Origin of the sequence: Clostridium sp. ZS2-4, from assembly GCF_026719745.1 — a bacterium.
Classification (GTDB): Bacteria; Bacillota; Clostridia; order Clostridiales; family Clostridiaceae; genus Clostridium_H.
On the sequence record NZ_JAPPRQ010000052.1, the window covers coordinates 1 to 57,671 of the forward strand.

A 57,671-nucleotide genomic window follows, 5' to 3' on the forward strand; every position below is an offset into this window, starting at 1 on the left:
CATCTGGGTTGATGATTGATGGAACTCCTTCTCTTATAAGTGTTCCTTTTACTGGATCTATTTTAACTTCGTTTGTATCTGGAACTTGTTTTAAACAAACAACTATCTTCATTATCTAAATCCTCCTTATTATTATGTAAATATATTCAGAAACTCTTTTTGGGGAGGTGAGCTCTAATGCTGAAAAATCAACTTTAAGCTCACTTCATCTTTTTACTTTCGATACACAGAAAAATTTGCAAAGAATGAAAGCCCTCCCTAAAATATGCTACCATTATTTAAAACACTAAAATCTGTTTATAGATTATCTAAACATTGCTCCTGAAATAACCATCTTTTGAACTTGTGAAGTTCCTTCATATATTTCAGTTATCTTAGCATCTCTGAACATTCTTTCTAATGGATAATCTTTAGTATATCCGTATCCACCTAACATTTGAATACATTGAGTTGTTACGAACATAGCAGTTTCTGCTGCAAATAATTTAGCTGTTGCTGCTTCTACTGAGTATGGAAGTCCTTCTTGTTTATTGCATGCTGCTTTGTATACTAAGTATCTTGCCGCTTCTACTCTAGCTTTGCAATCTGCAACCATCCAAGCCAATCCTTGGAATTTATATAATTGTTTTCCAAACTGTTTTCTTTGTTTCATATATTCTACTGCTTCATCTAAAGCCCCTTCAGCTATTCCTAAAGCTTGAGCTGCTATACCAATTCTTCCTCCATCAAGAGTTTTCATTGCTATACCGAAACCTTTTCCTTCTTTTCCTATTAAGTTTTCAACTGGAACTTCACAATCTTCAAATACAAGTTCAGTAGTTGATGATGCATTTATTCCTAGCTTATCTTCAACCTTTCCAATTGAAAATCCTTTAAATCCTTTTTCTACGATAAATGCAGATATTCCTTTAACACCTTTGCTCTTATCTGTCATGGCAAATACTATGAAAGTATCAGCATATCCACCATTTGTTATGAATATTTTTTGACCATTTAATATATATTTGTCTCCCTCTTTAACTGCAACTGTTTGTTGGGACGAAGCATCTGTTCCAGCATTTGGTTCAGTTAATCCAAAAGCTCCTATCTTTCTTCCACTTGCTAAGTCCGGAAGATATTTAGACCTTTGATCTTCATTACAAAATTGGTCTATTACTGATGCACAAAGTGAAACATGTGCTGAAAGAATAACCCCAGTTGTTCCACATTTTTTAGATAATTCTTCTACAGCTAAAATGTATGATAAATAATCTCCACCTGCACCTTCATATTCTGTTGAAAATGGTAGTCCCATTAATCCATATCTAGCCATTTTCTTAACATTTTCTATTGGAAATCTATGTGTTTGATCTATATCTGCCGCTATAGGTTTAACTTCTTTCTCGGAAAATTCTTTTACCATTTGTATTACTAATTGTTGTTCTCTAGTTAATTGAAATTTCATTTTCTTACCTCCTATCTATTTTTAAAACTTACTAATTTTCTTTTTTCAATAAATGCATTCATACCATCTTTTTGGTCCTCTGTAGAGAAACATTCTCCGAATACTTCTGCCTCTATATTAATAGCAGTATCCATATCTACTTGTACACCTGTATTTATGGCTTGTTTACATAAGCTAACAGCAATTGGTGCATTGTGAGCAATTTTACTAGCAATCTTTTTAGCCTCATTCATTAATTCTTCTGGCTCTACAACCTTGTTAACAAGACCTATTCTATACGCTTCTTCTGCATTTATTATATTTGCTGTGTAAATAAGTTCTTTAGCCATACCCATACCTACAAGTCTTGCAAGTCTTTGAGTTCCACCAAATCCTGGAGTTATTCCAAGTGTTACTTCTGGTTGTCCAAATTTCGCTTTTGTTGATGCAATTCTCATATCACAAGCCATTGATAATTCGCATCCCCCACCTAATGCAAAACCATTAACAGCTGCTATAACAGGTTTTTCTAATATTTCTAATTTTCTAAATACTTTATTCCCCAAAATACCAAACTTTCTTCCTTTAATTACACCCATATCCTTCATCTGTAAAATGTCAGCACCTGCTACAAATGCTTTTTGTCCAGCACCTGTTAAAATTACAGCAAGGATTTCATTGTCATTTTCTATTGTGTCAATAATCATATCTAGTTCTTTTAAAACATCAATATTTAGAGCATTTAGTGCTTTAGGCCTGTTAATAGTTACAATAGCTATGTTTCCTTCTTTTTCAAGCATAACATCTTTTAATTCCATGATAATCCTCCCCAAACCTTATTTTTTGTCAAAATAAAACATATTTTAACATCTTTTTACTATACATTGTTAGTATATTAACAATGTATAGTAAAATTTTTTTTGTGTAAAACAAAATCTAAAACTCAAGTTTACAGTACTTATTATATAACTTATGCTTTTACATTTCAATAAAAATAAGTATTTTTTTTGAAAACCATCCAAATCTTTTCCATGTTTCGTGTTTTTTTCACCATTTATCATATACATAACTATATAGCATAAATAAAAATGCAAGTGGTTTTTATATTTAACCACTTGCATTTTTATTTTCTTTAGCTTAATAAATATGTTAAAGTAAGTAAACTCTCACTCAAATGTACATTTTCTATCTTTACATCTTCTTTAGCATGTAAATCAACTGGTGCGAAATTCCAAATACCCTTTACTCCATTTGCAACTAATTCATCACATATCTTTTGTGCACTTGAGCTCGTTACACATATTACCCCTAAATCAATTTTATTATCTTTTAAAAATTGTTCTAAATCGTCTATATCTTGTATTTCAACATCTCTAATCTTTATGCCTATTAATTTAGGGTTAACATCGAAAATTCCTTTTAACTCAATTCCAAATTTATCAAAATTATAATTAGCTATAGCCTGCCCGATATTACCCGCCCCTATAATTACAGTGTTATATTGATGGTCTAAACCTAATATTGAACTTATTTCTCTATGTAAGTCTTTAACATTATAGCCATATCCCTGTTGTCCAAAATCTCCAAAGCAATTAAGATCTTGTCTTATTTGTGAAGCTGTAAATCTTATTTTCTCACTTAATTCCTTAGAAGATATTCTATCAACATCATTTTTCATAAGTTCAGTCAAATATCTGTGATATTTTGGCAACCTCCTAATCACAGCCATTGAAATATTTCTCTTCTTATCCACTTGCCCACTCCTCACTTTACTATTTACTAACTTTAACACTTCACTATTTTACTGTCAAATATTTTTAATAGTATTTATAAATACCCTTTCTCATTAAAACAATAAACCTATAACCTCGCAAACACACAAGCTTACATAGTAAAATTAAAATATTTAGTATTATTCCTATATATTATATTATTATATAAATAATTAATTAAACTTCAAAGGTATTATTCCTCAAAAATTTAAATTTTTTGCAATTTTTCTTGTAGAATATATATTTTTTAATTTTATTATTAAATTTTTGCCATAAGTAACTCTATTATACATGGCAGATCCACTTAAATTTCAAACCCGTAATGAACTAACATACATCAAATATATTATTAATTTTCATATTCTTTTATACCTATATATACACTTAACACTTATTTTATTATACCTATCTTCATATTTTTTTTCAATTATATTGTAGAAATTTAAGAGATTTCACATTGATTTTTCAATAAAAATTTGATTTTTATTTAAAATTTCAGTATTAAACTACTTAAATATATCCAAATACAAAATTTATCCAATTTTATATCAATAACGCCTCATCTAGAACACCATTTCTTTAATTTTACAAAAACCTTTTCATGTAATTACCACAAAACTTTTCAAATACTTGAATTTTAAGAAACTCAAACAAAATTGCTTTCAAAAAAATTTATACTACAAAAATTATGATTAACATAGTAAAATATACTGGGAAGGTGAGCTAAATGATCGTTTTAAGTTGCAAAAATATACACAAAAGTTATGGTATAGATGTAATATTGAAAAATGTAACATTTAATATAAATGAAGGAGAACACATAGGTCTTGTAGGCCCAAACGGTGCTGGTAAATCTACAATATTAAAAATCATTAATAAACAAATTGAAACAGATAGTGGAGATATATTTATTGATAAAAACAAAATTATAGGATATCTTTCTCAAAATCTGTCTTTAGAAAGTACTAACTCTATATACGATGAAGTACTATTAGTTTTTTCAAGTCTTATAAATCTTGAAAATAAATTAAGTGAATTGGAAAAAGAAATGAATAAGCCTTATGATACATCAAATGAAGAATATCATAACAAGGTAATCAAAGACTATACTTTAACCTCCGAGCTTTACATGAATAGAGGCGGGTATACTTATAAAGCTGAGATTAATAAAGTTTTAAAAGGATTAGGTTTTTTAGAAAAGGATTATTCTAAACCAATAAATATTTTAAGTGGTGGACAAAAAACTAGAGTAGCCCTATGCAAGCTTCTTCTTTCAAAACCTGATATTCTTCTATTGGATGAACCTACAAACCATTTAGATTTAGATGCAATTGAATGGCTTGAAGAATATTTAAAATCATATAAAGGTACTATATTAGTCATATCTCATGATAGATTCTTTTTAGATTCCATCACAGACAAAACTCTTGAGCTTTCAAATGGTTGTATAGATATCTATAATGGAAATTACAGTGCATATATTGAACTTAAGAAAAAAGCTTATGAAGAAAAGTTAAAAGCTTATAATCTTCAGCAAGCAGAAATAAATCGTCAAGAAGAAATAATAGAAAGATATCGTTCGTTTAATAGAGAAAAAAGTATACGTGCTGCTGAAAGCAGACAAAAATCACTAGATAAAATTGAAAGAATTGAATCTCCTACTAAAGAAAATAAAATAACAAAAATAAAATTCCAGCCACAAATTCAAAGTGGTAATGATGTGCTTCACATAGAAAATCTCTCTAAACACTATGAAAGTAAAACTCTCTTCGAAAATTTAAATCTTGATATAAAACGCGGAGAACATGTTGCTCTAATAGGTGAGAACGGACGCGGCAAAACAACTTTATTTAAAATTTTAATGAATAAAGTAAAAAATGATGATGGTATATGTATTCTTGGGAAAAATGTATTTTTAGGCTACTATGATCAGGAACAATCAAATTTAGAACCTGAAAAGACAGTACTTGATGAAGTATGGGATGATTTTCCTAACCTTAACACTACACAAGTTAGAACTTATCTTGCTGCATTTTTATTTATAGGTGATGATGTGTTTAAAAAAATTTCAACACTAAGTGGTGGAGAAAAATGTAGAATAAATCTTTTAAAGCTTATGTTGTCAAAATCAAATTTTTTATTATTAGATGAGCCAACTAACCATTTAGATATTATGTCTCGTGAAGCTTTAGAAGATGCTATACTAAATTATGATGGAACTGTTTTAGTTATATCTCACGATAGATACTTTTTAAACAAAGTAGTTGATAAAATCCATGAATTAAATATTGATGGTGTAAAAACATATTTAGGTAATTATACTTATTATGTTGAAAAGAAAAAGAACCCTTTAAGATTTCAAGATTTAGAAGAATTTGAAGGTAAAACTAAAACTCAAATTAACTACGAGAAGAAAAAGAAAAAGGAAGAAGAAAAACTAGAAAAACAGCGCAAACTAAAAATTAAAAACTTAGAGAAGGAAATAGCTGATTTAGAGCAAACTTTAGAAAATCTTCAGAATAAACTTTGTCTTGAAGAGATTTATTCTAATCCTGAAAAAAGTGAAGAGGTAAATAAAGAACTTTCAAGTATTGAGGATGATTTGGAGAAATTATATGAAGAATGGGAAGAATTCCTTTAAGAAATGAGTGATAAAAATGATTAATACAGAGTTAAAAAACTTAGTGTGCCAAACTATTGATAACAATGCAGAAAAACTTATAGAACTTGCCAAAAAACTTGATGATTGCCCTGAACTTGGATATAAAGAAAATAAAACCTCCAATCTTGTATCTAATTTCTTTGAAGAATTAAAAATTCCATATAAAAAAAACCTAGCTATAACCGGTATAAAAGCCAAATTAAAAGAAAACTGCAAAGGTCCTAATATAGCTATTTTAGGTGAATTAGACGCTGTAATCTGTCCTAGTAGTTCTAAAGCTGATCCATTAACAGGAGCAGCTCACGCATGCGGACACAATCTTCAACTTACAGCAATGCTTGGTGCTGCCCTAGGACTAAAACTATCCAATATATCAGATCAGCTTCATGGTAATGTAACCTTTATGGGAGTACCTGCCGAAGAATTTATAGAAATTGAGTATAAGCAAAAACTGCATAAAGAAGGTAAGATTCATTTTTTTGGAGGTAAGCAAGAGCTTTTATATCTTGGTGAATTTGACGATATAGATATATCTATGATGATTCATTCTGATAAAAATACGCCTGAAACAAAAGTATCAGTTGGAGATACGAGCAATGGATTTATGGCAAAAGCAATTCAATACATTGGCAAAACTGCCCATGCCGCAGAAGCACCTGATGAAGGCATCAATGCTTTAAATGCTGCTATGATAGGTCTTATGGGCATACATGCTCTTAGAGAAACATTTAAAGATGAAGACCATATTAGAGTTCATCCTATTATTACAAAAGGAGGAGATATAGTTAATAGTGTTCCCTGTGATGTGAGACTTGAAACATACGTCAGAGCTAAAAACATGAAAGCAATAGAAAGCACTCACACTAAGGTAGATAATGCTTTAAAAGCAGGTGGTTATGCGATTGGAGCTGAAACTATTATCAATACACTCCCTGGTTATTTACCTTTAAACTGCTCTAAAGCTTTAAATAATTTATTTATAGATAATGCTTTATCACTAATTCCTAAAGAGAAAATAGTAAGTACTGGACATTTTGGTGCTTCAACAGATATGGGGGACATTTCACATATTATTCCTACAATACATCCTTTTATAGGTGGAGTTGATGGTGCTCTTCACACTGAAAAATTTCATGTGACAGATTATTATTCTGCTTGTATATTGCCTGCAAAACTTTTTGCTATGACTGTAATAGATTTATTAAGTAATGAAGCCCAGAAAGCTAATGAAATAAAATCAAATTTCAAGCCTTTATTAACTAAAGAAGAATATATAACTATGCTGGAAAATTATTTTTGTTAAATAAGTTTAGAGATATTTTCTCTAAACTTATTTTGCTATAAATGTTCTCCACAAAAAGGACAAAATATAATCTTTTTAAACATCTCATCTAATTTATTACCACAGTATGGACAGAATCGTAATTTGATCTCATGATTTTCTTTCTTTGCTAAAGCCATTTTTAATTTTTCTTCATTAACAGGTGTCTGGATAACTCTATCTACTCCATTTTCCTTGTAATCATCTATATCTAAAGAATTACTGGAAGATAAAACGCAGATACTACTTGAATTAATATCTTTAAGTTTCTTTATAAGCCTATCTCCTGTTGTTTCTTTCATAATTAAGTTTACAATAATAATATCTGGTGAGAACTCTTTAGTTTTGCTCAAAGCTTCGTATTCATCACCTAATTGAACACTATATCCTAATCTTATTAATAAATCCTTAATAATCATCTTTTCAAATTTGCAATCATTAATGAGAAGTACTTTTTTCAACCCATCACCCACCTCCGACTTTTCTCTGCTTTATCAAGATATATTTTCCATTAAAAATATACTCTATAGTATTATTATAAATTAAAACCCTATGTTTGGAAACACAGGGTTTTAATTTATAAATTTGTTGAATTGCTTTTAAAATATATATTTAGTTTTTCACTTCATCATATAAATGACATGCTACCATACGTCCCGCTCCTATATCTTGCATTTTAGCTTCTTCTTTTTTACATATTTCCATGCATTTGCTGCATCTAGTATGAAATCTACAGCCCTTTGGAGGATCAATAGGACTAGGAACATCTCCATTTAAAATTATTCTTTCTTTCCTTTTTGTAGGGTCCGGTATAGGAATAGCTGAAAGAAGAGCTTGGGTATAAGGATGCTTCGGATTGCTATACAACTCACTGTCACTTCCTATCTCAACTAATTTGCCAAGATACATAACTCCTACACGATTACTTACATGTTTAACTACATTTAATCCATGTGCTATAAACAAATATGTCAAGTTAAATTCTTTTTGAAGATCATCTAACAAATTTAACACCTGAGCTTGAATAGATACATCCAATGCAGATACGGCTTCATCACAAACAATTAACTTAGGATTAACAGCTAATGCTCTTGCAATACCTACTCTTTGTCTTTGCCCCCCACTAAACTCATGAGGATATCTGTTTCTTTGATAAGTAGCAAGACCAACACATTCCAATAATTTTCTCACTCGCTTCTCCACATCTTCCCCTTTAGCAATACTATTTATTTTGATGGGTTCAGCAATTATATCTCCTATAGTCATTCTTGGGTTCAAAGAAGCATATGGATCTTGGAAAATAATTTGAATCTCCTTTCTTAATTCCTTTTGTCTTTTTTTATTAGTCTCAATTATATTTTCATTATTGAAAATAATCTCTCCACTAGTAGGTTTAAGTAAATTTACAATCATCTTTCCAGTAGTAGATTTTCCGCATCCTGACTCCCCTACAAGTCCTAAAGTTTCACCTTTATATATATCAAAAGTTATATCATCTACCGCTTTTACGTTATTTGTAACTTTGTTAAATATCCCTGAATGTATTGGAAAATATTTTTTTAAATTCTTAACCTGTAATAATACTTCTGACATTACATTTCCCCCTTTTAGCTATACAAAAAACACCTAACCTCTCTACCATTAACATTAACCAATTCAGGTTTTTCCTTTGTACATCTCTCCATACACTTAGTGCATCTTGTACTAAAAGGGCACCCTTTAGGTAAATTTAATGGGTTAGGAACTACTCCCTCTATCATAAAGAGTTTTTCTTTATTACCATCAATTTTAGGTATAGAGTTTAAAAGTCCCTCAGTATAAGGATGAAGCGGCTTTTCGAATATCTCTCCCACTTTCCCTTTTTCTACAATTTGACCTGAATACATAACTACAACCTTGTCAGCAGTTTCTGCAACTACTCCTAAATCATGTGTTATAAGCAAAATAGATGTTCCAAACTTGTCTCTTAGCTTTAACATTAAATCTAAGATTTGCGCCTGAATTGTTACATCTAAAGCAGTAGTAGGTTCATCTGCAATCAAAAGCTCCGGACTGCAGGCAAGAGCTATGGCAATCATCACACGCTGTCTCATACCGCCACTCATTTGATGTGGATAATCCTTAACTCTCTTCTCCGGAGAAGGGATTCCAACTAGCTCAAGCATTTTCACAGCCTCTTTAGCAGCCTCCTTTTTACTCATATTCTTATGTCTAATTAAGGTTTCACATATCTGCCTTTCTATAGTAAAAACAGGGTTTAAGGATGTCATAGGTTCTTGAAATATCATGGATATTTTGTTCCCTCTTATATCCTGCATTTGTCTTTTATTTTTCTTTAGTAAATCTTCCCCATTAAATAAAATTTCACCTTCTGCTATTTCTCCTGGAGGGCTCTGTATCAATCTCATTATAGATAACGATGTTACACTTTTTCCGCTGCCCGACTCTCCAACAATAGCAACAACATCTCCCTTTTCTACTTGAAAATCCACCCCATTTACTGCATTAACAACTCCAGCTTTTGTTTTAAATTGTGTTTTTAAATTTTTAACTTCTAATAACATGTGGTCTTCCCCCTTAATTACGTAATCTTGGATCTAAAGCATCACGTAGTCCATCACCAAATAAATTGAATGCAAGAACTGTAATAGTTATGGCTATACCAGGGAAAATAACTATATGAGGTGCATTAAAAAAATACCCTCTTCCTGAACCTAACATGCTTCCCCATTCTGCAGCAGGCGGCCGAACCCCTAGTCCTAGAAATCCTAAAGCGGCTGTATCTAAAATTGCTGAAGATATCCCTAATGTAGCACGCACAACAATAGGTGAAATAACATTAGGTAAAATATGCTTAAATATTATTGCACTATCACTATTTCCAATTACTCTTGCAGATTGAACATATTCACTTTCTTTTATAGCTAAAATTGAACTTCTAACTATACGTGCATATTCTGGAATAGTTACAATACTGATTGCAATAATAGCCTTGTCTATACCACGACCTAATGCACTCATAAAAGCTATAGCCAAAAGTAATGATGGAAAAGCTAAAATTATATCCATAAATCTCATAATAAGCATATCTATTTTTCCACCATAATATCCTGCAGTAGCTCCTAATACCGTTCCTATGGATAATGCAAAGGTAACAGCCATTATACCTACTCTCAATGAAATTTTTGTACCATCAATAATTCTGCTTAAAATATCTCTTCCTTGCTCATCAGTACCAAACCAATGTAACTTGGATGGAGCTTGTAAACTTTGAGATAATTCTCCAACGTTAGGGTTATAAGGCATAATATATTTTCCCAAAACAGCTATAATAATCAAGAGTACTATTATAACCATTCCAAATACAGCCGTCTTATTTTGTCTTAACATATTCCACATTTCTCTCCATTGAGAAAAATTCTTTTTTTCTTTCATTTCTTCACTTTTATCTATAAAATTATCTTTTACTTCTAAATTATTTTCCATATTAAGACCTCCTTTAAGAATATTTGATTCTTGGGTCTAACTGAGCATACAGTAGATCTACAAGTAAATTTACAACGACAAATATTATTGCTAACATCATAACAGATCCTTGAACTACAGGATAATCTGATTTTAAAATTGCATCTACGGTATAGCTTCCAATCCCCGGCCATGAAAAAACAGTTTCAGTTAAAACCGCTCCGCCAAGTAAAGAACCTAATTGAAGTCCTATTACTGTAACAATAGGAATTAAAGCATTTCTTAAAGCATGACTTAATATAACAACTTTTTCAAAAACTCCTTTTGACCTTGCAGTACGTACATAATCCTGTCTTATTACTTCAAGCATTGTAGACCTTGTCATACGTGTAATTATAGCAGTAGAATATGATGCTAGAGCAACAGCTGGTAATATTATATGACTTAAAGCATCTTTAAAAGCTTCCATGTTTCCCGTGAGTAAGCTATCTAACAAATATAATCCTGTAATATGCTGTGGTTCCATTCCAATTTGTATTCTTCCAGCTACAGGCAAAATCCCTAAATTTACAGAAAACAATACAATAAGCATAAGCCCAAGCCAAAATATAGGCATTGATACTCCTAGTAAAGATATAATCATACTTATATAATCAACAATTGTATTCTGCTTAACAGCTGAGATAACCCCTATAAGAATACCAAAAATTGAAGCTAATATAATTGAAACTAAAGCAAGCTCAACTGTAGCTGGAAATCTTGAACCTAACTCTTTTGCCACAGAAGTTTTAGTAATAAGCGAATTTCCTAAATCCCCTTGCAATATACCTTTTAAGAACTCAAAATATTGTATATATAATGGTTGATTTAATCCCAATTCCTCTCTAAGCTTTGCAATCTGTTCAGTAGTTGCATGTTGTCCTAAAATTATACTTGTAGGATCGTTTGTAAATACATGCATTACTAAAAATACCATTATGGAAACTCCAATTAAAACTGGAATAAGCATAAGCAGTCTTTTGACTATATATTTAACCATATATTTTCCCCCTATATCCAAATATGAAAATGGGAAACCCACAAAAGGGGGTTTCCATTTATAAGTTTTACTATTAAACTACTCTTTATCGACATCCTTTAAGAATATAACTCCCGTTGGATGATACTTAAATCCTTTAACCTTAGACGAATATGCTGCCATACTCTGAGCACTTGAAATTGGCAACCATGGTGCATCTTTTGCTAGTATTTCTTGAATTTCTTTGTATAATTCATTTCTCACCTCTCCATTTGGCGTTTGTCTTGCTTCAGCAAGAAGTTTATCTACTTTATCATTTTTATATTTTGCTGCATTCAGACTTGATGCGATTTCATTTGAATCAAGTAGTGATAAGAAGTTATCTGCATCTCCATTATCTCCAGTCCATCCATAGAACATTATATCTCCTTCACCTTGTTTTGTTTTTTCTTTATATTCTGTCCAAGTATAAGGTTCTACTGTAGCTTTAACTCCAACCTTTAATAAGTATCCTTGAATAGCTTCTGCTAGTTTTTGTCCTACTGGATTATATGGTCTTGGATTTGAATAAACTATCATTTTTATTTGTAAGTTTTCTTTTCCCAACTCCTTTAACATAGCCTTTGCTTTTTCTGGATTGTATTCATAAGGTTTAACCTTATCATTAAATCCTGGTATAAAGCTTGGCATCTGGCTATTTGCTACTTCTGAATATCCTTGATATAAGAATTTAACTAATTCTTCTCTATCTATAGCATGACTTATTGCCTCTCTTAACTTCGCATTATCAAATGGAGGTCTAGAACAGTTAAATGCCATATAATTTATATTCATTCCTGGCTGTTTAAGCACATTTGAGCCTGATTTCTCAATTTGTGCAACATCATTAGGATCAACTCCATCAATAATATCTACTTGCCCTGCCATGAGTTCACTAGCACGAACAGAATTCTCTTTAGTAAACTTAAACACAACTTTATTAACTTTAGCCTTTTTATCCCAATATTTTTCGTTTCTTTCCAAAACAATTGACTGTCCTCTATCCCATTTAACAAATTTAAATGGTCCAGTTCCTACAGGATTTTCTATAAACTTATCTCCATATTTTTCTACAGCTGTTGGACTTACTATAGGCGCTGCAAGACACATAGCCAAATTTGCAAGAAATGGAGTATATGGCTCTTTCAAAAGAATTTTAACAGTGTAAGTATCTACTACTTTCACCTTATCTACTGGTCCAAAAGTAAAAGATGCATATGGCATATCATCTGTTCTCTTTGGAGGTAACTGCCTATCTATGCTAAACTTTACTGCTTCAGCATTAAAATCAGTTTCATCATGAAATTTAACTCCTTGACGTAATTTAAAAGTATACTCTTTTCCATCAGGACTTACATTCCATTCTGTTGCAAGACATGGTTCTAAATCTGTAGAATCACTTTTGTATTTTAGCAATCCCTCATAAACATTTACCATAACTTTAGCAGATTCACCATCATCTACAAAAGCTGGATCCAATCCTCTGGGATCAGCACCTTGTGCAAATACCAATGTTTTTTCAGCATTTCCTTTTGCCCCAGTACTTTTTTCATTACTTTTGCTGCCGCATCCTACAAGTAAACTGCTGACAACAAAAACAGATGCCAAAACTACTGAAATTATTTTTTTCTTCATATTTCCTCCCCCTTTTTGCAGCGTTTCAGGTAAAATAATTCTTTTTTTTTGAATTCATACAGTTATGCAAACGTAATCATAATTGTATATTTATCCATTCAGTGTTATGTTTTTATTTTATGCCTGAAACTTTTATTTTTGAATTTTATAAACAAAATCAGTTTATATTTAATACAATTTCAACTAATCAGCAAATATGTTATCAAAACATCACCCCATTGCAGCTTAGTTAAAATTTTTTCATAAAAATATTAATACTCTATTGGAAACAAATACCTACAATACAAATATTTATTCACTCCCTATATTTTCTAATTATATCATTATTTTCTAATAATTGCAATATGTTTTAATCAATCTTTCATATCTTGTAAAAACGCCAATAATATAACTATAAAAATCTACTCCTAATTTTATCTACTTGACTATTTTGTTGAATAATTTTAGGAATTACCTTTGTATAAAACTCACCTTTCACCATAAACAAAAAATAAAAATAAGCTGGCTATATAACCAACTTATTATCTTTCTCCCAATTTTAAGTTTGGAATCGCGTTCAATTCTAAAGAAGCTCTTTTTCCTCTTAATAACTCGTAATAAGCAGCACTTCCTATCATAGCTGCATTGTCTGTACATAATATTGGTTCTGGAAACAATACCTTTATCCCCTTTTTCTTTCCTTCCTCAATCATTGAAGTTCTTAGACAGGAATTTGAAGCTACTCCACCAGCAATAGCAATTTTGTCTACCTTTTTTCTTTCGCATGCCTTCATAGCATTATCTACCAAAACATCCACTACTGCCTTTTGGAAAGAAGCTGCTACATCAGCATTATTCACTTCTTCTTCTTTCATATTCATCTTGTTTAGATAATTCAGCACAGCTGATTTTATACCACTAAAGGAAAAATCCAAGCAATCCTTATCATGAAAATTAGCTCTTGGAAAAACTATAGCATCCTCATCACCTTCTTTGGAAACCTTATCTATTTTGGGACCTCCAGGATATCCTAGTCCAATAGCTCTTGCTACTTTGTCAAAAGCCTCACCAGCCGCATCATCTCTCGTTTGGCCTAAAACTTCAAATTCTCCATAATCTTTCATATATACTATAAAAGTATGTCCTCCTGAAACTACAAGGCAAACAAATGGAGGTTCCAAATCTTTATATTGTATAAAATTAGAGCTTATATGCCCTTCTATATGATTTACTCCAATTAAAGGTTTATCTATTGCATAAGCAAGTCCTTTTGCATATTGAACCCCAACAAGTAAAGCGCCAACAAGTCCAGGTCCATAAGTAACCCCTACAGCATCTATATCTTTCAATGTTAAATTAGCTTCATCCAGAGCTTCTTGTACAACTAAAGCTATAGCTTCTATATGCTTTCTTGAAGCAACCTCCGGAACTACTCCACCAAACTTAGTATGAATATCTATTTGTGAAGCTATAACATTAGATAAAACTTTTCTTCCATTTACTACTACTGCTGCTGCAGTTTCATCACAACTTGACTCTATAGCCAGTATTTTCATATCCTTTTCCATTTTTATACCTCTCTTATATATTAATAACCCAAGTTAATTCTAAACATTTTCCAGCAATAATTATACTTTATTAACATTCATTACGCAAATATTCATTTGTGTGTAATTTATGTGTTCTTTCCAAATCCAATAAAAACTGCTTCATATATATTTCTTTTCCATTTATTTTCCCCATATATCCACCAATATTTCCATCTTTGCTTATAACCCTGTGGCATGGTATGAATATAGGAATTTTATTAGCTTTATTTGCCTGACCAATAGCTTGTGCTCCTTTTGGCTTTCCAATAACTTTTCCAATTTCTCCATAACTTTTAGTATCTCCATAAGGAATAGAAATTAACGCCATCCAAACTTTTTCTTGAAATATCGACCCTTGAATTGACAGCGGAATGGTAAACTTTTTTCTTTTTCCTTTAAAATATTCATCTAATTGTTCAATAACCTTTCCACTTCCATAGTCATCTCGCCTTATTTTTTTATTTTCAGCTTTAAATACCTCAAAGCTTTCTTCTCCAAATTCCACTCTGCAAATACCTTTTTCATTTAAAACTATATAGATTTTTCCTAAAGGTGAATTATATTTACTATATATTTGTTTCACAATTATACCTCTCTGTAAAATTTAATATTAATTTAATCGAACATATGTGCTATAATTAGATTTGAAAGAAACATAAAAGGAGTTAACATTATGTCTAATACTTATGCTAAAATTATAATACAAGGTTCTCCTATCTCAAAATCGAATTTTAAACTTTCTAATATTCATGGCAGATCAATTTTACCTAACAATTCTGGTAAGTATCACGATAGATATGCTATATATGAAGAACAAATAGCTTATGAAGCAAGATTGCAAAACCCTAATACTGTGCTTACAGAATCTTTAATAGCCATTTTAAAGGTTTATTATAAAAGTAAAAAAAGACATCCCGATACTACTAATATACCTAAGAGTATCTTCGACGGTATTGAGAAAAGTGGAATAATTATTAATGATGCTCAAATACGCAGGCTTATTATAGAAGAATATTATGATGATAAAAATCCCAGATTTGAACTAGAACTTTTTGGAGAAAGCAGCTATTATATGAATTACGAAATACGTGAAAAACAAGTTTCTTCTCCTCCTATGGAATATTCTCCTCCACCAAATAAAAAATCAAATGGAGTACCTAAGCCAAAAAATAAAATAAAAAATGAAAATCAACTTCACTGTGAAATCTGTGGTAAATCCATCAAAAAAGAAAATGCCATTTTCGCTAATAAAGGTCAAACAATATTATGTCACAACTGCTTAAAAAAGTTATTTTAAAAGCCTACAGAAAAATTTTTCTATAGGCTTCTTTTACTTATTTTCTTTACATATTCCGCTGCATTTTTACCCGCTCTATAACTCTCTTCAGTAATATGCTCTATCATATCATGAACATATAAGATATTTCCACAAGCATATACTCCTTGTATATTTGTTTTCATATCCTCATCAACTTCTGGACCTCTTGTAGAAGAAAGCACATTTATTCCGGCTTTCACTGCAAGCTGATTATCTGGAAATAATCCAACAGATAGTAATAAGGTATTACACTCTATGTATTCCTGAGTGCCCTCTATTGGTACCTTGTTTTTATCAACTTCAGCTATAGTAACCCCCTCTACTCTCTCTTTTCCTTTTATATTTATAACTGTATAAGACAATTTTAATGGTATATTAAAATCATCTAGGCATTTGACTACATTCTTTTCACTTCCCTCAGGACAAGGCATAATTCCAATAACAGCTTTAACATTTGCCCCTTCAATGGTCATTCTTCTAGCCATCATAAGAGCAATATCTCCTGATCCCAAAACTACTACTTCTTTTCCTGGCAAATACCCTTCAAGATTAATAAATTTTTGAACTGTACCCGCAGTATAAATACCTGCAATTCTACTTCCAGGTATACTTATTGCACCTCTAGGCTTTTCTCGGCACCCCGTTGCAAGTATGACCGCTTTTGCTCTTATTTGTATAATCCCTTCTTTATCATTCACTGCTGTTAGAAGCTTATCACTACTAAAATCTAAAACCATAGTATCTAACTTATATTCTATATTTAATTTTATTAATTCATCGATAAATCTTTGAGCATATTCTGGTCCAGTAAGTTCTTCATTAAAAATTCCAAGCCCATAACCACTATGAATACATTGGTTAAGCATTCCACCTAACTGATTCTCCCTTTCTAAAACCAAAATACTATCTGCCCCTTCATTTTTAGCTTTTACTGCTGCTGCAAGTCCGGCTGGTCCTCCACCAACCACTACTATATCGTACTCTTGCATTCTAAACTCCCCCTATTCTAGAATTCATACTGATAAGTACTTTTTATAGTATAATTTTCTAATTTAATTTTATCATTTTTTATCTCTTCTGGGTAATATATAATACTCCAAGGTCTAGACATATTTGGAGGTAATACTCCGAAATCCTCTTTAGAAAAGAAAAAATTTTCCGAAGCAACCACTTCTTCATTAACTACTATATCTAACTTTACATCTAAATTGAATATTGAATAAGAGTATCCATTCCTAACCAATAAATCTATGACTATTTCCCCTTCTTCCAAATATCGCAATCCCATACTATTAAAAGAAATAGTATCCTTTGGAACATCACCTAATTTATTTAAAAATTCTTGTATTTCTTTTTTAGTTTCATCATCTATCACAGATAAATCTGCTGCAGGTCCAAAGCTATATTGTTGATTTATCACAGCTTTTTGTTCTTTTTGTTCTTTTTGTTCTTGTTGTTCTTTCTGCTGTTTTTTTATGTTATCACCATCTTTATAAGACTTTGCGGCACTAGAATTACACCCTGAAAACAATATTATAAATATTACTATCAAGGAAGTTATTTTTTTCATATTACCTCTCCTCTGATGAAAAAAATTGTTTCATATGAAAAACAGTGTAATTATATCACTCTATGAATTCTCTGTCTATGAAAATAATGATAAGCTTAATTGGTAAAATTATAAAGTATTTATGAAAATATTATTTAATATGGAATATATTTTAATTTGAGGGCTAAAATTATATAATAGGTTTATATTTTAAGTTTTTTAATTATGCCCATCATCACTTTAGGAGGTATTCCATGAAAATTTTCCTTAAAAATTTATCATTACTCATTCTTCTGACTGCATGCATCTTTCTAGTAAGTTGTTCTAGTGAAAAAACTACTTCTAAATGTGAAATATCAGAAAAACTTTCTGTTGCAGTATCTATAGTCCCTGAGAAAACCTTTGTAAAAGTAGTTGCAGGAGGATTGGCAGATGTGGTTACCATGATTCCATCGGGTCAAAGTCCTGAAAATTTTCAACCCACACCAGATCTTATAGAAAGATTCAGTAAAGCAAAAATATATTTTTCTATAGGAGTTCCTACTGAAAGTTCTTCTATTCTTCCAAAAGCAAAAGATTTAAATTCAAGTTTAAAAATTATTAATTTAGACAAAGAAGTTGCAAAAATCTACCCTGATAGAGAATTTACCCCTGGAAAACGTGATCCTCATATATGGTTATCTCCCAAACGCACTAAAATCATAATTAACACTATCAAAGAACAATTATCCCAAATTGATCCAAGCAATAAATCTATTTATGAAAAAAATGCAGAAGAATATATAAAAAAACTTGATAAGATTGATAATGATATAAAATCTTCTTTAACTAATTTAAAAAATAAATCTATTATCGTATATCACCCAGCCTTTGGGTATTTTTGTGATGAATATGGATTAAATATGATAGCCTTAGAAGCTGAAGGAAAAGATGCTCAACCTCAAAATTTGCAGAAAATAATAGATATGGCAAAAGAAAAAGAAATAAAAACTATCTTTTATCAAGCAGAAATCGATAGTAAGCAATCAAAAACTTTTGCTGATGAAATAAATGGCAAAGCGCAATTAATAGCTCCACTTTCACCAGACTATATTGAAAATCTTGAAAAAATAGCTAATGTCTTTAAACAAGTATCAAACTAGCCAGTAGCCAGTAGCCAGTAGCCAGTAGCCAGTAGCCAGTTCAGTTTATCACCTATAATTTGTAATAATCAATACACCCGGCTGCTGGTTAATATTTTTTTGTTATTATCTTGAAGAACACGTAAATACGTATGCTGGTGGGAAATTTTTAATGACTCTTTTTATATTTATTGCAGGAAAGAATTTTTTTATATACGCTTTCTTAAATAAGGTATATTGAAAAGTTATAAACTGTCCATCTTTATCTAAAATATTTCTAGTTTTATCTAAAATATTATCTGACATTTCTTTTGGCAATGATGCAAAAGGTAGTCCTGACACTACATATCTTAATTCTTTAATATTGTAATCTTCCAAGTATCTATCTATATTTTCAGCCGAATCATTTATTATATGTACATTTTTTTCATTTCTAAATTTTTCTCTTAAAACTTCACATAAACCTTCATTAAATTCTATAACAATTAAAGGCATATCTTCTCTTTTATTTTCTACTAATTTCTCTGTAAATACTCCTGTGCCCGGTCCATATTCAACTATACATTTTGCATTATCAAAATCTATACTCTCCACCATTTTTTCTGCAAGAGCTTGTGAACTAGGCATTACCGCTCCTATTGTTCTAGGATTTCTTATATATTGTTTCAAAAAAAGTACTTTATCCATTTTAAATCCCCTCTTTTATTTCTATTTAATACCTAAATTATACCTTAATTTTTTTTAAAAAAGATTACTAAAACCTTAAATCTTTCTTAAATTTTAGAAATATTTTCTAATTTCTCATGCCAATTAATAATTTATTTTATATTCATCATTATTTCTCATAAATATATAAAAGAATGTTGAATATTTGCATATTCAACATTCTTTCTTTATCTTCTAATTTCTAACTTTTATTTGAGTTAACTTCTTGAAGTATATGAAGAAGTTATTTTCATATACTTATTTTATTACTGACTTAGTAACTATAAAAAAACTTAAAACACGTTGATTGTCAAAATAATAAAAATCTATATTTTCAAGAAAAAGTAAAAAGTCAGTAGAATTATTAATTCTACTGACTTTTATCTGGCAGGGGCACCAGGACTCGAACCCGGAACCAATGGTTTTGGAGACCACTACTCTACCAATTGAGCCATACCCCTTCGACACGAGAATTATTATATCACGATACTAAACTATATGCAATAGTTTTTTTTCATTTTCAATAAAAATATTTAGAAATAAGAAATATGTAAATAATAGATAAAAAACATACCATTCACTAAATAGTGCTCGTCACATTAATCTAGCTTTGTTATAATAATCTTAATGACAGACTTTTATAATCTATAACATAAATTTTTTAAATATATAAATTGCAATAAATACTATTCATTGTATTAAAACTTCAATAAAGTTTTTTCATAAATTGATCATTGGCAATGAATATTTATAATTGCGATATATATAGTCTCTAATACTAAAGGAAAGGGTGTTTAAAGATGAACAAATTTACTTTATTTAAAGAAGATTCTATCTTATTAATTATTGACCTTCAAGAAAAATTAATGTCAGCTATGAAATACAGAGAACAAATTATTGAAAAAAATAATGTTTTGATTTCAGCAGCCAAAGAAATGAATATACCAATGCTTTTTACAGAACAGTATCCAAAAGGTCTTGGAAGAACAGACTCTAAAATAAGTACTAACTTGAAAAATGCACTAAAATTTGAAAAAAACTCTTTTTCAGCTTGTTCTGAAGAATTTATCTGTACCCTTAAAGAACTAGGAAGAAAAAAAATAATCCTCACAGGTACAGAAACTCATATTTGTGTTTTTCAAACAGCTAGAGATTTAATATCTTTAGGCTATGAAGTTTTTGTAGTAGCTGATGCAGTAGTTTCAAGAACAAAAGCAAATTATACAAATGGTTTAGATTTAATGAGAAGCATGGGTGCTACTATTACAAATACTGAAACAGTATTGTTTGATTTATTGAAAGAAGCAGGCACACCAGAATTTAAGCTTTGCTCAAAACTTATTAAATAAAAAGAGATTACTTGAATTAAAAATTACTATAGGAGTTATCCTATAGTAATTTTTATACACAAATATAGTTATAAAATCGAATATCTTCAAGTCTCTACATTAAATCCTGCCTCTTTTATTTTTTTCACAATAGCCCCAAAGTTATCTGGCTTTATTCTAATCACTATCTCCCTTAAATTAAAAGCACTTCTAGGATCAATTACAACTGTACTCATTATATTTCCGCCGTTTTGAGTTATTATTTTTGAAAGTTTTGAAAGCTGACCTTTAGTTTCATGAGTTATTATTGAAATTCTTTTACCTTTATTTATTCCCAAAATATCAGTAAATTGTTGAAATACAATCTTATGTGTTATTATGCCATGAAATTTATTATATTTATCTATTACAGCTATAAAAGGTATATGTCCTTTTTCAAGTAATACAATTGCTTCTTCCAATTGTTGAGTAGGATTTACCATTGGTAAATCTTTTATCATTAACTCTTCTACTACTAATTTTGACAATAGTTTTTCTCTCTCTCCATCCAGTTCAAAAATGGTTTCATAAATTGCTTCCTTTGATATAGAACCATAAAACTTATCTCCATCTACTACTGGTATGGATAAAAGATTATTTTTCTTAATTAAATCCAGAGCTTTTTCAGCTGATTCTTTAGGTGATACAACAGTTAGTTCTTCCTTTGATAATAACAAATTACTTACTAGCATGCTGGTAATCCCCCTTTGCTTTATTCATTAAGAATATTATTATATTCTTTCTCCATCGATATATATATATCCTGCAAAATTAAAAATATTTGAATATTATTTTTTCTTCAAATTATTTTTTTGCCCATTACATTTCATATTTATCATATTTTACTATTCCTAATAGTATGATAAAATTAGTTCTGAATTACATTATTAAGTTTTTAGAGAAATGTTTAAATAAAGAAAAAGAGTGTAGAATTATGAGTATATGTGATATATAAAAAGTTTAAAATTAGGAGTGAACACATATGGAATTTATTGTTGATAGTGTAGAAAAAACTATTTCTATCGGAACTGAAATAGGTAAAAATGCAAATGAAGGTGATATAATCTGCCTAATTGGAGATTTAGGAACAGGTAAAACCCATTTAACTAAAGGTATTGCAAAAGGATTAGATGTAGATGATCATATAACCAGCCCTACATTTAATATTGTAAACGAATATGATGGACGATTAAAATTATATCATTTTGATGTGTACAGAGTTAATGACCCCGATGAAATTGAGGCCATAGGCTTTGATGAATATATCTTCGGGGATGGCGTAAGTATTATTGAATGGGCCAACTATATCGAGGAATTGATACCAGAAGATCATCTAAGAATAACTGTTGAAAAATTACCTGATATGGGTGTAAATTTCAGAAAAATAAGTATACAATATAATAGTGACAGATATAATTACGTAAAGGAGATTAAACTATGAAAATTCTTAGTTTAGATACCTCTACATCAAGTGCGGCATGCGCAATTTTAGAGGATAACAAATTACTTGGAGAAATAACTTTTAATGATAAAAAACAGCATTCTGTTATTTTGATGCCCGAAATAAATTATCTATTAAACAACTTAAAATTACAGCTAAATGATATCGATGGCTATGTTGTCTCAAAAGGTCCTGGTTCTTTTACCGGACTTAGAATAGGAATGGCAACAGTAAAGGGCTTAGTTCAAGGAACTGACAAACCTTTTATAGGTATTTCAACCTTAGATGCCCTAGCATATAATTTAGCTTATACACCAGGAATTATTTGTCCTATAATGGATGCTTTAAGAGATAATGTATATACAGCACTATACAAATTTGAAAATGAAGAATTAAAACAATTGACTGATTATATTGCTGTTCATATCGATGAATTAATTTCAGTAATAAAAGAATATACGCCATCTACTGTTACTTTTGTTGGAGATGCAGTGCCTAAATTCAAAGGAAAATTAAGTGAAAGCTTTGAAAATCCATATTTTGCTCCTGCTCATTTGAATGTGGCAAAAGCAGCTTCTCTTGGTGAGTTAGGTCTATTAAAACTTAAAAATGGTGAAAGTGATAATTTATTAACTTTTGCTCCTATTTATCTTAGAAAGTCACAAGCTGAAAGAGAATATGAAAATAGAACAGGAATGAGTATAAATGAATAATTTTATAGTATCGTACATTGAAGAAAAAGATACAGAAGATGTTTTGCAAATTAACAATATATGCTTTAATCCACCTTGGAGTTTATCGGCTTTACAAAATGAAATAAAAAATAAATTTTCAAAATATATTGTTTTGAAAAAAGAAAATAAAGTTATAGGTTATGCAGGCATATGGCTTATCATAGACGAAGCACACATTACAAACGTAGCTGTTCATCCTGATTATAGAGGCATGGGTGGAAGCAATTTATTAATGGAAGGCATATTAAAAATTTGTACAGAATATGAAATACCATCCATAACCCTTGAAGTAAGAGAAAATAACACCGTGGCTAGAAACCTATATAAAAAGTTTGGATTTGTAGAAGAAGGCATAAGAAAAAACTACTATGAAGGCAATATAGACGCTGTTATCATGTGGAAAAGAGACGTTTTACATAGTTGAGAATTGAAATTTGAGAGTTGAAAGTTTATATATATATTTATTCCATTTTAAATTATATGAAATAAACATAAGAGACCATAAAGATATTTGTATCCTTATGGTCTCTTATGTTTATATTTTAAACTTTATAGTCCAACTCTCCACTTTCAATTTTCAACTATATCTAGTTACCCAAAGCTCTTTTTTTACTTTCTTGAAGCACTTCTTCTCTGTGAAGGATTGGTGAAATACTTTTATAAACTGGTATAGTTACTACTGATACCATAATTCCTTTTAAAATATTAAATGGTAATATTGATAACAGAACTAAATCTTTTACAGTTTTAATATTAGAGTTTAACGCTGTTCCCATTGCAACAAATGCTTCAATTGGCGCTTTAAATATTTTTGCATACAAAGGTAATAATATAGTGTAATTTAATACTGATGCACCCAAAGACATAACTATTGTTCCTGCTACCAATCCTAAAATAGCAGTTTTCTTAGATTTTCTCATTTTATATATAATTCCTGCTGTAGCTACAAAAATTGAACCTACAATAAAATTAGCAAATTCTCCCACAAAACCTGTTTGAGTTCCTTTAAAAACTATGTGAAGCACATTTTTAAATAGTTCAATTAATATACCACTAACAGGTCCCAGCGCAAAAGTTCCAAGTAAAGCTGGAAGATCACTTAAATCTATTTGTAAAAAGCTTGGAAAAATAGGTAATGGTATTTCAAAGAACATAAGTACAAAAGCTATTGCTGATAGAAGTGAAATTTTAATCGTTTTGTTTAAATTAGTTTGTTTCATTTTTTCTCCCCCTAATTTTGCATAATCTCCACGGGTATTGGTAGATGTCAAACAAAAAGCCCTGACAAATTTAAAATTGTCAGGGCAAAAAATCCTATTAAACATAAGCTACCTATACCTTCTACCATCCAGACTTTACTGTCGGTATTGGAATTTCACCAAATCAACCATATTCCTATGGCTCGCGGACTTTACCGCCGGTCGGGAATCACACCCTGCCCTGAAGATATGTTTATTTAACTTTTATTCATAAATAATTATAACACTTATTTGAGAAAATTCAACTTTATTTTTTCATAGTAAGTGATATTCTTCCTCTCTTATCATCTACTTCCAACACACTCACTTCTACCACATCTCCAACCTTTACTATATCTAAAGGATGTTTAACAAATTTATCTGAAAGCTGACTTATATGTACTAATCCATCTTGATGTACTCCAATGTCTACAAAAGCTCCAAAATCAGCTACGTTTCTCACTGTACCAGTTAAAACCATGCCAGGTTTCAGCTGATTTATGTCAACTACTCCTTTTTTAAATATAGGCTTTGGAAGTTCTTCTCTAGGATCACGTCCTGGTTTTATAATTTCTTTTATTATATCTTTAAGAGTCGGCACACCAATTCCTAATTGCTCAGCTAAAACTTCAATTCCTATAACATTTACTTTACTGTCTACATCAACTAACTTTCCATTTAAAACATCTTCATTACTATAGCCTATTTTTTTCAAAAGCCCTTTAGTTGCTTTATATGACTCTGGATGAACTGCAGTGTTATCAAGCACTTCATCACTTTCTGGAACTCTTAAAAATCCAGCACATTGTTCAAACGCCTTAGGTCCCAATCTTTTAACCTTTAATATTTCTTTTCTATTTTTAAATTTACCATTTTCTTCTCTATAATTTACTATATTCTGAGCAATAGAAGCATTTATACCAGATATATAAGATAAAAGTGACGGTGTAGCAATGTTCAAATCAACCCCAACACTATTTACCCCATCTTCTACAACTCCACTTAAAGATTCATCAAGTCTTTTCGGTGTTACATCATGCTGATACTGTCCTACCCCTATAGATTTAGGATCTATCTTCACAAGTTCAGCCATCGGATCTTGAAGTCGTCGCCCTATTGATATTGCTCCTCTTATAGAAACATTTATATCAGGGTATTCTTTAGATGCAAGTTCTGAAGCTGAATAAACAGAAGCTCCAGCCTCTGATACAACCACGTAAGATAACTCCTTGCCTGTTTCTTTTTTTACTTCATCTATAAGCTGTGCCAATACTTCTTCCGATTCACGGCTGGCTGTACCATTTCCAAGAGATATAACATCTACATTATGCTTATAAACTAACTCTTTAAGAATTTTAATAGATCCTTGAACATCATTTTGTGGTGCAGTAGCATATACTGTGGCTGTATCCACTAGCTTTCCCGTATCATCTAAAACAGCGATTTTACATCCTGTTCTAAATCCTGGGTCATACCCAAGCACAATCTTCCCCTTTATTGGAGGCTGCATTAAAAGTGCCTTAAGATTTGCTTTAAAGATTCCTATTGCTCCTTCTTCACCCTTATCTGTAAGCTCTGCTCTTATTTCTCTTTCAATAGATGGATATATAAGCCTCTTTAGTGAATCTGCCGCTGCTGCTGCTATATATTCATCAGTAATATTATTTTTCTTCAAACAGTTTTTATTTAAAAACTCCAGTATTTTGTCCATGTTACTTATAACCTTGACAGATAATACTTTCTCCTTTTCTCCTCTGTTTATTGCAAGTATTCTATGAGAAGGTATCTTGCTGACAGCTTCAGAATACTTGTAATACATTTCGTAAGGAGTAGGTTCTTCACTTTCACCACTGCACTCAATTATTCCATTTCTGCGCACAAATTCCCTTATCCATTTTCTAAATTCTGCTTCATCAGAAATAATTTCAGCAATAATGTCCTTTGCTCCATTTAAAGCATCTTCAACTGTATTTACTACTTTTTCTTCATCTAGAAATTCTGATGCATAGTCCTCAATATTTCCTTTAAATTCTCCACACCAAATAGCTTCGGCAAGTGGCTTTAACCCCTTTTCTACTGCTATTGTGGCTCTAGTTCTCTTTTTAGGCTTAAATGGTCTATATATATCCTCAACCTCAGTTAAAGTTTCGCTTTTTTCTATTTGAAGCTTTAGTTCATCTGTAAGCTTATCCTGTTCTCCAATTATTCTTATAACATCAGCTTTTCTTTCTTCTAAATTTCTTAAATAAGTAAGTCTTTCTGCAAAGCTTCTCAAAACTATATCATCAAGTCCACCAGTTCTTTCTTTTCTATATCTTGCAATGAAAGGCACTGTATTTCCATCATCTAAAAGTTCAATAACACTATTCACCTGCTTAATACTTATACCAAATTCTTTAGCTATTTTATCATTGATAATATTGTTCATATTTTCCTCCACTCTTTCATTCATATATACGCTACTTTTACTTTCATTATTTTACATTATTATAGGTTAAAAGTCCACATTCCATCATATAACATTTTATCCACTCATAACTATATATATACTAATTTTTAAGGAGTAGTTTATGAAAAGACTTTTTGTACAATTCATAATGTGTATACTATTAATGATCTTTTATCTTACCTTCAATACCTATAATACCATACATACTTTTAACATACCTAATGTTATGAATACAATAAGATATTTGTCCTCTGACCATTTTCAAGGTAGACTTACAGGTACTATTGAAAACCAAGAAATAGAAGAGTACATCAAGCTTCAATTTATCAAAAATGATTTAAAACCCTTTCTTGGGGAATATGATCAAGCTTTTAAATTAACCTATCCAAGTAAAATTAAAGGTAAAGAACCTTACTTAAATGTAACCGATAAAAATGGAAATATAATAAAAAGTTTTACCTATGGAAAAGATTATAAAGAAGATATGTTGAATTTTAAAAGCAATAAATTTAACTTTAACAATCAAAATCCTTTGATTGTGTCAAGAGAGAACTCCATACAGATAAAATATAATTCTGATTACTTTTTACTTTACTCTTCTTCAGATAATACCTTAAAATTTAGAAGTTCCTTTATATCTACTGATCCTTGGAGTATGTGCATTATGTTATCTAAAAACACACTATCTGAACTTAAAAAATCTCTTTCTGATGGTTATAACATAAATTGTTTTATTCCTTTTACAAATAAAAAAACCTCAGCTAGGAATATTTTAGGATATATAGAGGGTAAAAATAAAAACTCCAGCCCTGTAATTATTTCTGCTCATTTTGATCATTTAGGAACAGATTTAGGAGATAACATCTATAGAGGTGCTCTTGATAATTCTTCTGGAACAGCTTTTATGTTAGAAATGGTAGAGTACATAAAATCTTTAGGTACTCCTGAGAGAAATATACTATTTATAGGCTTCAATGCAGAAGAATTTGGTTGTTTAGGCTCTGCTGAATTTGTAAAGAAATATAAAAATCACATTACAGACAGTAAAGTTTTCAATTTTGATATGATAGGCAGCGACAAAGGAGTTCCTCTTTGCATAATGGGTGGCAAAAACGATACTACAAAATCTAGTCTTATGCGTTCAGCTTCAAATACATGTTCAGATGAACATATACACTTTAACTATCTTTTTGAGAATGCCAGTGATCATAAAGCCTTTAGAGAAAATAATATAGATGCTATAACATTTTGTGATGATGATAAATCAAGAATTCATACACCTGAGGATACTCTTGAATTTATATCTACTTCTGCCATCGAACGGTGCTATGATGTAGCTTCAAAAGAAATAATAAAATACGCCTTTAATGAAAATCTGCTATTTCTATATTATAAACAAGGGCTATTAATATCATCTATGGGTATTATTCTAATTTTGGTTACTTTGAATAGAAAGCGTAGCTGAAAATATGACTAATTAACTGATTTTATACACAATAAAAACCTATTATTACTGATTTCTGTATAATAATAGGTTTTTATTGTACTGCTTAAATAAATTCAATATTTATTTTTTCAAATCCCATACTCTTTAATATTCCTTCTAATAATATCTTAGTATTTTCATTAGCTTTTTCTAAAAAACCATCCTTGATAAGTTTATCTACTACTTGTCCTTTATTTCGGTTTAATTCATTAATTATTTCTTGTCCTTGAATTTTATTGAACAAAGCAGATTTTTCATCTAAAATATTAACATTATCTGTATCTATAACATTGTCCAACACTTTAGCCTTTTTTAGTTTCAAATTTATCTTTTTTTCTTTACTATTAACATATATCTCAGCATCTTCTAAAATCACTCCAGCTTTTACATATCCACTATATTTTATCAATAATGTCTTTGTTGTAAAAGGGATAGTAAAATCTTGGACTTTTTTACTATCCTTTATGAAAATAATATCCGTATATGTGTTCTTATAAGTTGCAAGTTCAGAAATTCTTTTGAGTTCATTAGCAACATTTGTACTATTAGTTATCTTTTCATTAGTAGTCCTAAACCCTGCAAAAAACCAAGTTCCAGCTATGATTGCTATAATTAATAGAATAACCTTAATTTCTTTAATCCATTTTTTCATACTTATTCTATCCTTCATATTATTTGTTCCATTTTAAAAATTCAGTTATAAATAAGTCGATATCTCCATCCATAACAGCATCCACGTTTCCCATATCTGCATTTGTTCTATGATCTTTAACCATAGTATATGGCTGAAAAACATAAGATCTTATTTGGCTTCCCCATCCATTATCCATTAGATCACCTGTAAGTTCTTCAATTTTTTCCTTATGTGCTCTTTCTTTAAGCTCTGCAAGCTTTGATTTTAACATGTTCATGGCAGTATCTTTATTTTGGAATTGACTTCTTTCATTTTGACACTGAACAACTATTCCTGTAGGCAAATGTGTTATTCTAACTGCTGAATCCGTTTTATTTATATGCTGACCACCAGCTCCACTGGCACGATAAGTATCGATTTTTAAATCATCTTCTTTTATTTCTATATCTTGACTTTCTGTAAGCTCTGGCAATACTTCCATAGAAGCAAAGGAGGTTTGTCTTTTACCATTTGCATTAAAAGGAGAAATTCTTACCAATCTGTGTATTCCCTTTTCTGCTTTTAAATAACCATAAGCAAATTCTCCAGTTACTTTTAGTTCTATACTTTTTATTCCAGCTTCATCTCCTGATAACAAACTTATAGTTTCAACCTTATAGCCTTTTTTATCAGCCCATCTTGTATACATTCTCAACAGCATTTCAGTCCAATCCTGTGCATCTGTACCACCAGCTCCTGAATGCAGTGATACTATTGCATTGTTTTTGTCATATTCTCCTGAGAGAAGTATTTGTATTTTAAACTGCTCAATTATATTTTCAATTTCTTTTAGCTCATTTTTTACTTCATCCAGTGAAGACTCATCATCTTCCTCTATGCTCATTTCTATTAAAACTTCTATATCTTCTAATCTACTCAATGTAGTATTATATTTTTCTAACCTGTCTTTTAAGTTTTTTGCCTCTTGAGTAGTTTCTTGTGCTTTGTTTATATCATCCCAAAAACTAGGCTCCTGCATTCTATTTTCCAGTTCTGATACTCTTATTTCTATACCAGCAATGTCAAAGTGAAACCCTCACTTCATCTAAATTTTTCATAATTTCAGCAGCTTTACTCTTAGCCTCTTCAAACTGAATTATCATAAAATCACCCTTTCCATTTTTAATAGTAGCCTATACCCAGTTAATTATATAATTAAAAAACCCAGCATAGCTGGATTTTTTAATTTTTATTTAAGTCTTACTCTTTAAACTCAAGGAAATTATAAGCAAGTTTGCGTACCTACTTTTCTTATACTGTTTAAAGTTCTTTTCCACAGCAATTTTTATATTTCTTTCCACTTCCGCAAGGACATAAATCATTTCTTCCTATTTTATCTTCTTTTCTTCTTACAGGTTCATGTTTAACCGAATCATCTCCTGGTTGATTTGTTGAAGTTTCTTTTGCTACTCTTTCTCTTTCTGGTGCTTTTTCAACATGAACATGGAATAAATATTTAATAGTCTCAAGCTTGATATTTTGAATCATCTGATCAAACATTTCACTACCTTCAAATTGATATGCCTGAGCAGGATCTTGCTGTCTATACGCTCTAAGCCCTATACCTTGTTTTAAGTGATCCATATCATCGATATGAGCCATCCATTTAGTATCAACAACCTTCAGAAGAACAACTCTTTCAACTTCTCTCATTTGGTCTGAACCAAACATTTCTTCTTTTTCCTCATATATGCCTTTAGCTATTTCAACAAATTTTTCTTTTATTTCATCATCAGACATAATTTTCAGTTCATCAATAGTTGCAGTTCCCTTTGGCAGATATATTTCTTCTAAATAAGTAATAAGCTTTTGTATATCCTCTTCCAAATTTTCATCCAGTCCTGACATATGCGCATCAACTGCCGTTACTATAACATCTTCAATCATATCTTGAACATACTCTTTTAAAGATTCACCTTCAAGAACCTGAGCTCTTTGTTTATAGATAACTTCTCTTTGTTGATTCATAACATCATCGTACTGTAACACAGTTTTACGAACATCAAAGTTATTTCCTTCAACTTTCTTTTGTGCATTTTCTATTGCACCTGAAACCATTTTACTTTCTATAACATCATCATCACTTAATCCTAATTTTTCAACTATTCCTTGAAGTCTTTCTGAACCGAATATTCTCATCAAATCATCTTCTAGTGAAACATAAAATCTAGAAACTCCTGAGTCTCCTTGACGACCAGAACGTCCTCTTAACTGATTATCTATACGTCTTGATTCATGTCTTTCAGTACCTATTACCTTAAGACCTCCAAGTTCTGCAACACCTTCTCCAAGTTTTATATCGGTACCACGCCCAGCCATATTAGTAGCAATAGTTATTCTTCCTCTTTCACCTGCATCTGCTACTATTTCAGCTTCTTTTTCATGATATTTTGCATTAAGAACTTTATGAGGTACCCCTTTTCTCTTTAGCATATCTGAAAGAAGTTCTGATTTTTCTATACTTACTGTACCAACAAGTGCTGGCTGCCCTTTTTTATAAGTTTCTTCTAATTCGTTAACTATTGCTTTATATTTACCTTTTTCTGATTTATAAACTAAATCTGGAGAATCTATTCTTGCTATAGGTTTATTAGTAGGGATAATTACTACGTCCAAACCATAAATTTCTCTGAACTCCCCTTCTTCTGTTTCAGCTGTTCCTGTCATACCTGAAAGCTTAGTATACATTCTAAAATAATTCTGGAATGTAATAGTTGCAAGGGTTTTAGATTCTTTTTGAATTTTAACTCCTTCTTTAGCTTCTATTGCTTGGTGAAGACCATCACTGTATCTTCTACCTTCCATAAGTCTTCCAGTAAACTCATCAACAATAATAACTTCATCGTCTTTTACCATATAGTCTTTATCTCTCTTCATAGTATAATTAGCTTTTAAAGCCTGAACTACATGGTGCTGTACTTGCATATTTTCTGCATCTGCATAGTTTTCGATATGGAAGAATTTTTCTGCTTTTTCTACACCTTCATCTGTTAATATAACAGAATTAGTTTTTTCATCTACTGTATAGTCATCTTGACTTAAGGATTTTGCAAAAAAATCAGCAACTCTATAAAAATCAGTAGATTTTTCTCCTTCTCCTGAAATTATAAGAGGTGTTCTTGCTTCATCTATTAAAATAGAGTCAACCTCGTCTACTATACAAAAATGTAAATCCCTTTGAACTTTTTCTTCCCTATATATTACCATATTATCTCTAAGATAATCGAATCCAAATTCATTATTAGTTCCATAAGTTATATCACTATTATAAGCTTCACGTCTTTGATTATTATCCAAATCATGAATTATAACTCCACTTGTCAATCCTAAAAATTCATAAAGCTCATTCATTTGATCTCTATCTCTTTTAGCAAGATAGTCGTTAACAGTAATTACATGAACCCCTTTACCTTCCAATGCATTTAAATAAGCTGGCAAAGTAGCAACTAGCGTCTTACCTTCCCCTGTTCTCATTTCTGCAATTCTTCCTTGATGGAGTACTATACCTCCTATTAATTGTACTCTATAGTGTTTCATCCCTAAAACTCTACTTGAAGCCTCTCTGCATACTGCAAAAGCTTCTGGTAAAATATCATCTATTGATTCACCATTTGAAATTCTTTCTTTAAATTCAAATGTTTTATTTCTTAATTCTTCATCGTTTAACTTTTGCATTTCTTCATCTAATACTTCAATTTTATCAATTATTGGTTTTATCTTTTTCAATTCTCTATCACTATAACTACCGAATATTTTCTCAAACAAACCCATTTTATTCATCCTCACTAATATATATTTTAAGTTTTATAAAACTGTCTACTTACATTTTCACTCATTGTATTATAACATTTAATCATAAACCATTCAATAACTATCACTTTTAAATAATTTTTACATTTTTATTAACATTATGTTGAATTTTCTTCATTTACTTTTTGTAATTTATTATACATATATTGCAATTATCAATGTTCATTGTTTAATATTTTTAACTAAAAATAAAAGGAGGAATACTCCTCCTTTTTAGAATACTACTTATTATATTAATACTCCGGCTCTATAAGACCATATTGACCGTCTTTCCTCCTATACAAAACATTAACTTCCTCTGTTTCTGCATTTGTATATACAAAGAAGCTATGTCCTAAAAGTTCCATTTGAAGTAAAGCTTCTTCATTATTCATAGGTTTCATTGGAAATTTTTTACTTTTTACAATTTTAGAATCTATATCTTCATCATTCCTAGGGATATATTCTGGAATAAATTGAAATTTCAGCGCATCTCCATGTTTTTTTCTTTGCAACTTAGTTTTTTGTTTTCTTATTTGTCTCTCTAATTTTTCTAAAACTATATCTACAGCTGCATACATATCTTCATTAATTTCTTCTCCTCTTAATATAACTCCATTAAAAGGTATAGTAACTTCTATTATTTTCTTATTCTTTTGAACACTTAAAGTTGCATTCACTTCTACATCTGGATTAAAATACTTATCTAATTTTGATAGCTTTGTTTCTACCGCATTCTTTAAACCATCTGTTATTGCTATGTTTTTACCCATCACTGTTATCTTCATAAAGCCATCCCCCTTTTGTTATATCTCCCATTATGTCTTTGAAGATATTTTCAATTGAATTGCTTGTCTTTACTATATTCTATTACTAATCAGTCCAAATAACAACAACAATATTTCAAATTTACAAAATATTTAATCAATTTAAATTGTATTACTGTCATTTCCCTTCATTTTTTTCTTTTTTATGTTATTATTTATTGGAGGAAATTTGATTACTTTTATGTTATACTAGACATAGCGGGCATTTATAAACTACTTTTAGCACAAGTCAATACAATAACATTTCTTGCACCATTTCCAAGCATGGTTTTCGCACAATAAAAACTTGTAGCTCCAGTAGTTACAACATCGTCTACTAGTAATATTGTTTTATTATTAAGATACTTTTCATTTATACATTTAAAAGAATTTTTCAAATTCGTCCATCGTTCTTCTCCATTTAAACCTATCTGATCTCTGGTATCATTATCTTTTATTAAAAATTCTAAAATCTTGGTATTTGTTTTGTATGCTACAGCTTTAGCTAAATACTTACTCTGATTATACCCTCTTCTCTTTATAGCTTCTTTAGTTGACGGCACAAAAGTAATAATATCGAATTTAATATTTTTACTTTTTATAGTATTTAACATATATTCAACTAAAACTTCTCCTGCTTTAAAATCACTTTTGTATTTTAATTTTATAACTAGTTCTTTGATTACATCTGAATAATATGCTGAGCTATAACACTTCACTATAAAATTTTCTTCATTAATTTCGAAATGATTTTTACACAATTTTACTTTAGATTTGCATTTGTCACATAAATATTTATCATCTCTTACGTATTCATTACACAGAACACAGTCTCTATCATCACTATATATAACATTAAGAACACATTCACATAAATATTTTATATTTTTAATAAATTCATTTCCCATGCTTCTTTATTGAAATGTCTAGTTATATTTTTAGCTTTATCTATGGCTTCCGTTTCACAATTACCTAAAAATATAACCTCGCCTTTGCGGCTTTTTCCACTTCTACCTACCTTTCCACAAAGATACACTAGTTTTTTATAATTGAATAGTTCATCATCGGCAAAAAATACCATAACATTAACATTTTTTGCATCAAAATAAAAATCATTAGTAATCATTATTCCTTGTTTCATCTTTGTAAAATTATCTAATATTTTCCTATCACTTTTATTCTTAATGGAAAAAATAACATTTCCATCTAACTTACTGCAATATAGTGATAAATATTCATACGCACTTTTAACTTTTGCTTCGTTTGGAACATATATGATCACTTTTTGCTTTATTTTCAAAGACCATTCTATGTATTCATACACAACATATGGAATATCTTTGTTAATATCTACTCGAGTACCTATAAATTTTGGCTCTATTAGTGGATAACAATTATCTCTTACTGGCAAAATTATTTCTTTCTTATTTTCGAAAATTTTTTCTATGGAATAAGCTATTATTTTAGCACTATCCTTTGCTTTACTCGTCATCGCTTCAATAATTTTATATTTAGTACGTGAGGAAAAGCTTTTTATATCATCGTAGATTACTAAATCAAATTTATAGTTTAATTTATTTAACATTTCATGTTTGGCAATGAGTAATAACGAATCTCCAAAATTACTTTTTTCTTTTAAATATGTATATCCTCTAAATTTACTTATCTTTTTTATTTTTTCAATAATCTCTACCTGAATACTATTTTCATCCGTTATATACAATACTTTTTTATTTCTATAAACAAAATTTAAAATAATATTTATAAATATTTCCGATGAATTATATGGAGGTGATGTTACATTCAAATACTTTTCTCTACTAGAACTCCATGCTAGTATTTCCTCACTTATCGTTTCCTTTTCTACCTTAAGATTTGAATGTTTTAAAAACATATCATTTTTCATCCTCTCCAATTAAACTTTTGTTAGAATTATCAATTTCATCTTCTAATATATTCAATATTCTCCATCTCAGTGCTGAATACCTTTCAAAACTTTTATTATTACTAATCATAAAATGAATAGCTTTAGAAGTTCCCACTAAAACTACCATTTGCTTTGCTCTGGTAATACCAGTATAAAGTAAATTTCTATTCATAAGTAAGGTTGGTCCCATAAACACTGGCATAATAACCACAGGAAATTCACTTCCTTGACTCTTATGTACAGTCATAGAATAAGCTAATTCAAGTTCATCTAAATACATATTATCATATGTAATTTCTTTATCCTCATCAAAAACAACAGTAATTTTATCTTCTTCAACTTCGGTAATATAACCTATATCACCATTAAAAACTCCCAGTCCTTCCTTTTCTCCTTCACCATCTATTCTAACCCATTTTAAATTATAATTATTTTTAGTTTGCATAACTTTATCGCCTACTCTGAAAATATTATCCTTAAATTGTTTTTCATTTTTATCCTTCATCTTAGGATTTAATACTTTCTGAAGTTGAGTATTTAAATTAGTTATTCCTAATGTTCCTTTTCTCATGGGAGATAGTATTTGTATATCCTTGACCTTATTCCAGTTTTTGTTGAACTTTGGCAATCTCCTATCTATAAGCCCTACTAAAGTCTCTCCAATCTCTTCTCCATCTTCGCAATTAATAAAATAAAAATCCTTATTTTTTTTGTTTAAGATTGGCATATCGCCATTATTTATCTTGTGAGCGTTAACCACAATCATACTTTCTTCTGCCTGTCTAAATATATCTTTTAACCTTACAACTTTAACACATTTGCTCTCTATTAAATCTCTGAGAACATTTCCTGGACCTACTGAAGGAAGCTGGTCTGCATCTCCTACTATAATCAGCCTTGTACCCATAGGAATAGCCTTCAGAAGACTATTCATCAGTAAAACATCTATCATAGATGCTTCGTCAACTATTAAAACATCACATTGCAGAGGAGATTCTTCTCCCCTCAAAAAATCCATATCATCGTCATCATTAAACCCTAGTTCCAGCAATCTATGTATTGTTTTTGACTCTCTTCCTGTTGCCTCACTCATCCTCTTTGCTGCACGTCCTGTTGGTGCTGCCATAAAAACCGTCATGGAAGCAGCTTCAAATATCTCTGTTATACATTTAATTATAGTTGTTTTTCCTGTACCAGGTCCTCCTGTTATTATTTCAATTCCATTTTGGAAGGCACCTTTTATAGCTTCTACTTGTATTTTTGCAAATTTTATATTATTTTCTTTTTCAAATTTATTTATTTCTTCACCTACATCAATTTTCACTTCATCATACCCAGCAGTTGTAAGAGTTATTATCTTGGTAGTAACTGATAATTCGCAATAATAGTACGGCATAGTAAAAACACATTCTTTACCTTCAATGATTTCTACTTTTAATGTTCCATTTAACATTGATTCTTGAAGATTTCTTTCAATAGCTTCCTCATTTACTCCAAGTATACTTTTTGCTTCCTTAAATAATTTTTCTAAAGGCATATAGGTATTACCCATGCCACAAAATTGATTTACAATATATCTTACTCCACATTGTATTCTGAAAGGTGAATCCTTTTCTATCCCTAAACTTCTTGCAATTTTATCAGCAGTCTTAAAGCCCATTCCTGATATTTGATCCGTTAAAGCATAAGGATTTTCTTTAACCACATTTATAGAATTTGCTCCATATCTTTTATGAATTTTTACACATTGCTTTACTGTCACTCCGTAAGTTTGAAGAAAAACCATTATATTTCTTATTTCTCTTTGCTTTGAATATGACTTAGAAATAGTCTCTATCTTTTTAGTTCCAATCCCATCTATTTCTTGCAATCTTTCTATATTATTATCAAGTATATCTAAAATTTCTTCACCAAACTGAGCTACAATTTTTTTTGCAGTAACAGGTCCTATTCCCGCAATTATACCCGATGATAAATATTTTTCAATTCCCTCTAAAGAGTTTGGAACAACCTCTTCGCAAGACTTAACTCGAAATTGTTGTCCAAATTGTTTGTGAGTTACCCATTCTCCCTGCAATTTTAAGTTTTGTCCTTCATTAATGTAAGGTATACATCCTGTTATAGTTATTTTTTTCTTTTTATCTTTTATATGTGCAACCACATATCCGTTACCTTCATTTTGAAAAACTATATCTTCTACAGTACCTTGTATCTCAGTCATAAAATCTCTCCTAAAATTCATTTACTCCTATTAATTTAATTATAATGTAAACTATGACTATTTCTCAACCATTCTATGTATTATTATTTTTGACTTAAGTAATATCTAATAAACAATATCCAAAAGTTTAACTGTTAAAAATATATATTGAGCTAAAGATTCTTACTTTAATTACAAAAAGTCTAAAAAAAACAATCGTAAAGATAAATATAATCTATCTTACGATTGTTTTTTAACTAATAGTTTTTTCATAACAAAACATTATTTTCTCTTATAAAAGTTTTTTGATATCTTCAACTTTATCTAATTTTTCCCATGGAAGATCTACATCTGTTCTTCCGAAGTGTCCATAAGCTGCTGTTTGTTTGTATATCGGTCTTCTCAAATCTAGATCTCTGATTATAGCACCTGGTCTTAAATCAAATACCTTATTAACAACTTCAACTATTTTATCATCAGATACCTTACCTGTTCCAAATGTATTTACTAAAAGTGAAACTGGTTTTGCAACACCTATTGCATAAGCAAGACCTATTTCTAGAGTGTCGGCAACACCTGCTGCTACTAAATTCTTAGCAACCCATCTTGCAGCATAAGCAGCTGATCTGTCTACCTTTGTTGGATCCTTTCCTGAGAAAGCACCACCACCATGTCTGCCTGCTCCACCATAAGTATCAACTATTATTTTTCTTCCTGTAAGACCAGCATCTCCGTGTGGTCCACCTATTACAAATCTTCCAGTTGGGTTTATGTAATATTTAGTATTTTCATCTAACCATTCACTTGGTATTACTTCTTCTATTACATGTTTCATTAAATCTTCTCTAATTTGTTCTTGACTAACTTCTGGTCCGTGTTGAGTAGAAATAACAACTGCGTCTATTCTAACTGGCTTGTCATCTTCATATTCAACTGTAACCTGCGTCTTACCATCTGGTCTTAAATATTCTAAAGTTCCATTTTTTCTTACTTCAGTTAATTGTCTTGAAAGTTTATGAGCCATATTTATTGCAAGAGGCATATATTCTGGAGTTTCATTTGTTGCAAATCCAAACATGATTCCTTGATCTCCAGCACCTACTGCTTCTATTTCATCTTTTTCTCCTAATTTTGATTCTAATGCCTCATCTACCCCCATAGCTATATCTCGTGATTGTTCATCTATAGATGTAAGTACTGAGCAAGTATCTGCGTCAAAACCATATTTAGCTCTTGTATATCCTATTTCCTTTATAGTATTCCTTACAATCTTAGGAATATCTACATAGCAATTAGTTGTTATTTCTCCTATTACCATAACCATTCCTGTAGTAACAGCAGTTTCACAAGCAACTCTACCTTGTGAATCTTTTTCTAATATTGCATCTAATATTGAATCTGAAATTTGGTCACATATTTTATCTGGATGTCCTTCTGTAACTGATTCTGAAGTAAATAATCTTTTCATTTTACATTCTCTCCTCTCACAAAAATAATAAAACCTCTTCCTATTAAGAAGAGGTAACTTTAAATAGTTATATGACTCTCCTTATCTTGCAGATTTCTCTGCAGGAATTAGCACCTTAGTACAAAATGTACTGGTTGCTGGGCTTCATAGGGCCAGTCCCTCCACCTCTCTTGATAAGCATCATTTTCTTATCCTATATCTATTTGTTAATTAGCAAACTAATATTATCATAGTAAAATTATCATGTCAATAAATTTCTGTATAACTTTATGTGGGAAAATCAACATTTACATTTTGTTTACAAATAAAAAAGACATCATCTTATGATGTCTTATGGTGGAGGAGGACGGATTCGAACCATCGAAGCGAAACGCAACAGATTTACAGTCTGCCCCCTTTGGCCACTCGGGAACTCCTCCATAATTCAATTTTATAATAACTTTTTCCAACTTCTCATCATAAATGGTGGGCACAACAGGGCTCGAACCTGTGACCCCCTGCTTGTAAGGCAGGTGCTCTCCCAGCTGAGCTATGCGCCCATTTATATGGTGGAGGAGGACGGATTCGAACCATCGAAGCGAAACGCAACAGATTTACAGTCTGCCCCCTTTGGCCACTCGGGAACTCCTCCGAAGTTGGTGCTGGCACCAGGACTTGAACCCGGAACCTACTGATTACAAGTCAGTTGCTCTACCAATTGAGCCATGCCAGCATCTTTTGTTATTTTGTTTTGTTGTCGTTGTTTTGACCCCGCCAACGAATATTAGTATACCCAGATATACGTTTTTTTTCAACTAACGCATTCTATCATTACACTAATTCTATTCGTTAATACTCCATTTTTCATCATTTTTCTCAATTTTGCATACAAGTTTATTTTTTTTTATTTTCCCCTCACAAACTCTTGAAACATCCCATTTATATAACCTTTTTTCTTATTCTTTACTCTTTCATTTTTCTCTTTTTTCTTAATTATTCCTCTTTATTTCATATGTTCACTATATTATAATAAATAGACTATGTTTTAAAAAATTGTTGAATTCTCATAAAAATCAACAACTTCTTAAAACACAGCCAATAAACAAATCAAAAACATATGGAGGAATACTATGCAAAAATTATTAAGTAGATTTCGTAAAGCTGTAACAGATTATAACCTTATACAAGCAGGAGATAAAATAGCTGTAGGACTTTCTGGAGGTAAAGACAGCATAACCTTATTACAGCTATTACATGCCTATAAAAGATTTTCACCTGAACCTTTTGAATTAATAGCAATAACAATAGATCCTGGAGCTGGATCTAACTTTAATGATCTGATTAAAATGTGCAAAGATTTAAATGTACCTTATTATTTATTCAAAACCCGAATACAAGAAATAGTTTTTGATATAAGAAAAGAAAAAAACCCCTGCTCCCTATGTGCCAACTTAAGGAGAGGTTCACTAAATGATCACGCCAAAAAACTAGGTTGCAATAAAATAGCCTTAGGTCATCATAAAAATGATGCTATTGAAACCCTTTTATTATCTATGTTTTACGAAGGCAGAATCAATAGCTTTCTGCCTAAAACTTACCTTAGTAGAGCAGACCTAACCATAATAAGACCAATGATTTATATAGATGAACAGCATATTATATCCCTTGCAAGTAAATATAATTTTCCTATCGTAACTAGTTCTTGTCCTGCAAACGGATTTACAAAAAGGGAGTATATCAAAAATCTCACATACAAGCTTGAAGAGGACATTCCTGGACTAAAAAATAATTTACTTAATGCATTGTCTAACACTGAACAATTAAATATTTGGATTAAAGAAAAAAATGAGAATTAGCACACTTTGCTAATTCTCATTTTTATTAAGATTATGAAATTCTTCTATTATTCATAAAATTTCTCTTAATATTGTGTAATTATTTTATACTCATACTTTTTTATTCTTTTATTTCATATTGATAACGAAATTTTCATATAAATTATCAAGGAGGTGTGTTTCTATTGAATAAGGTCAAAGTCCACTACAAAGATGATTTATCTTATTATGAAATTGCTTATTTTTTAAAAGATTACATTGATACAAATTCTGTAATAATTTGTATTGGTACAGATAGATGCATAGGGGATTGCCTAGGACCTTTAGTTGGTACACTTTTACAATCCAGAAACTTTCCTTTAAAGGTTTACGGAACTATTTCAGACCCAATACATGCTTTAAACATAGATACTAAACTACGTGAAATAAAGAAATTACATCCAAACGCTAATATCATTGGTATAGATGCATGCTTAGGCGATGATAAAAATATAGGAGAAATACAAGCTAGAGATTATCCAATACACCCTGGCAAAGGAGTTGGTAAATTACTTCCTGACGTGGGCAAAACCTCCATAATAGGTATTGTAGACTCAAGTGATAATAATGAATTATTTACTCATAGAAATATTAGATTAGATTTGATTTTTAGTATGGCTAAAGTTATTACACATGCTTTAGTTCATTCATATTACCTTTTTTATTTGCATAATAAAAAATATACTAATATTTATTGAAGACCAACAACATATATCCTCATACAGCAAAAGCTCTATAATTTAATAATTATAGAGCTAACCAATGCAAATATCATAATTAATTTATTCCACTAAATTAATATCTTGTCCCTTATAAGATGCATCTATCTTGTCTAAGAAATTCAGAACGTCTCCAGTTCCAAGTGCAACAGACGAAATAGAATCTTCTGCAACATAAACTGGCACCTTTGTAACTTCTTCTATAAGTTCATCCAATCCATTTAATAATGATCCACCACCAGTCATAATTATTCCTTTATCAGCTATGTCTGCTGCAAGCTCTGGTGGAGTCTTTTCTAATACTGAGTGAGTACATTCTGCAATAGCATTTACAGCCTCACTTAAAGCTTCTCTCATTTCTTCTGAGGAAACACTTATATTCTTAGGAAGACCAGTAATCAAATCTCGTCCTCTTATTTCCATATTGATATTTTCTTCTCTCTTATATGCTGAACCTATATTTATTTTTAATTGTTCAGCAGTTCTTTCCCCAATCATCAGCTTATGCTTTTTTCTTATATATTTTATTATAGCTTCATCAAAACTATCTCCTGCAACTTTAATCGAATTTCTAACAACCATCCCTCCTAAAGAGATAACTGCAATATCTGTAGTTCCACCGCCAATATCAATGACCATATTACCACTTGCTTTTGTTATATCTAATCCTGAACCAATAGCAGCAGCTAGTGGTTCTTCTATTAAAAATACTTTTTTTGCTCCTGCATTAACTGCAGCATCTTTAACAGCTCTTTTTTCAACTTCTGTGGCTTCACACGGAACACAAACAACCACTCTTGGTGCTCCTACTCTTTTTTTACCACAAGCTTTTCTTATAAAATGTTTTAACATTTTTTCCGTAATATCATAATCAGATATTACCCCATCCCTTAACGGACGAATTGCCACTATATTTCCTGGGGTTCTTCCAATCATCTGTCTAGCTTCTTCACCTACTGCTAAAACTTTATTGGAGTTTTTATCTATGGCAACAACCGAAGGCTCTTTTAAAACAATTCCTTTTCCTTTCATATAAACCAACACTGTAGCTGTCCCTAAATCTATTCCCATATCTGTACTTATTTTAAAAAACATTCCCATTTTCACTCCTGCTCTTCTGTATATTATATCTTCATATATTTACCTAATCCTTATTATAAACGTTTATGTTATTTTATTCTATATAGTATTACACAAAAGCCCCTTTTTTTTATGATATAGGAATGTTTTTAACCTTCTAAAGTTTTATATTTCATCTTTGTAGCTTTTCCACCTCTAATATGTCTTTCTGATTTATTTAAATCTAATACATCTTTTGCTTCCTTTGCTACTTGAGGATTTATTTTAGGTAACCTTTCTGTCATATCTTTGTGTATTGTGCTTTTGCTTACTCCAAAAACCTTGGCTGTTTTTCTTATAGTAGCTTTGGATTCAATAATGTACCTTGCAACTTCAATAACCCTTTCCTCAATGTAATCTTTCAAAGTGCTACCTCCTTAACCTTATATATTTATAAATATGCGATTATATACTTTTAAATTACTATTCTATTATTTAGCCATTTTCAGATATTATTCCAAAAATGGCTAAATAATTAAAACTTAATATTTAATATACTTTTCAGGATTTTCACTTGTAGATTGAGCATCTCCCTTTGAACCCTTAAGTACTTCAAAATGCAAGAACTCTTTTCCATATTTTTCACTAGAACCTCTAATAGCTGTTGCACCTATTTTTCCTATTTCTTGTCCTTGTTTAATCTTGTCACCTTTTTTAACTTTTACTACTTTGTCTAAATTAGAATAAACAGTTCTCACACCATACTCCGGATGATATATAACAACAGTTACTCCAAATGCTTGATTTTCTATATCTATAGATTTAACTTCTCCATCGGCTACAGCTTTTACTGTAGTTCCAGTTTTAGCTTTTACATTTATACCAAAATGTGGTCTATCTGTTTCTGAAGTATCCCAATGTACAGGTGTTACTGAGTACTTCTTAACTACTTCTCCCTCTACAGGTTTTATAAAATTGGGAGATTTAGATTTAGAAACAGCTACCCCTTTACTTCCAGTTGTTACAGGTTCTATTTCTGCCTTCTTCGATAATGTTTTGCTTTGAGGTTCTTTTTTTACCTCCATGGCATTGTTGTAAATTTCTTTTTGATTCTCTTCTTTTAAAGCTTTTGCAATATCATTTTCTTGTTGCACATCAGATTTTTGAATTTGTGATGTTTGCGGTTTAGTAACAACCTTCTTGTTGTTTCTAGTTGTTACAGCAGTAACTACAGCTACTATGCATAAAAACACAAACAGAACTACATAAAAACCTTCCCTTTCAAAAAATGATGCTTTTTTATTTTTGTCTTTGTTTTCCATAAAAACACCTCCTGTTCTGTAGTTTGTCCTTTGTGCTATAAAGAATACATAATTATTGAAAAAACTTTTCCTTTTTTTTCATTAATTTTTGACAAATTTTACACAAAAAAAAGAAAAAAACCGTCTTCACGGTATTTTTTCTTTCTTCTTTAATCTTCTCTCTTCTTATTCTTTTTTCTTTACTTTGCCTTTATTTTACTACTCTTTTACATTAAGCTTAACTACATCAACTCCTTGATAATAATGTTTTAATATTTGTTTATAATCATTTCCTTCCTTAGCCATGGCATCTGCTCCCCATTGACTCATACCTACTCCGTGTCCATATCCACTACAATTTATAGAAATATTCTTTGAATTAAAATCTATAGTAAAATTAGAAGAACTTAAATTAAATAAACTTCTAAACTGTGAGCCAGTTAAATCTGCATATCCTGCTCGCATTTTCTTAACACTCCCTGCACTGCTTTTTTCCAAAATTTTTATTTGTTCTTTTAATTTTTTACAATTCAAATTAGCCTTTGAAAATGCTGCATTTAAAATATTAGTAAATTCATTATAAGTATATTCAAATTGAGTTTTATATTTAGGTGCTCTGTTTTCCCCAGGACTTTCTACACTTTTCAAATAAGGAATCTCCTTACTAAATACATCTACAGCATCTTCAGTCTTTCCACCGCTTGTAGAAAAATAATAAGGTTCCATAACAAGACTATTCTCATAAACCAAAACTTCTCCTTTAGTATCTTCTACTGCCTTACTTAATTTTTCCCAATATTCCTCAGCATATTTTTTAGGCCATAGTTTGATTCTCTCATCTTTATTCATATATACTTGAAATTGAATAGTATCATTTACATCTGCACCATTAGCCTTTGTACTCCTGCCTGCTCCAAATTTCTGCAAATGTGCAAGTCCATAAGTTCTAGCTGCTACTGCTTGTGCTTTTAGTGCTTCTATATCAAAATTAACTGGCATCTCGCCAGCAATCACTCCCTTAACATATTCTTCAATATTCATTGTATGTATTTTTTTATCTTTTGTAATATATACTTGTATATCAAAATCTTTAATATTATAGGTATCTAATATTATATTTTCACCTTTTTGTTTGAAATATTTTTCTTTATTTTTGTCCATTTTCTTCATTATATAATTTTTGTTATCAATACCAACAATCAGCATTGAAAGAATAAGAGTAAAAGATATAAATATAAGTATGCCTAAAACAATTTTTTTCATATAGTATCTCCCAACCTTTTAAACTTTTAAATTATTCTTAATTCATATTTCACTACCTTACAATCAATAATCAATTAAGTACATTCTTCCCCGAAATAACTGTTAGGGATTGTAGATTATATAAAATACTTAGTTTTAAATTTCATACCTATGATTACATTATATTTCTATTACTAGACCACTAAAAATATAACTACTTTACCTTTAAATTAAACAAAACTTAATTCAGATTGAGTTTTCACTCCATCCATATAACAAAAATCATGTAGAATTAGTTTGTAATCCTACATGATTTTTTATAAAATTCAGCTAGCTGAAATATGATATGTCATTATAAATCAATATCATCTCTTTCAATATCTGCTCCTAATTTTTTAAATTTATCTTCAATATTAACATACCCTCTATCTATATGATATATATCTCCAATCTTAGTACACCCATCAGCTACAAGTCCCGCAATTATTAGAGCAGCACCAGCTCTTAAATCTGTTGCCTTTACATCACAACCAGTAAGTGAATCAACCCCTTCAATTACTGCACTTCTCCCATCTAATTTTATATTTGCCCCCATCCTTTTAAGTTCTCCCGTATGCATAAATCTATTCTCAAAAATTGTTTCTGTAATTATACTAGTTCCTTTAATTGTACATAATAAACTCATCATTTGAGCTTGCATATCCGTCGGAAAACCAGGATAAGGCATGGTCTTAATATCTATAGGCTTAAGCTTATTATTACCATCAACTATTATACTGTCACCTATTTTTTCCATACAAATTCCTATTTCTCTCATTTTAGCAATAATAGGCTTCAAATGTTCTTCTTCTACTCTATTTATTTTTATTTTTCCTCTTGTTATGGCAGCCGCTACCATAAAAGTACCAGCTTCAATTCTATCTGGTATAGGTGTATACTTAACTCCTTTTAACTCTTTTACACCAATTATTTTAATAGTATCTGTTCCTGCACCACTTATTCTAGCCCCCATACTATTTAAAAAATTAGCTAAATCCTCAACCTCAGGTTCACCAGCAGCATTTTCTAAAATAGTTTCTCCCTCTGCTAATACAGCAGCCATCATTATATTTTCAGTAGCCCCTACTGAAGGAAAATCTAAATATATTTTATTTCCTACTAATTTCTTAGTATGTGCCTCTACATATCCATGTCCTAAATTCACTTCTGCTCCCAATGCGCTAAACCCCTTTAAATGCAAATCAATAGGTCTAGTGCCTATGTTACAACCACCTGGTAGAGATATTTTAAATTTTCCAAATCTAGAAATCATAGGTCCCATGATTAAAAAGGAAGCTCTCATTCTTCTAACTAATTCACTATCTGGATCGTTATTTATTAAATTTGAATTATCAATTATAATCTTATCTTTTTTTTCTATAATATTTGAACTAATAGACCTTAAAACATCACATATAACAAAAACATCTTCCAGCATAGGTGCTTTGTTTATTACACACATTTCTCTACATAATATACTAGCAGCAATAATTGGAAGTACCGCATTCTTAGCCGAACTTATATCCACTTCCCCATATAATTTTTTACCACCCTTAACCAATATATTTTTCATTGATATCCTCTCCATTCTTCTATTCCTTGGCTAGTATGACACAACTATTTCTGGAGTCCCTATAATAACATATTTTCCAGATTTATACTTACATAATGCAAAATTAAAATCTATTAATTTACCATTACTCTTTATTGCCTTATATCTATAGGTATATGCTGAAGTACTAAACCCATTATTAATTTTTATTGAATGAAGATTTGAAGCTCCTTCGCTTTTTAATAAAAAATTTATTTTTTTGTTTATATCATCCAAAGCGTCATTAGGTAACTTAGCTTTTAAATATTGGAAGTAACTTACTTCATTATCCGACCAAAAACTAGTTATGCCTTTAATATCATCTTTTAATTTTAACAGATTATTTTCACTATCCTTTTTTATTATTTCTATTGATATCACGTTTCCTTCTTCACTAGTAAAAAACTCCATATAACCTTTGCTGCTTTTATCCTCAAATTCTATGCAGTAATTATCTTTATCTTTTGAAACTTTAACTCTGTAATTCAGTTTTTTAGAATTTATTATATTTAAAAAGTAGTTGTAAGATTCTTGTCCATTTTTATAAGTTTTAAAACGGGTTTTTAAACCATATTCTACAACTTCTCCTTTGGTTTCATTTAATATGGATGTGAATAAATCAATTCCTTTATATGCATAAGATATCTTGTAATTTAACAACATAGCAAACATAATAAAAACTAAAATAATCACCTTTCTATTCTTTTCCATAATTAACCAAGCCGCCTTTCTCTTTTGATTATAGACAATAACCCTACAAATTATACTTAATATAGTATTAATATATAAAGTTCTCTATTAAAGTGTGCTAAAATAAAAATGACGTGAATAACAAATTTATTATTCACGTCATTTTTTATATTTATTTTATTTTTATTCTCATTAAGGCTCTTAAAATCGACAACTTAGCCCTGTCTACATCTATGCTATCTATATCTTTTTTTTGTTTTAATCTTTTTTCCGCTCTTTCTTTAGATTTTTTAGCTCTTTCAACCTCAATGTTTTCTGGCCATTCACATGCATCACAAAGCATTATAACCTCTTTTTTAGTAACCTTTAAGACTCCTGTTGAAGAAAAAAATGTCTTTTTTTCTCCTTTTACAGTAACAATCTCAGAAATAGTAGGTTTCAATACAGCTATTAAAGGTATATGATTAGGCAAAATACCAATTTTACCTTCTACACTTTCTGTATTAAGCTTAACTATTTGCTCATTATAAAATTCCTTATCTGGAGTAATTATTCTTAAATTAACAAACTCTGTCATTTAATCTGTCTCCTAATTTTTTGACATATCCTTAGCTTTCTCTATTGCTTCTTCTATAGTTCCAACAAATAAGAAAGCAAATTCCGGTATATCATCATATTTACCTTCGATGATTTCTTTAAATCCTCTTACAGTTTCTTTCACTGGTACAAATTTTCCTTGCATACCTGTAAATTGCTCAGCTACAGTAAATGGCTGCGATAAGAATTTTTGAACCTTCCTAGCCCTTGACACAACAACTTTATCTTCTTCTGAAAGTTCATCTATTCCAAGAATAGCAATTATATCTTGAAGTTCTTTATATCTTTCAAGTATATGTTTTACTTTCATAGCGGTTTCGTAGTGTTCTTCCCCTATTACTCTTGCATCAAGTATTCTAGAAGTTGATTCTAGGGGATCTACGGCAGGATAAATTCCAAGTTCAGCAATACTTCTTGAAAGAACTGTTGTGGCATCAAGATGTGAAAAGGTTGTAGCAGGAGCAGGGTCAGTTAAATCATCAGCTGGAACATATACAGCTTGAACTGATGTTATTGAACCATGCTTTGTGGAAGTTATCCTTTCCTGCAGAGCCCCCATTTCAGTTGCAAGAGTTGGCTGATAACCAACTGCACTTGGTATTCTTCCAAGTAAAGCAGATACTTCTGATCCAGCTTGTGTAAATCTGAATATGTTATCTATAAATAAAAGCACGTCCTGCCCTTGGTCTCTAAAATATTCTGCCATTGTAAGTCCTGTAAGTGCTACTCTCATTCTAGCTCCTGGCGGCTCATTCATTTGTCCAAATACTAGAGCAGTCTTATTAATTACTCCTGATTCCTTCATCTCATAATAAAGGTCATTTCCTTCTCTAGTTCTTTCTCCTACTCCTGTAAAAACAGATAAACCACCGTGTTCTTTAGCAATATTGTTAATAAGTTCTTGAATAAGAACTGTTTTACCAACACCTGCACCACCAAACAATCCTATTTTTCCACCTTTTTGATATGGTGCAATTAAATCTATTACTTTAATACCTGTTTCAAACATTTCTGGCTCAACAGATTGCTCAGCAAAACTCGGAGCTGTTCTATGTATTGGATAATATTGCTCAGCCTTAAATCCTTCTTCATTGTCAATTGTTTTTCCAAGTACATTAAATAATCTTCCAAGGATTGTCTTACCAACTGGTACTGAGATTGGCTTGCCAGTATCTACAGCATCCATTCCTCTTTTTAAAGCTTCCGTAGATTCCATTGCTATAGTTCTTACTATATCATCTCCTACATGTTGTTCAACTTCTGTTACAAGTATTCTATCATCCATTTTTATTTCTATAGAATTATATATATTAGGAAGAGAATCCGAATCGAATCTTATATCTACAACAGGCCCTATAACCTGTACTACTTTACCAATATTTTGTAGCATAATACACCTCCCTTTTAATCAGTTTACAGTTATAAAATTTTAAAACTCTATTGTAAACTATAAACAACAAACTATTTTTGTGCTTCTGCGCCTCCAACTATTTCGGATATTTCTTGTGTTATCATACTTTGTCTTATTCGATTGTATTTCAAATTAAGTTTATCTAGTAAATCATTAGCATTTCTTGTAGCCCCATCCATAGCCGCCATTCTCGACCCTTGTTCACTAGCTTTAGAGTTTAACATAAGGTTTAATAAAGTCTGTTTTAAATACACATTTAAAATATTTTCTAAAATCTTTTTCCCTTTAGGCTCATATTCTATATAAGTATTAGACTTATTTATATTTATTTGTTTATACTCAATAGGCAGCAACCTTTTAATCTTTACTTCTTGTTTTACAGACGAAACAAACTTAGTGTATACAACCTTTACTTCTCCTACCTGACCTTCTTCATACAATCTAAAAGCCTTATCAACAATAGTTTTTGCTTCTTTGGTAGTAGGTATATCTGGAATTTCAACATATTCTGCTATAGACTCATATCCCATTTTTTTGAAATATGTTCTTCCTTTTTGTCCTACAACAACTAGAAGTGAGTTTTCTTTGTCACCAGAGATATTCTGCACTGTTTTTACAACTACATTTCCATTAAACCCACCACATAGTCCAGTGTCAGACATAAGTGCAATAAATATATTCTTTTTACTGTCATTTCCCTTTATATATATATTGTCTTGAAACTCTGAATTTCTCACTATATCATTCATAATATCTTCAAGGTAATTATAATACATATTATTTGTTTCTAAGCTTTGTCTAGCTTTTCTAAGTTTAGAGGTGGCAACAAGTCCTACAGCTTTTGTTATCTTTTTAGTATTATTGATTGACTTAATTCTACGTTTTATAGCAACTAATCCTGCTCCCGCCATACTTCACCTCCTAGATAAAAGACAAAATTTAAGCTAAAAAGATTTTCTTAAATTCTTCTATAGCCTTATTAAGCTCATCTTTAATTAAATCTGTTAATTCTTTTTCTTCTACTATTCTATTTCCTAGCTTTTTATTATGAATATCCATATACTCTAAAAATTCTTTTTCAAACTTTTTAACTTCTGATACTTTAATATCAGCCAGATAATTATTAACAGCAGCATATAAAATCATTATCTGTTTTTCTACCGGCATAGGATTATATTGATTTTGATTTAATATTTCTACTAAGCGCTTACCCTTTTCAAGTCTAGCTTTCGCTTCCTTATCAAGGTCTGAACCAAATTGAGCAAAAGCAGCAAGCTCTCTATATTGTGCAAGTTCTAATCTTAAAGTTCCTGAAACTTGCTTCATAGCTTTTATTTGTGCATTACCACCAACACGTGAAACTGATATACCAGCATTTACAGCTGGTTTTTGTCCTGAATAAAACAATTCTGTTTCCAGAAATATTTGCCCATCCGTTATAGAGATTACATTTGTTGGTATATATGCCGTAACATCTCCTGCAAGTGTCTCTATTACAGGTAATGCTGTTAAAGAACCGCCTCCCAATTCATCCGAAAGTCTGGCTGCTCTTTCAAGTAATCTTGAATGAATATAGAACACATCTCCAGGATATGCTTCCCTTCCAGGTGGGCGTCTTAATAACAATGACATTGTTCTATACGCTACAGCATGTTTTGATAAGTCATCATATACTATAAGAACATCTTCACCTTTATGCATAAAATATTCTCCCATACTACATCCTGCATATGGTGCTAAAAATTGTAATGGTGCTGAATCTGAAGCAGTAGAAGATACTACTATTGTATAATCCATAGCTCCCATTTCAGTTAAAATATTTACAATATGAGCTACTGTAGATTGCTTTTGACCAATAGCAACATACACACACTTAACATTTTTTCCTTTTTGATTTAATATAGTATCTATCAGAATAGCAGTTTTACCTATCTGTCTATCTCCAATTATAAGCTCTCTTTGACCTTTTCCAATTGGTATCATAGAGTCTATCGCTTTAATCCCTGTTTGAAGAGGCTCTTTTACTGATTGTCTTTCTATAACTCCAGGTGCTTCAACCTCAATTGGTCTAGTTCCTGCTGCTCTTATAGGTCCCTTATCATCAAGTGGCTGACCTAGTGCATTCACAACCCTTCCAACTAAAGCCTCTCCAACAGGAACCTCAACTACTTTACCAGTACTTTTTACAACATCGCCTTCTTTTATGCCCTCTTCAGGTCCCAATAAAACACATCCTACATTATCTTGTTCAAGATTAAGAGACATACCATACACATTATTAGGGAATTCTAATAGTTCTCCCTCCATACAATCGTCCAATCCGTAAACTCTAGCTACACCATCGCCGATTTGAACTATTGTACCTGAATCTACTGTTTCAATTTTCTTCTCATATTTCTCTATTTCTTTTCTGATTATTGAAGTAATTTCTTCAGGTTTTATGTTCATAGACTCACCTCTTTTCTTATATCTCTATTTATTTAGTACTGCCTTCTTGATCTCATGAAACTTTGATCTTATACTTCCATCTATTACATCATCACCAACCCTGACATAAACACCGCCAATTAAAGCTTTATCTGTTTTTTCTTTCAATATTATTGTTTTATTGTATTTTTTTTCTAGATTATCAATTATTTTTTTTCTTTGATCCTCATTTAGTGGAATTACAGTTTTAACATTGGCAATAAGTATATTTTGCTTTTCTAAATGGATTTTCTCCATCTCTTTAAATTTTTCTTCCATATATAGAATTCTATCTTTTTCTATCAATAAAAGAATAAAACCTAATAAATCATCATTAATTTTTCCTTTAAATATTTCTGTAAATACTTTCTTTTTCTTTGAAGTGCTTATTTGAGGATGCTTTAGAATTTTACTAATATCTTCATTATTCTTTATTAATTCAATAATTTCTCTTCCCTCTTGTAAATATTCCTCAACTTTTCCTTTTTTCTCAGCAATTTCATAAAGAGCAAGGGCATATCTCTTATCTAAATATTCATACATAGCTAATTACCCACCTTAGCAATAAAATCCTCTATAAGTTGTCTGTGTTTTTTCTCATCTACCGCTTCCTCTAAAACCTTTGAAGATAGTCGTATCGCTAAATCTATTGTATTACTTCTAATCTCATCTTCTACCTTTTCTCTTTGCCTTTGAATTTCCTTTTCAGTTCTTTGCATAATTTCGTCTGATTCTTTGCGAGCTTCAGCAATTATATCTATTGAAACTTTTTCTGCTTTTTTCTTGTAATCTTCAACTAAGTTCTTTCCTTGTTTTTTTGCTTCTTTTATTATGTTTTCATTTTCTATTCTTAAAAGTTCAGCTTGTTTTCTATCTTCTTCTGTTTTATTAATAGTAGTTGCTATTTCATTCCTTCTAGAATCTATAAGTTCATTTACTGGTTTAAATAAAAAATGCTTTAAAATAACATACAAAATCACGAAATTTATTATAGTGTATATTACCTTAGGCCAATAAAATTCCATATTTCCGTCAAGCCTCCCTTCAGGCTTATTTATTAGTTATTTATTTTTACAATGTTACTTTAAATACTAACAATAATCCTATAAGGAATCCATAAATAGCAGTTGCTTCAGATAATGCTCCCCCAACTACTAATGTACTCATAATTTTTCCACTGGCTTCTGGCTGTCTTGAAATAGCTTCAACAGCTTTAGATGTAGCATTTCCTGTTCCTATTCCTCCTCCTATACATGCTATGGCAGCTAATCCTGCTCCAATTGCTGACATTCCAGCAACAAATGCTTCTGAACTAATCATATCCTCTTCCTCCTAAACATATTTATTAATGTTATATATAATAATCACAATAGTATAGTAATTATTTTCATCTTGGATTTCTATTTTTAATGTTCTGCTGTTACCTTAATATTTATCATGGTTAGCATAACAAAGATTATCATTTGAATAGAACCATCAAACACATCAAAATAAAAATGAAATGGTATAGGAATTCCTAACTGAGCAATTCCCAATGGTGTTTTTCCTAATGCATTATAAATGAGATCCATAATAACAACAGCAGCAGTTATATTCCCAAACAATCTCAGACTTAATGATATAGGCAGCATAATTCTCTCCAATACATTTATAGGTAACAATGGTATTATAGGCTTAGCATAACCAATAAAATATCCTTTAATGCCTTGTTTTTTAATTGCATATACTTGTATAACCAAAAACGTTATTAATGCAATTCCTAATACAATATTAAAGTCTTTAGTGGGTGGCTCAATACCAATTAGTCCTATCAAATTCATAAATAATAAAAACAAAATCAAGGTTCCTATATAAGGTACAAAGCCTTTGCTCTTTTCTCCCATATTACTAATAACAAGATTGTCTATGGCATCAACAAATATTTCAACTGCACTCTGTTTCTTATCAGGTATTTTCTTTAAATTTTTAGTTAACACTATGGCAACTGCAGCAATGATTAAAATTATTACCCATTGAATAATAATTTCCACAGTAACCCCAGCATACCTTCCTAAGAAGTTATTCAATTGATTAACCTGATGCTCCATCTAATCACATCCTTTTATCTGATATTTTCAAATACACCCCATATATTGTTAATGAAATAAAATGCATATTATATCCCAAAATATATGCTAGTACATTAAACTTATTATATGTAAATAACATCACTCCTATTATTCCTGCTACAGCAACCCTTAAATAATAGCTTAAAATTATAACAGTATTACTATTTAACTTCTTTTTAGAAAATGCATAATTTACTGCATAACCATTTATATGAAAGTTAATAATAGCTAGTATAAATCCCAATACCAAAGCCATTAAATATTTCCTATATATTTGAAATACGGTAAAAATAAGCAATATTCCTATTATATAATCTATACTGCTAATTTTCCTCAGCATGCTGTAAAGTTCATCATCTTTTTTCATTTTTCCTCCAATTCCTGATGTAATACATCTTATTATATTACTCATGTTTTTATATTCAAACCTCATATATCTTCATTTTTCTTCATATATCTTTAAATATTACCATTTTAATCATCCTTCTCCATTTTTTGACTATTTACCACTCTTTTTTTCATATGAATTTCTTTAAACCCACTACTTTCTTTTTTCATAATTTTAAATTGTTTTAAATCATTATTATGTAAATCTTTAAATTCAAACACAATAACGATTATATAAATATTATTATATTGTATTTTTTAACCATCTGTATAAGATTTGAACAAGCCTCTTTCCAATTATTCATTTTTTCTTATTATTTATTTTTAAACATTTATAGTCTTAGAGCTTATTTTTCAAGGGATATAATATAAATTATCACATAAAAGAAAGATAATATTCTCTTATAACTTTATTCAAAACCTTATTACTGTTATTATTATAGAACTTTTTAATTGAAAATTTTATCTATACAATTCCCACCAAATAACATTAGTTATATTAATAATTTCAACATATATATAGTTATAATTCAAAAGTTAAACCACTGATAATTTACATACATAAATAGTATTCCAAAAAATAAATCAGACTATCAATAAATATATTATTGATAGTCTGATTTATTTTTATCTATGTTATTATAGTATTATCTTTCAATTATAAGGCTTGTTCCCATTCCGCCGCCTATACAAAGTGTTGCTAAACCTTTTTTAGCATCTCTCTTTTGCATTTCATATAATAAAGTTATAAGGATTCTAGCTCCAGAACATCCTATTGGGTGTCCAAGCGCTATAGCTCCACCATTTACATTTACTTTGTCCATATCAAAATTCAAGTCTTTTCCTACCGCTAAACTTTGAGCTGCAAAGGCTTCATTAGCTTCTATCAAATCTATATCTTCTATATTTAATCCTGATTTTTCAAGAGCAACTCTTGTAGCTCCTACTGGTCCATATCCCATTATAGAAGGGTCTACACCTTTTGAACCATAAGAAAGAATTTTTGCCATAGGTTTAATACCTAGTTCTTGAGCTTTTTCCTCACTCATAATAACTAATGCAGCCGCTCCATCATTTATACCAGAAGCATTTCCTGCAGTAACTGTTCCATCCTTCTTAAAGGCTGGTCTTAATTTTGCTAAACTTTCTGAAGTTGTTCCAAATTTAGGGAATTCATCAGTATCAAATACCACTTCTCCCTTTCTAGTTTTTATAACAACAGGAACTATTTCTTCCTTAAACTTGCCTTCTTTTATTGCTTTTTCAGCTAAATTTTGTGATCTTAATGAAAAAGCATCTTGTTCTTCTCTACTTATATTCCATTGTTCTGCTATATTTTCTGCTGTTATCCCCATATGATAGTTGTTAAATGCATCCCATAAACCATCTTTAATCATTGTATCAGTTATTTTTGCGTCTCCCATTCTTTGTCCCCATCTAGCACCATTCATTGTATAAGGAGTTGCAGACATATTTTCCATTCCACCAACAACTAGTATGTCAGCATCTCCAGCTTTTATCATTTGAGCTGCAAGAGATACCGCTCTCAATCCTGATCCACATACCTTATTTAAAGTAAATGCTGGTACTTCTACTGGAAGTCCTGCTTTTACCATAGCTTGTCTAGCTGGGTTTTGTCCTTGTGCTGCTTGTAGAACATGTCCCATTATAACCTCATCAACTTGATCTCCCTTAACTCCAGCTCTGTTTAAAGCTTCTTTTATAACTATAGCTCCTAATTCAGTTGCTGGAACATCTTTCAAAGCTCCACCATATTTACCTATAGGTGTTCTTACAGCACTTGCAATAATTACATTTTTCATAATAATCCCCTCCTGAATTTAATAACATTTAATTAGACTATTTGCACCTTTATTTACATTATACGCTTTTTTTACCATTTTTTCAATAAATGTTTGTTTAAATTTTATCAATTTTCAGGAGATTTATACTTTTATATTTCACTAACACAAATTTTCTAATATAATTTTAACTATTCTACTTGATGCGTTTCCATCCCCATAAGGATTTATCGCCTTACTCATTTTATAATATTCCTTTTGATTATTTAATAAAATATTCGCTTCTTTCACTATATTATCTTTTTTAAACCCTACAACTTTTACTGTACCTGCCTCTTTAGCCTCTATTCTTTCTGTTACATCTCTTAATACTAAAACAGGTTTGCCAAGGTGTGGTGCTTCCTCTTGTATCCCACCTGAATCAGTCATTACCATAAAACACTTTTTCATAAGATTATGAGTTTCTTTAGTATCTAGAGGAGATAACAAATGAACTCTTTCCATTCCTTGAAGATATTCATATGTAGTTTTTTTAACAATAGGATTAGGATGAACTAAGTATACGATTTCCACATTTTTATTTTCGTTTACAATTTCCACCAATGATTTACATATATTTTCGATACCTTCTCCCCAATTTTCCCTTCTGTGTGCAGTAACCATTATAACTTGTTTATTATAATCAATTTTATTCAATTCTTTATTTTCAAATACATAATCTTCTTCTACTGTATATTTCATGGCATCTATTACAGTGTTTCCTGTAACAAATATACTTTTTTCATTTACTCCCTCTTTTAATAAATTCTTCTTTGCTTTATCAGTTGGTGCAAAATGAAAATCCGTTAAAACCCCCGTAAGTTTTCTGTTCATTTCTTCTGGATAAGGAAAATATTTGTTATTGGTTCTCAAACCTGCTTCAACATGACCTATTTTAATCTTTTTATAAAAGGCCGCAAGAGCTGCTGCAAAAGTAGTTGTAGTATCTCCATGCACTAAAACCATATCTGGATTTTCCTTTTCAAAAACTTCTTCCAATCTATTAAGAACTCTTGTAGTAATTCCATTTAAACTCTGTTTTTCTTTCATAATATCCAAATCATAATCAGGTACAATGTGAAAAAGTTCTAAAACCTGATCAAGCATTTCTCTGTGTTGTGCAGTAACACAAACTTTAGATTCTATTCCTTCTGCATTTTTCAATTCATTAACAAGCGGAGCCATCTTAATGG

The 57,671-nt window shown here is 30.4% G+C and carries 53 protein-coding genes, 5 tRNA genes, 2 pseudogenes and 2 riboswitches (1 of these 62 running past the window's edge); of the genes and pseudogenes, 11 read left to right on the forward strand and 49 right to left on the reverse strand.

Annotated elements, in window-relative coordinates:
* The 4 genes and pseudogenes from OIO11_RS09420 to OIO11_RS09435 form a co-directional block, all read right to left on the reverse strand.
* Window positions 1-112, reverse strand: a pseudogene (locus OIO11_RS09420) (electron transfer flavoprotein subunit beta); the annotation flags it as partial.
* Between the two features lie 192 nt (window positions 113-304).
* Complete coding sequence (locus tag OIO11_RS09425; RefSeq protein WP_268071200.1) at window positions 305-1,444, reverse strand: acyl-CoA dehydrogenase; 1,140 nt, start codon at window positions 1,442-1,444, stop codon at window positions 305-307.
* Window positions 1,445-1,455: 11 nt separating this feature from the next.
* Window positions 1,456-2,241 (reverse strand): short-chain-enoyl-CoA hydratase, encoded by a 786-nt coding sequence (locus tag OIO11_RS09430; RefSeq protein ID WP_268071201.1) that lies wholly within the window; start codon window positions 2,239-2,241, stop codon window positions 1,456-1,458.
* A gap of 314 nt (window positions 2,242-2,555) precedes the next feature.
* Complete coding sequence (locus OIO11_RS09435; protein ID WP_268071202.1) at window positions 2,556-3,176, reverse strand: redox-sensing transcriptional repressor Rex; 621 nt, start codon at window positions 3,174-3,176, stop codon at window positions 2,556-2,558.
* A 746-nt stretch (window positions 3,177-3,922) separates the two neighbouring features.
* Here OIO11_RS09435 and abc-f point away from each other — a divergent pair.
* Window positions 3,923-5,836: a ribosomal protection-like ABC-F family protein gene (abc-f, locus tag OIO11_RS09440; RefSeq protein WP_268071203.1), complete on the forward strand. Its 1,914-nt coding sequence runs from the start codon at window positions 3,923-3,925 to the stop codon at window positions 5,834-5,836.
* Between the two features lie 16 nt (window positions 5,837-5,852).
* Window positions 5,853-7,160: an amidohydrolase gene (locus OIO11_RS09445; RefSeq protein WP_268071204.1), complete on the forward strand. Its 1,308-nt coding sequence runs from the start codon at window positions 5,853-5,855 to the stop codon at window positions 7,158-7,160.
* A 35-nt stretch (window positions 7,161-7,195) separates the two neighbouring features.
* Here OIO11_RS09445 and OIO11_RS09450 read toward each other — a convergent pair whose 3' ends face one another.
* The 8 genes from OIO11_RS09450 to OIO11_RS09485 form a co-directional block, all read right to left on the reverse strand.
* Window positions 7,196-7,639, reverse strand: a complete 444-nt coding sequence (locus OIO11_RS09450) for a response regulator (protein ID WP_268071205.1) — start codon at window positions 7,637-7,639, stop codon at window positions 7,196-7,198.
* A 151-nt stretch (window positions 7,640-7,790) separates the two neighbouring features.
* Window positions 7,791-8,771, reverse strand: coding sequence for an ABC transporter ATP-binding protein (locus tag OIO11_RS09455; protein ID WP_268071206.1), 981 nt, complete (start codon window positions 8,769-8,771; stop codon window positions 7,791-7,793).
* A gap of 14 nt (window positions 8,772-8,785) precedes the next feature.
* Window positions 8,786-9,742: an ABC transporter ATP-binding protein gene (locus OIO11_RS09460; RefSeq protein WP_268071207.1), complete on the reverse strand. Its 957-nt coding sequence runs from the start codon at window positions 9,740-9,742 to the stop codon at window positions 8,786-8,788.
* 13 nt (window positions 9,743-9,755) lie between these two features.
* Window positions 9,756-10,664 carry a nickel transporter permease gene (gene nikC / locus OIO11_RS09465; protein ID WP_268071208.1) on the reverse strand — a complete coding sequence of 303 codons (909 nt, stop codon included), beginning with the start codon at window positions 10,662-10,664 and terminating at the stop codon, window positions 9,756-9,758.
* 13 nt (window positions 10,665-10,677) lie between these two features.
* Window positions 10,678-11,682: an ABC transporter permease gene (locus OIO11_RS09470; protein WP_268071209.1), complete on the reverse strand. Its 1,005-nt coding sequence runs from the start codon at window positions 11,680-11,682 to the stop codon at window positions 10,678-10,680.
* Window positions 11,683-11,760: 78 nt separating this feature from the next.
* Entirely contained in the window at window positions 11,761-13,335 is a 1,575-nt protein-coding gene (locus OIO11_RS09475; protein ID WP_268071210.1) for an ABC transporter substrate-binding protein, read from the reverse strand.
* Window positions 13,336-13,856: 521 nt separating this feature from the next.
* Window positions 13,857-14,882 carry a tRNA (adenosine(37)-N6)-threonylcarbamoyltransferase complex transferase subunit TsaD gene (tsaD, locus tag OIO11_RS09480; RefSeq protein WP_268071211.1) on the reverse strand — a complete coding sequence of 342 codons (1,026 nt, stop codon included), beginning with the start codon at window positions 14,880-14,882 and terminating at the stop codon, window positions 13,857-13,859.
* A 70-nt stretch (window positions 14,883-14,952) separates the two neighbouring features.
* The gene (locus OIO11_RS09485; RefSeq protein WP_268071212.1) at window positions 14,953-15,486 is read right to left on the reverse strand and encodes a methylated-DNA--[protein]-cysteine S-methyltransferase; all 534 of its coding nucleotides are present in this window, start codon (window positions 15,484-15,486) and stop codon (window positions 14,953-14,955) included.
* 90 nt (window positions 15,487-15,576) lie between these two features.
* Here OIO11_RS09485 and OIO11_RS09490 point away from each other — a divergent pair, with 90 nt between their 5' ends.
* The gene (locus OIO11_RS09490; protein WP_268071213.1) at window positions 15,577-16,200 is read left to right on the forward strand and encodes a RusA family crossover junction endodeoxyribonuclease; all 624 of its coding nucleotides are present in this window, start codon (window positions 15,577-15,579) and stop codon (window positions 16,198-16,200) included.
* 44 nt (window positions 16,201-16,244) lie between these two features.
* On the opposite strand, the pseudogene OIO11_RS09495 reads toward OIO11_RS09490, so the two are convergent.
* Window positions 16,245-17,210, reverse strand: a pseudogene (locus tag OIO11_RS09495) (NAD(P)/FAD-dependent oxidoreductase); the annotation flags it as partial.
* Window positions 17,211-17,227: 17 nt separating this feature from the next.
* A complete protein-coding gene (locus tag OIO11_RS09500) occupies window positions 17,228-17,791 on the reverse strand; it encodes an SLAP domain-containing protein (RefSeq protein WP_268071214.1) in 564 nt (187 codons plus the stop codon).
* A 233-nt stretch (window positions 17,792-18,024) separates the two neighbouring features.
* Between OIO11_RS09500 and OIO11_RS09505 the strand changes: the two genes are divergently transcribed.
* Window positions 18,025-18,912, forward strand: a complete 888-nt coding sequence (locus OIO11_RS09505) for a metal ABC transporter solute-binding protein, Zn/Mn family (RefSeq protein ID WP_268071215.1) — start codon at window positions 18,025-18,027, stop codon at window positions 18,910-18,912.
* 105 nt (window positions 18,913-19,017) lie between these two features.
* On the opposite strand, the gene OIO11_RS09510 is transcribed toward OIO11_RS09505, so the two are convergent.
* Both OIO11_RS09510 and OIO11_RS09515 read right to left on the reverse strand, forming a co-directional pair.
* Window positions 19,018-19,578, reverse strand: coding sequence for a class I SAM-dependent methyltransferase (locus tag OIO11_RS09510; RefSeq protein WP_268071216.1), 561 nt, complete (start codon window positions 19,576-19,578; stop codon window positions 19,018-19,020).
* 403 nt (window positions 19,579-19,981) lie between these two features.
* Window positions 19,982-20,057 (reverse strand) — tRNA-Trp (locus tag OIO11_RS09515).
* A 339-nt stretch (window positions 20,058-20,396) separates the two neighbouring features.
* On the opposite strand from OIO11_RS09515, the gene OIO11_RS09520 reads away from it, so the two are divergent.
* The gene (locus tag OIO11_RS09520) at window positions 20,397-20,945 is read left to right on the forward strand and encodes a hydrolase (RefSeq protein ID WP_268071217.1); all 549 of its coding nucleotides are present in this window, start codon (window positions 20,397-20,399) and stop codon (window positions 20,943-20,945) included.
* An 86-nt stretch (window positions 20,946-21,031) separates the two neighbouring features.
* On the opposite strand, the gene OIO11_RS09525 is transcribed toward OIO11_RS09520, so the two are convergent.
* Window positions 21,032-21,655 (reverse strand): CBS domain-containing protein, encoded by a 624-nt coding sequence (locus tag OIO11_RS09525; protein WP_268071218.1) that lies wholly within the window; start codon window positions 21,653-21,655, stop codon window positions 21,032-21,034.
* 290 nt (window positions 21,656-21,945) lie between these two features.
* Here OIO11_RS09525 and tsaE point away from each other — a divergent pair, with 290 nt between their 5' ends.
* From tsaE to rimI, 3 genes are read left to right on the forward strand one after another with little or no spacing between them, the layout of a single operon-like run.
* Window positions 21,946-22,404: a tRNA (adenosine(37)-N6)-threonylcarbamoyltransferase complex ATPase subunit type 1 TsaE gene (gene tsaE, locus OIO11_RS09530; protein ID WP_268071219.1), complete on the forward strand. Its 459-nt coding sequence runs from the start codon at window positions 21,946-21,948 to the stop codon at window positions 22,402-22,404.
* The gene (gene tsaB, locus OIO11_RS09535; protein WP_268071220.1) at window positions 22,401-23,117 is read left to right on the forward strand and encodes a tRNA (adenosine(37)-N6)-threonylcarbamoyltransferase complex dimerization subunit type 1 TsaB; all 717 of its coding nucleotides are present in this window, start codon (window positions 22,401-22,403) and stop codon (window positions 23,115-23,117) included. The genes tsaE and tsaB overlap by 4 nt, the downstream gene beginning before the upstream one ends.
* The gene (gene rimI / locus OIO11_RS09540; RefSeq protein WP_268071221.1) at window positions 23,110-23,562 is read left to right on the forward strand and encodes a ribosomal protein S18-alanine N-acetyltransferase; all 453 of its coding nucleotides are present in this window, start codon (window positions 23,110-23,112) and stop codon (window positions 23,560-23,562) included. Before tsaB ends, rimI begins: the two co-directional genes overlap by 8 nt.
* Before the next feature lie 163 nt (window positions 23,563-23,725).
* On the opposite strand, the gene OIO11_RS09545 is transcribed toward rimI, so the two are convergent.
* Window positions 23,726-24,358, reverse strand: a complete 633-nt coding sequence (locus OIO11_RS09545) for an ECF transporter S component (protein ID WP_268071222.1) — start codon at window positions 24,356-24,358, stop codon at window positions 23,726-23,728.
* Window positions 24,359-24,470: 112 nt separating this feature from the next.
* Window positions 24,471-24,590, reverse strand: a riboswitch (FMN riboswitch).
* 54 nt (window positions 24,591-24,644) lie between these two features.
* A complete protein-coding gene (locus OIO11_RS09550) occupies window positions 24,645-26,804 on the reverse strand; it encodes a Tex family protein (protein WP_268071223.1) in 2,160 nt (719 codons plus the stop codon).
* Window positions 26,805-27,051: 247 nt separating this feature from the next.
* On the opposite strand from OIO11_RS09550, the gene OIO11_RS09555 reads away from it, so the two are divergent.
* A complete protein-coding gene (locus OIO11_RS09555; protein ID WP_268071224.1) occupies window positions 27,052-28,290 on the forward strand; it encodes a M28 family metallopeptidase in 1,239 nt (412 codons plus the stop codon).
* 85 nt (window positions 28,291-28,375) lie between these two features.
* On the opposite strand, the gene OIO11_RS09560 is transcribed toward OIO11_RS09555, so the two are convergent.
* The 12 genes from OIO11_RS09560 to OIO11_RS09615 all read right to left on the reverse strand — a co-directional run bounded on the left by OIO11_RS09560 (window position 28,376) and on the right by OIO11_RS09615 (window position 39,886).
* Window positions 28,376-28,963: a DUF4230 domain-containing protein gene (locus tag OIO11_RS09560; protein WP_268071225.1), complete on the reverse strand. Its 588-nt coding sequence runs from the start codon at window positions 28,961-28,963 to the stop codon at window positions 28,376-28,378.
* A 19-nt stretch (window positions 28,964-28,982) separates the two neighbouring features.
* A protein-coding gene (prfB, locus tag OIO11_RS09565) for a peptide chain release factor 2 (RefSeq protein WP_268071226.1) occupies window positions 28,983-30,087 on the reverse strand; the annotation gives its coding sequence in 2 pieces (ribosomal slippage) (window positions 28,983-30,008 and window positions 30,010-30,087; 1,104 coding nt in all).
* A 157-nt stretch (window positions 30,088-30,244) separates the two neighbouring features.
* Complete coding sequence (gene secA / locus OIO11_RS09570) at window positions 30,245-32,755, reverse strand: preprotein translocase subunit SecA (RefSeq protein ID WP_268071227.1); 2,511 nt, start codon at window positions 32,753-32,755, stop codon at window positions 30,245-30,247.
* A 272-nt stretch (window positions 32,756-33,027) separates the two neighbouring features.
* Window positions 33,028-33,561, reverse strand: a complete 534-nt coding sequence (hpf, locus tag OIO11_RS09575) for a ribosome hibernation-promoting factor, HPF/YfiA family (RefSeq protein ID WP_268071228.1) — start codon at window positions 33,559-33,561, stop codon at window positions 33,028-33,030.
* 245 nt (window positions 33,562-33,806) lie between these two features.
* Window positions 33,807-34,487 (reverse strand): ComF family protein, encoded by a 681-nt coding sequence (locus OIO11_RS09580; protein WP_268071229.1) that lies wholly within the window; start codon window positions 34,485-34,487, stop codon window positions 33,807-33,809.
* Window positions 34,460-35,485 (reverse strand): hypothetical protein, encoded by a 1,026-nt coding sequence (locus OIO11_RS09585; protein ID WP_268071230.1) that lies wholly within the window; start codon window positions 35,483-35,485, stop codon window positions 34,460-34,462. The genes OIO11_RS09580 and OIO11_RS09585 overlap by 28 nt, the downstream gene beginning before the upstream one ends.
* The gene (gene recD2 / locus OIO11_RS09590; RefSeq protein WP_268071231.1) at window positions 35,475-37,727 is read right to left on the reverse strand and encodes an SF1B family DNA helicase RecD2; all 2,253 of its coding nucleotides are present in this window, start codon (window positions 37,725-37,727) and stop codon (window positions 35,475-35,477) included. The genes OIO11_RS09585 and recD2 overlap by 11 nt, the downstream gene beginning before the upstream one ends.
* A 271-nt stretch (window positions 37,728-37,998) precedes the next feature.
* Window positions 37,999-39,174 carry a methionine adenosyltransferase gene (gene metK / locus OIO11_RS09595; protein ID WP_268071232.1) on the reverse strand — a complete coding sequence of 392 codons (1,176 nt, stop codon included), beginning with the start codon at window positions 39,172-39,174 and terminating at the stop codon, window positions 37,999-38,001.
* Window positions 39,175-39,252: 78 nt separating this feature from the next.
* Window positions 39,253-39,354: riboswitch (SAM riboswitch) on the reverse strand.
* A gap of 154 nt (window positions 39,355-39,508) precedes the next feature.
* Window positions 39,509-39,593 (reverse strand) — tRNA-Tyr (locus OIO11_RS09600).
* 44 nt (window positions 39,594-39,637) lie between these two features.
* Window positions 39,638-39,713 (reverse strand) — tRNA-Val (locus tag OIO11_RS09605).
* Between the two features lie 7 nt (window positions 39,714-39,720).
* Window positions 39,721-39,805, reverse strand: a tRNA-Tyr gene (locus OIO11_RS09610).
* A gap of 5 nt (window positions 39,806-39,810) precedes the next feature.
* Window positions 39,811-39,886, reverse strand: a tRNA-Thr gene (locus OIO11_RS09615).
* A 397-nt stretch (window positions 39,887-40,283) separates the two neighbouring features.
* Here OIO11_RS09615 and OIO11_RS09620 point away from each other — a divergent pair.
* A complete protein-coding gene (locus tag OIO11_RS09620; protein WP_268071233.1) occupies window positions 40,284-41,009 on the forward strand; it encodes an ATP-binding protein in 726 nt (241 codons plus the stop codon).
* Between the two features lie 164 nt (window positions 41,010-41,173).
* A complete protein-coding gene (gene yyaC, locus OIO11_RS09625; RefSeq protein ID WP_268071234.1) occupies window positions 41,174-41,725 on the forward strand; it encodes a spore protease YyaC in 552 nt (183 codons plus the stop codon).
* An 84-nt stretch (window positions 41,726-41,809) separates the two neighbouring features.
* On the opposite strand, the gene OIO11_RS09630 is transcribed toward yyaC, so the two are convergent.
* The 18 genes from OIO11_RS09630 to wecB all read right to left on the reverse strand — a co-directional run.
* Complete coding sequence (locus tag OIO11_RS09630) at window positions 41,810-42,841, reverse strand: rod shape-determining protein (RefSeq protein ID WP_268071308.1); 1,032 nt, start codon at window positions 42,839-42,841, stop codon at window positions 41,810-41,812.
* A gap of 134 nt (window positions 42,842-42,975) precedes the next feature.
* Window positions 42,976-43,230, reverse strand: a complete 255-nt coding sequence (spoIIID, locus tag OIO11_RS09635) for a sporulation transcriptional regulator SpoIIID (RefSeq protein WP_268071235.1) — start codon at window positions 43,228-43,230, stop codon at window positions 42,976-42,978.
* Window positions 43,231-43,347: 117 nt separating this feature from the next.
* A complete protein-coding gene (locus tag OIO11_RS09640; protein ID WP_268071237.1) occupies window positions 43,348-44,127 on the reverse strand; it encodes a M23 family metallopeptidase in 780 nt (259 codons plus the stop codon).
* Between the two features lie 198 nt (window positions 44,128-44,325).
* Entirely contained in the window at window positions 44,326-45,369 is a 1,044-nt protein-coding gene (spoIID, locus tag OIO11_RS09645; protein WP_268071238.1) for a stage II sporulation protein D, read from the reverse strand.
* Window positions 45,370-45,700: 331 nt separating this feature from the next.
* Complete coding sequence (murA, locus tag OIO11_RS09650) at window positions 45,701-46,960, reverse strand: UDP-N-acetylglucosamine 1-carboxyvinyltransferase (protein ID WP_268071240.1); 1,260 nt, start codon at window positions 46,958-46,960, stop codon at window positions 45,701-45,703.
* 30 nt (window positions 46,961-46,990) lie between these two features.
* Window positions 46,991-47,689: a YwmB family TATA-box binding protein gene (locus OIO11_RS09655; RefSeq protein ID WP_268071241.1), complete on the reverse strand. Its 699-nt coding sequence runs from the start codon at window positions 47,687-47,689 to the stop codon at window positions 46,991-46,993.
* Between the two features lie 151 nt (window positions 47,690-47,840).
* Entirely contained in the window at window positions 47,841-48,245 is a 405-nt protein-coding gene (locus tag OIO11_RS09660) for a F0F1 ATP synthase subunit epsilon (protein ID WP_268071242.1), read from the reverse strand.
* 12 nt (window positions 48,246-48,257) lie between these two features.
* Entirely contained in the window at window positions 48,258-49,655 is a 1,398-nt protein-coding gene (gene atpD / locus OIO11_RS09665; RefSeq protein WP_268071243.1) for a F0F1 ATP synthase subunit beta, read from the reverse strand.
* A 71-nt stretch (window positions 49,656-49,726) separates the two neighbouring features.
* The gene (atpG, locus tag OIO11_RS09670) at window positions 49,727-50,587 is read right to left on the reverse strand and encodes an ATP synthase F1 subunit gamma (RefSeq protein ID WP_268071244.1); all 861 of its coding nucleotides are present in this window, start codon (window positions 50,585-50,587) and stop codon (window positions 49,727-49,729) included.
* Window positions 50,588-50,615: 28 nt separating this feature from the next.
* On the reverse strand, window positions 50,616-52,124 hold the full coding sequence (gene atpA / locus OIO11_RS09675; RefSeq protein ID WP_268071245.1) for a F0F1 ATP synthase subunit alpha: 1,509 nt from the start codon (window positions 52,122-52,124) through the stop codon (window positions 50,616-50,618).
* Window positions 52,125-52,148: 24 nt separating this feature from the next.
* On the reverse strand, window positions 52,149-52,685 hold the full coding sequence (locus OIO11_RS09680; protein WP_268071246.1) for a F0F1 ATP synthase subunit delta: 537 nt from the start codon (window positions 52,683-52,685) through the stop codon (window positions 52,149-52,151).
* A 2-nt stretch (window positions 52,686-52,687) separates the two neighbouring features.
* Window positions 52,688-53,167 carry a F0F1 ATP synthase subunit B gene (locus OIO11_RS09685; protein ID WP_268071247.1) on the reverse strand — a complete coding sequence of 160 codons (480 nt, stop codon included), beginning with the start codon at window positions 53,165-53,167 and terminating at the stop codon, window positions 52,688-52,690.
* A 46-nt stretch (window positions 53,168-53,213) separates the two neighbouring features.
* Window positions 53,214-53,462 carry an ATP synthase F0 subunit C gene (gene atpE / locus OIO11_RS09690; RefSeq protein WP_268071248.1) on the reverse strand — a complete coding sequence of 83 codons (249 nt, stop codon included), beginning with the start codon at window positions 53,460-53,462 and terminating at the stop codon, window positions 53,214-53,216.
* 86 nt (window positions 53,463-53,548) lie between these two features.
* The gene (locus OIO11_RS09695; protein ID WP_268071249.1) at window positions 53,549-54,229 is read right to left on the reverse strand and encodes a F0F1 ATP synthase subunit A; all 681 of its coding nucleotides are present in this window, start codon (window positions 54,227-54,229) and stop codon (window positions 53,549-53,551) included.
* 4 nt (window positions 54,230-54,233) lie between these two features.
* Window positions 54,234-54,662 (reverse strand): ATP synthase subunit I, encoded by a 429-nt coding sequence (locus OIO11_RS09700; protein WP_268071250.1) that lies wholly within the window; start codon window positions 54,660-54,662, stop codon window positions 54,234-54,236.
* Between the two features lie 62 nt (window positions 54,663-54,724).
* Complete coding sequence (locus tag OIO11_RS09705; protein ID WP_268071251.1) at window positions 54,725-54,859, reverse strand: hypothetical protein; 135 nt, start codon at window positions 54,857-54,859, stop codon at window positions 54,725-54,727.
* A gap of 425 nt (window positions 54,860-55,284) precedes the next feature.
* Window positions 55,285-56,460 carry an acetyl-CoA C-acetyltransferase gene (locus OIO11_RS09710; protein WP_268071252.1) on the reverse strand — a complete coding sequence of 392 codons (1,176 nt, stop codon included), beginning with the start codon at window positions 56,458-56,460 and terminating at the stop codon, window positions 55,285-55,287.
* Window positions 56,461-56,601: 141 nt separating this feature from the next.
* Window positions 56,602-57,671: the 3' portion of a non-hydrolyzing UDP-N-acetylglucosamine 2-epimerase gene (gene wecB, locus OIO11_RS09715; RefSeq protein ID WP_268071253.1), read on the reverse strand. The gene runs 46 nt beyond the window's last position; only the last 1,070 of its 1,116 coding nucleotides appear in the window; the start codon falls outside the window, past its right edge — the gene reads right to left on this strand; the stop codon is at window positions 56,602-56,604.

Bases quoted from the DNA above. Each gene is read 5' to 3' on its own strand.
- OIO11_RS09425 (WP_268071200.1), bottom strand. From the start codon at position 1,444: ATGAAATTTCAATTAACTAGAGAACAACAATTAGTAATACAAATGGTA.
- OIO11_RS09430 (WP_268071201.1), bottom strand. From the start codon at position 2,241: ATGGAATTAAAAGATGTTATGCTTGAAAAAGAAGGAAACATAGCTATT.
- abc-f (WP_268071203.1), top strand. From the start codon at position 3,923: ATGATCGTTTTAAGTTGCAAAAATATACACAAAAGTTATGGTATAGAT.
- OIO11_RS09445 (WP_268071204.1), top strand. From the start codon at position 5,853: ATGATTAATACAGAGTTAAAAAACTTAGTGTGCCAAACTATTGATAAC.
- OIO11_RS09455 (WP_268071206.1), bottom strand. From the start codon at position 8,771: ATGTCAGAAGTATTATTACAGGTTAAGAATTTAAAAAAATATTTTCCA.
- OIO11_RS09460 (WP_268071207.1), bottom strand. From the start codon at position 9,742: ATGTTATTAGAAGTTAAAAATTTAAAAACACAATTTAAAACAAAAGCT.
- nikC (WP_268071208.1), bottom strand. From the start codon at position 10,664: ATGGAAAATAATTTAGAAGTAAAAGATAATTTTATAGATAAAAGTGAA.
- OIO11_RS09470 (WP_268071209.1), bottom strand. From the start codon at position 11,682: ATGGTTAAATATATAGTCAAAAGACTGCTTATGCTTATTCCAGTTTTA.
- OIO11_RS09475 (WP_268071210.1), bottom strand. From the start codon at position 13,335: ATGAAGAAAAAAATAATTTCAGTAGTTTTGGCATCTGTTTTTGTTGTC.
- tsaD (WP_268071211.1), bottom strand. From the start codon at position 14,882: ATGGAAAAGGATATGAAAATACTGGCTATAGAGTCAAGTTGTGATGAA.
- OIO11_RS09490 (WP_268071213.1), top strand. From the start codon at position 15,577: ATGTCTAATACTTATGCTAAAATTATAATACAAGGTTCTCCTATCTCA.
- OIO11_RS09500 (WP_268071214.1), bottom strand. From the start codon at position 17,791: ATGAAAAAAATAACTTCCTTGATAGTAATATTTATAATATTGTTTTCA.
- OIO11_RS09505 (WP_268071215.1), top strand. From the start codon at position 18,025: ATGAAAATTTTCCTTAAAAATTTATCATTACTCATTCTTCTGACTGCA.
- OIO11_RS09510 (WP_268071216.1), bottom strand. From the start codon at position 19,578: ATGGATAAAGTACTTTTTTTGAAACAATATATAAGAAATCCTAGAACA.
- OIO11_RS09520 (WP_268071217.1), top strand. From the start codon at position 20,397: ATGAACAAATTTACTTTATTTAAAGAAGATTCTATCTTATTAATTATT.
- OIO11_RS09525 (WP_268071218.1), bottom strand. From the start codon at position 21,655: ATGCTAGTAAGTAATTTGTTATTATCAAAGGAAGAACTAACTGTTGTA.
- tsaE (WP_268071219.1), top strand. From the start codon at position 21,946: ATGGAATTTATTGTTGATAGTGTAGAAAAAACTATTTCTATCGGAACT.
- tsaB (WP_268071220.1), top strand. From the start codon at position 22,401: ATGAAAATTCTTAGTTTAGATACCTCTACATCAAGTGCGGCATGCGCA.
- rimI (WP_268071221.1), top strand. From the start codon at position 23,110: ATGAATAATTTTATAGTATCGTACATTGAAGAAAAAGATACAGAAGAT.
- OIO11_RS09545 (WP_268071222.1), bottom strand. From the start codon at position 24,358: ATGAAACAAACTAATTTAAACAAAACGATTAAAATTTCACTTCTATCA.
- OIO11_RS09550 (WP_268071223.1), bottom strand. From the start codon at position 26,804: ATGAACAATATTATCAATGATAAAATAGCTAAAGAATTTGGTATAAGT.
- OIO11_RS09555 (WP_268071224.1), top strand. From the start codon at position 27,052: ATGAATACAATAAGATATTTGTCCTCTGACCATTTTCAAGGTAGACTT.
- OIO11_RS09560 (WP_268071225.1), bottom strand. From the start codon at position 28,963: ATGAAAAAATGGATTAAAGAAATTAAGGTTATTCTATTAATTATAGCA.
- secA (WP_268071227.1), bottom strand. From the start codon at position 32,755: ATGGGTTTGTTTGAGAAAATATTCGGTAGTTATAGTGATAGAGAATTG.
- hpf (WP_268071228.1), bottom strand. From the start codon at position 33,561: ATGAAGATAACAGTGATGGGTAAAAACATAGCAATAACAGATGGTTTA.
- OIO11_RS09580 (WP_268071229.1), bottom strand. From the start codon at position 34,487: ATGGGAAATGAATTTATTAAAAATATAAAATATTTATGTGAATGTGTT.
- OIO11_RS09585 (WP_268071230.1), bottom strand. From the start codon at position 35,485: ATGAAAAATGATATGTTTTTAAAACATTCAAATCTTAAGGTAGAAAAG.
- recD2 (WP_268071231.1), bottom strand. From the start codon at position 37,727: ATGACTGAGATACAAGGTACTGTAGAAGATATAGTTTTTCAAAATGAA.
- metK (WP_268071232.1), bottom strand. From the start codon at position 39,174: ATGAAAAGATTATTTACTTCAGAATCAGTTACAGAAGGACATCCAGAT.
- OIO11_RS09620 (WP_268071233.1), top strand. From the start codon at position 40,284: ATGCAAAAATTATTAAGTAGATTTCGTAAAGCTGTAACAGATTATAAC.
- OIO11_RS09630 (WP_268071308.1), bottom strand. From the start codon at position 42,841: ATGTTTTTTAAAATAAGTACAGATATGGGAATAGATTTAGGGACAGCT.
- OIO11_RS09640 (WP_268071237.1), bottom strand. From the start codon at position 44,127: ATGGAAAACAAAGACAAAAATAAAAAAGCATCATTTTTTGAAAGGGAA.
- spoIID (WP_268071238.1), bottom strand. From the start codon at position 45,369: ATGAAAAAAATTGTTTTAGGCATACTTATATTTATATCTTTTACTCTT.
- murA (WP_268071240.1), bottom strand. From the start codon at position 46,960: ATGAAAAATATATTGGTTAAGGGTGGTAAAAAATTATATGGGGAAGTG.
- OIO11_RS09655 (WP_268071241.1), bottom strand. From the start codon at position 47,689: ATGGAAAAGAATAGAAAGGTGATTATTTTAGTTTTTATTATGTTTGCT.
- OIO11_RS09660 (WP_268071242.1), bottom strand. From the start codon at position 48,245: ATGACAGAGTTTGTTAATTTAAGAATAATTACTCCAGATAAGGAATTT.
- atpD (WP_268071243.1), bottom strand. From the start codon at position 49,655: ATGCTACAAAATATTGGTAAAGTAGTACAGGTTATAGGGCCTGTTGTA.
- atpG (WP_268071244.1), bottom strand. From the start codon at position 50,587: ATGGCGGGAGCAGGATTAGTTGCTATAAAACGTAGAATTAAGTCAATC.
- atpA (WP_268071245.1), bottom strand. From the start codon at position 52,124: ATGAACATAAAACCTGAAGAAATTACTTCAATAATCAGAAAAGAAATA.
- OIO11_RS09680 (WP_268071246.1), bottom strand. From the start codon at position 52,685: ATGTATGAATATTTAGATAAGAGATATGCCCTTGCTCTTTATGAAATT.
- OIO11_RS09685 (WP_268071247.1), bottom strand. From the start codon at position 53,167: ATGGAATTTTATTGGCCTAAGGTAATATACACTATAATAAATTTCGTG.
- atpE (WP_268071248.1), bottom strand. From the start codon at position 53,462: ATGATTAGTTCAGAAGCATTTGTTGCTGGAATGTCAGCAATTGGAGCA.
- OIO11_RS09695 (WP_268071249.1), bottom strand. From the start codon at position 54,229: ATGGAGCATCAGGTTAATCAATTGAATAACTTCTTAGGAAGGTATGCT.
- OIO11_RS09700 (WP_268071250.1), bottom strand. From the start codon at position 54,662: ATGAGTAATATAATAAGATGTATTACATCAGGAATTGGAGGAAAAATG.
- OIO11_RS09710 (WP_268071252.1), bottom strand. From the start codon at position 56,460: ATGAAAAATGTAATTATTGCAAGTGCTGTAAGAACACCTATAGGTAAA.